The sequence below is a fragment of the Litoreibacter ponti genome, from assembly GCF_003054285.1.
Taxonomy (GTDB): domain Bacteria; phylum Pseudomonadota; class Alphaproteobacteria; order Rhodobacterales; family Rhodobacteraceae; genus Litoreibacter; species Litoreibacter ponti.
In genome coordinates, this window is the sequence record NZ_QBKS01000002.1 from 333456 (window position 1) to 389117 (window position 55662).

At 63.9% G+C, this 55662-nt stretch carries 54 protein-coding genes (2 of these 54 running past the window's edge); 31 read left to right on the plus strand and 23 right to left on the minus strand.

From position 1 onward, the window contains the following. On the minus strand, positions 1–2038 hold the 5' portion of the coding sequence (dnaE, locus tag C8N43_RS15510) for a DNA polymerase III subunit alpha (RefSeq protein WP_107846671.1). The gene continues 1460 nt to the left of window position 1, outside the view; the window shows 2038 of its 3498 coding nt (coding positions 1–2038); its start codon is at positions 2036–2038; its stop codon lies beyond the left edge, outside the window. 76 nt (positions 2039–2114) lie between these two features. Here dnaE and C8N43_RS15515 point away from each other — a divergent pair, with 76 nt between their 5' ends. From C8N43_RS15515 to C8N43_RS15555, 9 genes are all read left to right on the plus strand, one after another. Next, positions 2115–2411, plus strand: coding sequence for an ArsR/SmtB family transcription factor (locus C8N43_RS15515; protein WP_107846672.1), 297 nt, complete (start codon positions 2115–2117; stop codon positions 2409–2411). 110 nt (positions 2412–2521) lie between these two features. After that, positions 2522–3877 (plus strand): xanthine dehydrogenase small subunit, encoded by a 1356-nt coding sequence (locus C8N43_RS15520; protein ID WP_107846673.1) that lies wholly within the window; start codon positions 2522–2524, stop codon positions 3875–3877. Continuing rightward, entirely contained in the window at positions 3874–6162 is a 2289-nt protein-coding gene (xdhB, locus tag C8N43_RS15525; RefSeq protein WP_107846674.1) for a xanthine dehydrogenase molybdopterin binding subunit, read from the plus strand. The genes C8N43_RS15520 and xdhB overlap by 4 nt, the downstream gene beginning before the upstream one ends. Continuing rightward, the gene (gene xdhC, locus C8N43_RS15530) at positions 6159–7082 is read left to right on the plus strand and encodes a xanthine dehydrogenase accessory protein XdhC (RefSeq protein ID WP_107846675.1); all 924 of its coding nucleotides are present in this window, start codon (positions 6159–6161) and stop codon (positions 7080–7082) included. The genes xdhB and xdhC overlap by 4 nt, the downstream gene beginning before the upstream one ends. Next, the gene (locus tag C8N43_RS15535) at positions 7079–8626 is read left to right on the plus strand and encodes an ABC transporter ATP-binding protein (RefSeq protein ID WP_245913054.1); all 1548 of its coding nucleotides are present in this window, start codon (positions 7079–7081) and stop codon (positions 8624–8626) included. The genes xdhC and C8N43_RS15535 overlap by 4 nt, the downstream gene beginning before the upstream one ends. After that, on the plus strand, positions 8623–9708 hold the full coding sequence (locus tag C8N43_RS15540) for an ABC transporter permease (protein ID WP_107846676.1): 1086 nt from the start codon (positions 8623–8625) through the stop codon (positions 9706–9708). Before C8N43_RS15535 ends, C8N43_RS15540 begins: the two co-directional genes overlap by 4 nt. Further along, positions 9708–9956, plus strand: a complete 249-nt coding sequence (locus C8N43_RS15545) for a hypothetical protein (protein ID WP_107846677.1) — start codon at positions 9708–9710, stop codon at positions 9954–9956. Before C8N43_RS15540 ends, C8N43_RS15545 begins: the two co-directional genes overlap by 1 nt. Before the next feature lie 3 nt (positions 9957–9959). Next, complete coding sequence (locus C8N43_RS15550; protein ID WP_107846678.1) at positions 9960–10904, plus strand: ABC transporter permease; 945 nt, start codon at positions 9960–9962, stop codon at positions 10902–10904. Between the two features lie 36 nt (positions 10905–10940). Further along, entirely contained in the window at positions 10941–12032 is a 1092-nt protein-coding gene (locus C8N43_RS15555; RefSeq protein ID WP_107846679.1) for a BMP family ABC transporter substrate-binding protein, read from the plus strand. Between the two features lie 104 nt (positions 12033–12136). Here the strand turns inward: C8N43_RS15555 and C8N43_RS15560 are convergent, their stop codons facing one another. Genes C8N43_RS15560 through C8N43_RS15570 form a run of 3 tightly spaced genes read right to left on the minus strand, consistent with a single transcriptional unit; the run spans position 12137 to position 14603 of the window. Next, positions 12137–13075, minus strand: coding sequence for a pirin family protein (locus C8N43_RS15560; RefSeq protein ID WP_107846680.1), 939 nt, complete (start codon positions 13073–13075; stop codon positions 12137–12139). Then, a complete protein-coding gene (locus C8N43_RS15565) occupies positions 13072–13674 on the minus strand; it encodes an alpha/beta hydrolase (protein WP_107846681.1) in 603 nt (200 codons plus the stop codon). Before C8N43_RS15565 ends, C8N43_RS15560 begins: the two co-directional genes overlap by 4 nt. Further along, positions 13674–14603, minus strand: a complete 930-nt coding sequence (locus C8N43_RS15570) for a VOC family protein (protein WP_107846682.1) — start codon at positions 14601–14603, stop codon at positions 13674–13676. The genes C8N43_RS15565 and C8N43_RS15570 overlap by 1 nt, the downstream gene beginning before the upstream one ends. A gap of 121 nt (positions 14604–14724) precedes the next feature. Here C8N43_RS15570 and C8N43_RS15575 point away from each other — a divergent pair, with 121 nt between their 5' ends. The 4 genes from C8N43_RS15575 (at position 14725) to C8N43_RS15590 (ending at position 18168) form a co-directional block, all read left to right on the plus strand. Next, the gene (locus C8N43_RS15575; RefSeq protein ID WP_107846683.1) at positions 14725–15618 is read left to right on the plus strand and encodes a LysR family transcriptional regulator; all 894 of its coding nucleotides are present in this window, start codon (positions 14725–14727) and stop codon (positions 15616–15618) included. Between the two features lie 176 nt (positions 15619–15794). Continuing rightward, positions 15795–16730, plus strand: coding sequence for an aldo/keto reductase (locus C8N43_RS15580; RefSeq protein ID WP_107846684.1), 936 nt, complete (start codon positions 15795–15797; stop codon positions 16728–16730). Continuing rightward, positions 16727–17797 (plus strand): NAD(P)/FAD-dependent oxidoreductase, encoded by a 1071-nt coding sequence (locus tag C8N43_RS15585; RefSeq protein WP_107846685.1) that lies wholly within the window; start codon positions 16727–16729, stop codon positions 17795–17797. The genes C8N43_RS15580 and C8N43_RS15585 overlap by 4 nt, the downstream gene beginning before the upstream one ends. Before the next feature lie 41 nt (positions 17798–17838). Beyond that, a complete protein-coding gene (locus C8N43_RS15590; RefSeq protein WP_107847284.1) occupies positions 17839–18168 on the plus strand; it encodes a hypothetical protein in 330 nt (109 codons plus the stop codon). A gap of 13 nt (positions 18169–18181) precedes the next feature. Here the strand turns inward: C8N43_RS15590 and C8N43_RS15595 are convergent, their stop codons facing one another. Together C8N43_RS15595 and C8N43_RS15600 are read right to left on the minus strand one after the other, a co-directional pair. Continuing rightward, a complete protein-coding gene (locus C8N43_RS15595; RefSeq protein ID WP_107846686.1) occupies positions 18182–18640 on the minus strand; it encodes a DUF6636 domain-containing protein in 459 nt (152 codons plus the stop codon). Beyond that, positions 18603–21089 carry a GcvT family protein gene (locus C8N43_RS15600; RefSeq protein ID WP_107846687.1) on the minus strand — a complete coding sequence of 829 codons (2487 nt, stop codon included), beginning with the start codon at positions 21087–21089 and terminating at the stop codon, positions 18603–18605. Before C8N43_RS15600 ends, C8N43_RS15595 begins: the two co-directional genes overlap by 38 nt. A 174-nt stretch (positions 21090–21263) precedes the next feature. On the opposite strand from C8N43_RS15600, the gene C8N43_RS15605 reads away from it, so the two are divergent. Continuing rightward, the gene (locus C8N43_RS15605; RefSeq protein ID WP_107846688.1) at positions 21264–22064 is read left to right on the plus strand and encodes a lytic murein transglycosylase; all 801 of its coding nucleotides are present in this window, start codon (positions 21264–21266) and stop codon (positions 22062–22064) included. Positions 22065–22163: 99 nt separating this feature from the next. Here the strand turns inward: C8N43_RS15605 and C8N43_RS15610 are convergent, their stop codons facing one another. Together C8N43_RS15610 and C8N43_RS15615 are read right to left on the minus strand one after the other, a co-directional pair. Next, positions 22164–22676: a pyridoxamine 5'-phosphate oxidase family protein gene (locus C8N43_RS15610; protein ID WP_107846689.1), complete on the minus strand. Its 513-nt coding sequence runs from the start codon at positions 22674–22676 to the stop codon at positions 22164–22166. A gap of 2 nt (positions 22677–22678) precedes the next feature. After that, positions 22679–22873 carry a CsbD family protein gene (locus C8N43_RS15615; protein ID WP_107846690.1) on the minus strand — a complete coding sequence of 65 codons (195 nt, stop codon included), beginning with the start codon at positions 22871–22873 and terminating at the stop codon, positions 22679–22681. A gap of 113 nt (positions 22874–22986) precedes the next feature. Between C8N43_RS15615 and C8N43_RS15620 the strand changes: the two genes are divergently transcribed. Beyond that, on the plus strand, positions 22987–23775 hold the full coding sequence (locus C8N43_RS15620) for an NHL repeat-containing protein (RefSeq protein WP_245913055.1): 789 nt from the start codon (positions 22987–22989) through the stop codon (positions 23773–23775). A gap of 12 nt (positions 23776–23787) precedes the next feature. Here the strand turns inward: C8N43_RS15620 and C8N43_RS15625 are convergent, their stop codons facing one another. After that, positions 23788–24774, minus strand: a complete 987-nt coding sequence (locus C8N43_RS15625; protein ID WP_107846691.1) for a 2-hydroxyacid dehydrogenase — start codon at positions 24772–24774, stop codon at positions 23788–23790. Between the two features lie 70 nt (positions 24775–24844). Between C8N43_RS15625 and C8N43_RS15630 the strand changes: the two genes are divergently transcribed. The 4 genes from C8N43_RS15630 to C8N43_RS15645 all read left to right on the plus strand — a co-directional run bounded on the left by C8N43_RS15630 (position 24845) and on the right by C8N43_RS15645 (position 27600). Continuing rightward, entirely contained in the window at positions 24845–25378 is a 534-nt protein-coding gene (locus C8N43_RS15630) for an SH3 domain-containing protein (RefSeq protein WP_425437080.1), read from the plus strand. Positions 25379–25528: 150 nt separating this feature from the next. After that, positions 25529–26041, plus strand: coding sequence for an SRPBCC family protein (locus C8N43_RS15635; protein WP_107846693.1), 513 nt, complete (start codon positions 25529–25531; stop codon positions 26039–26041). Positions 26042–26055: 14 nt separating this feature from the next. Then, positions 26056–26406, plus strand: a complete 351-nt coding sequence (locus C8N43_RS15640; RefSeq protein ID WP_107846694.1) for a YciI family protein — start codon at positions 26056–26058, stop codon at positions 26404–26406. Then, positions 26407–27600 (plus strand): RNA polymerase sigma factor, encoded by a 1194-nt coding sequence (locus C8N43_RS15645; protein WP_107846695.1) that lies wholly within the window; start codon positions 26407–26409, stop codon positions 27598–27600. On the opposite strand, the gene C8N43_RS15650 is transcribed toward C8N43_RS15645, so the two are convergent. From C8N43_RS15650 to C8N43_RS15665, 4 genes are read right to left on the minus strand one after another with little or no spacing between them, the layout of a single operon-like run. Next, positions 27589–28416 (minus strand): inositol monophosphatase family protein, encoded by an 828-nt coding sequence (locus C8N43_RS15650; protein WP_107846696.1) that lies wholly within the window; start codon positions 28414–28416, stop codon positions 27589–27591. The two genes, C8N43_RS15645 and C8N43_RS15650, sit on opposite strands and share 12 nt — an antisense overlap. After that, positions 28413–30440, minus strand: coding sequence for a M3 family metallopeptidase (locus tag C8N43_RS15655; RefSeq protein ID WP_107846697.1), 2028 nt, complete (start codon positions 30438–30440; stop codon positions 28413–28415). The genes C8N43_RS15650 and C8N43_RS15655 overlap by 4 nt, the downstream gene beginning before the upstream one ends. A 48-nt stretch (positions 30441–30488) precedes the next feature. Next, complete coding sequence (locus tag C8N43_RS15660) at positions 30489–31277, minus strand: amino acid ABC transporter permease (RefSeq protein WP_107847288.1); 789 nt, start codon at positions 31275–31277, stop codon at positions 30489–30491. A gap of 6 nt (positions 31278–31283) precedes the next feature. After that, entirely contained in the window at positions 31284–32072 is a 789-nt protein-coding gene (locus tag C8N43_RS15665) for a transporter substrate-binding domain-containing protein (protein ID WP_107846698.1), read from the minus strand. Between the two features lie 76 nt (positions 32073–32148). Here C8N43_RS15665 and C8N43_RS15670 point away from each other — a divergent pair, with 76 nt between their 5' ends. Together C8N43_RS15670 and C8N43_RS15675 are read left to right on the plus strand one after the other, a co-directional pair. Next, complete coding sequence (locus C8N43_RS15670) at positions 32149–33309, plus strand: iron-containing alcohol dehydrogenase (protein ID WP_107847289.1); 1161 nt, start codon at positions 32149–32151, stop codon at positions 33307–33309. A 5-nt stretch (positions 33310–33314) separates the two neighbouring features. Beyond that, a complete protein-coding gene (locus C8N43_RS15675; protein WP_146174236.1) occupies positions 33315–33884 on the plus strand; it encodes a hypothetical protein in 570 nt (189 codons plus the stop codon). Between the two features lie 121 nt (positions 33885–34005). On the opposite strand, the gene C8N43_RS15680 is transcribed toward C8N43_RS15675, so the two are convergent. The 3 genes from C8N43_RS15680 to C8N43_RS15690 form a co-directional block, all read right to left on the minus strand. Further along, a complete protein-coding gene (locus C8N43_RS15680) occupies positions 34006–34419 on the minus strand; it encodes a hypothetical protein (protein WP_146174237.1) in 414 nt (137 codons plus the stop codon). 180 nt (positions 34420–34599) lie between these two features. Further along, positions 34600–34989, minus strand: coding sequence for a VOC family protein (locus tag C8N43_RS15685; protein ID WP_107846701.1), 390 nt, complete (start codon positions 34987–34989; stop codon positions 34600–34602). A 3-nt stretch (positions 34990–34992) separates the two neighbouring features. Beyond that, the gene (locus C8N43_RS15690; protein WP_107846702.1) at positions 34993–35241 is read right to left on the minus strand and encodes an accessory factor UbiK family protein; all 249 of its coding nucleotides are present in this window, start codon (positions 35239–35241) and stop codon (positions 34993–34995) included. 91 nt (positions 35242–35332) lie between these two features. Between C8N43_RS15690 and lgt the strand changes: the two genes are divergently transcribed. The 5 genes from lgt to C8N43_RS15715 all read left to right on the plus strand — a co-directional run bounded on the left by lgt (position 35333) and on the right by C8N43_RS15715 (position 39395). Then, positions 35333–36217 carry a prolipoprotein diacylglyceryl transferase gene (lgt, locus tag C8N43_RS15695; RefSeq protein ID WP_107847291.1) on the plus strand — a complete coding sequence of 295 codons (885 nt, stop codon included), beginning with the start codon at positions 35333–35335 and terminating at the stop codon, positions 36215–36217. After that, the gene (locus tag C8N43_RS15700) at positions 36214–37269 is read left to right on the plus strand and encodes a class I SAM-dependent methyltransferase (protein ID WP_107846703.1); all 1056 of its coding nucleotides are present in this window, start codon (positions 36214–36216) and stop codon (positions 37267–37269) included. Before lgt ends, C8N43_RS15700 begins: the two co-directional genes overlap by 4 nt. Next, positions 37266–38018 carry a peptidoglycan editing factor PgeF gene (gene pgeF / locus C8N43_RS15705; protein ID WP_107846704.1) on the plus strand — a complete coding sequence of 251 codons (753 nt, stop codon included), beginning with the start codon at positions 37266–37268 and terminating at the stop codon, positions 38016–38018. The genes C8N43_RS15700 and pgeF overlap by 4 nt, the downstream gene beginning before the upstream one ends. 328 nt (positions 38019–38346) lie before the next feature. Further along, a complete protein-coding gene (locus C8N43_RS15710) occupies positions 38347–38538 on the plus strand; it encodes a hypothetical protein (protein ID WP_107846705.1) in 192 nt (63 codons plus the stop codon). A 161-nt stretch (positions 38539–38699) separates the two neighbouring features. Further along, on the plus strand, positions 38700–39395 hold the full coding sequence (locus C8N43_RS15715; RefSeq protein ID WP_107846706.1) for a CDP-alcohol phosphatidyltransferase family protein: 696 nt from the start codon (positions 38700–38702) through the stop codon (positions 39393–39395). On the opposite strand, the gene C8N43_RS15720 is transcribed toward C8N43_RS15715, so the two are convergent. The 3 genes from C8N43_RS15720 to ileS are packed head-to-tail and all read right to left on the minus strand — an operon-like array spanning position 39392 to position 43042. Then, positions 39392–39847 (minus strand): methylated-DNA--[protein]-cysteine S-methyltransferase, encoded by a 456-nt coding sequence (locus C8N43_RS15720; RefSeq protein WP_107846707.1) that lies wholly within the window; start codon positions 39845–39847, stop codon positions 39392–39394. The genes C8N43_RS15715 and C8N43_RS15720 overlap by 4 nt on opposite strands. After that, complete coding sequence (locus C8N43_RS15725) at positions 39844–40080, minus strand: DUF3253 domain-containing protein (protein ID WP_107847293.1); 237 nt, start codon at positions 40078–40080, stop codon at positions 39844–39846. Before C8N43_RS15725 ends, C8N43_RS15720 begins: the two co-directional genes overlap by 4 nt. After that, positions 40064–43042 carry an isoleucine--tRNA ligase gene (ileS, locus tag C8N43_RS15730; protein WP_107846708.1) on the minus strand — a complete coding sequence of 993 codons (2979 nt, stop codon included), beginning with the start codon at positions 43040–43042 and terminating at the stop codon, positions 40064–40066. Before ileS ends, C8N43_RS15725 begins: the two co-directional genes overlap by 17 nt. A 232-nt stretch (positions 43043–43274) precedes the next feature. Here ileS and C8N43_RS15735 point away from each other — a divergent pair, with 232 nt between their 5' ends. Further along, complete coding sequence (locus C8N43_RS15735) at positions 43275–44459, plus strand: FAD-dependent oxidoreductase (RefSeq protein ID WP_107846709.1); 1185 nt, start codon at positions 43275–43277, stop codon at positions 44457–44459. A 50-nt stretch (positions 44460–44509) separates the two neighbouring features. On the opposite strand, the gene C8N43_RS15740 is transcribed toward C8N43_RS15735, so the two are convergent. From C8N43_RS15740 to C8N43_RS15750, 3 genes are read right to left on the minus strand one after another with little or no spacing between them, the layout of a single operon-like run. Continuing rightward, entirely contained in the window at positions 44510–46126 is a 1617-nt protein-coding gene (locus tag C8N43_RS15740) for an FAD-dependent oxidoreductase (RefSeq protein ID WP_107846710.1), read from the minus strand. A 5-nt stretch (positions 46127–46131) separates the two neighbouring features. Continuing rightward, positions 46132–47121 carry a YcjF family protein gene (locus C8N43_RS15745; protein WP_107846711.1) on the minus strand — a complete coding sequence of 330 codons (990 nt, stop codon included), beginning with the start codon at positions 47119–47121 and terminating at the stop codon, positions 46132–46134. Continuing rightward, positions 47118–48521, minus strand: a complete 1404-nt coding sequence (locus tag C8N43_RS15750; RefSeq protein ID WP_170114429.1) for a YcjX family GTP-binding protein — start codon at positions 48519–48521, stop codon at positions 47118–47120. Before C8N43_RS15750 ends, C8N43_RS15745 begins: the two co-directional genes overlap by 4 nt. Before the next feature lie 94 nt (positions 48522–48615). Here C8N43_RS15750 and truA point away from each other — a divergent pair, with 94 nt between their 5' ends. Together truA and C8N43_RS15760 are read left to right on the plus strand one after the other, a co-directional pair. After that, the gene (truA, locus tag C8N43_RS15755) at positions 48616–49389 is read left to right on the plus strand and encodes a tRNA pseudouridine(38-40) synthase TruA (RefSeq protein ID WP_107846713.1); all 774 of its coding nucleotides are present in this window, start codon (positions 48616–48618) and stop codon (positions 49387–49389) included. Continuing rightward, complete coding sequence (locus C8N43_RS15760; protein WP_107846714.1) at positions 49389–50366, plus strand: nuclear transport factor 2 family protein; 978 nt, start codon at positions 49389–49391, stop codon at positions 50364–50366. Before truA ends, C8N43_RS15760 begins: the two co-directional genes overlap by 1 nt. Before the next feature lie 3 nt (positions 50367–50369). On the opposite strand, the gene C8N43_RS15765 is transcribed toward C8N43_RS15760, so the two are convergent. Beyond that, the gene (locus C8N43_RS15765) at positions 50370–51122 is read right to left on the minus strand and encodes a hypothetical protein (protein ID WP_107846715.1); all 753 of its coding nucleotides are present in this window, start codon (positions 51120–51122) and stop codon (positions 50370–50372) included. A 291-nt stretch (positions 51123–51413) separates the two neighbouring features. Between C8N43_RS15765 and C8N43_RS15770 the strand changes: the two genes are divergently transcribed. Continuing rightward, positions 51414–55100, plus strand: a complete 3687-nt coding sequence (locus C8N43_RS15770; protein WP_107846716.1) for a chemotaxis protein CheB — start codon at positions 51414–51416, stop codon at positions 55098–55100. Between the two features lie 73 nt (positions 55101–55173). Beyond that, positions 55174–55662, plus strand: the 5' portion of a protein-coding gene (locus C8N43_RS15775; RefSeq protein ID WP_245913056.1) for a CE1 family esterase. Its footprint extends 339 nt past the window's final position; 489 of the gene's 828 nt are visible here — the first part of the coding sequence; the start codon lies at positions 55174–55176; its stop codon lies off the right edge, out of view.

A 55662-nucleotide genomic window follows, 5' to 3' on the forward strand; every position in this document is an offset into this window, starting at 1 on the left:
GGTGAATGGATTCAAGCTCTTTCTGGCCGTTCTTCACCTCGCAATAGGTCGGGATATTCTCCATCGGGCCGGGGCGGTAGAGCGCCACGAGGGCCACGATATCCTCTATGCACGTCGGCTTCATGCGCCGCAGCGCATCCATCATTCCCGAACTTTCCACTTGGAAAACGGCCACGGTTTTGGCCGCGGAATATAACTTATACGACTTTTCGTCATCGAGCGGGATCGCGCCGATATCATTCTCGGCGCCTTCGGGCGGCTGGTACAGCTCCACCCCGTCCGCATCCACATGCAGCGGGCGGTTCGGCGTGATCAGGTCGATGGCGTTCTGGATCACGGTCAGGGTCTTGAGCCCGAGGAAGTCGAACTTCACCAACCCCGCCTGTTCCACCCATTTCATGTTGAACTGGGTGGCGGGCATATCGGACCGGGGGTCCTGGTAGAGCGGTACGAGCGCGTCGAGCGGGCGGTCCCCGATCACGACGCCTGCCGCGTGGGTCGAGGCATTGCGCAACAGCCCCTCGACCTGCTGGCCGTAATCGAGCAGGCGGGCGACGACCTCTTCGTTCTTCGCTTCCTCGCGCAGTTTTGGCTCATCAGCCAGCGCCTTCTCGATGGAAACGGGCTTCACGCCCTCCACCGGGATCATCTTCGACAGCCGGTCCACCTGACCGTAGGGCATCTGCAGGACCCGGCCCACATCGCGCACCGCGGCCTTGGACAAAAGCGCGCCGAAGGTGATGATCTGGCCCACCTTGTCGCGACCGTATTTCTCTTGCACGTAGCGGATCACCTCTTCGCGGCGGTCCATGCAGAAGTCGATGTCGAAGTCGGGCATCGACACCCGTTCGGGGTTCAGGAACCGCTCGAACAGAAGCGAATAGCGCAGCGGATCGAGGTCGGTAATGGTTAGCGCATAGGCGACCAGCGAGCCCGCGCCGGAGCCGCGCCCCGGGCCCACCGGAATGTCGTGATCCTTGGCCCATTTGATGAAATCCGCCACGATCAGGAAGTAGCCGGGGAAGCCCATCCCCTCGATGATCCCCAGCTCGAACTCCAGCCGCTTCTCGTATTCCTCGACCGAGGCCGCGTGGGGGATCACGGCCAACCGCGCTTTCAGGCCCTCGGCGGCCTGGCGGCGAAGCTCTTCGATCTCATTATCCGCAAACTTCGGCAGGATCGGGTCGCGCTTATAGGCCTTGAAGGCGCAGCGCCGCGCGATCTCGACCGTGTTCTCCAGCGCCTCCGGCAGGTCGGCGAACAGCGTCGCCATTTCTTGCGGCGTCTTGAAATAGTGCTGCGGGGTCAGGCGACGACGCTCTTCCTGCTGGTCGACATAGGCCCCTTCGGAGATGCAGATCAGCGCATCGTGGGCCTCATACATGTCGGGCTTGGGGAAGTAGACATCGTTGGTCGCGACCAGCGGCAGACCCATGGCGTAGGCCATCTCGATATGGCCGCGCTCGGACAGGCGCTCCGCCTCGGGCAGGCCCGCCTCGCCCGGGTGGCGCTGCAATTCGACGTAGAGACGATCGGGGTAAATCTGCGCCAGATCGCGCATCAGGGCTTCCGCTTTAGGCATCTGGCCCGCGCGCAGCAGCCTGCCAATGGGACCGTCAGGGCCGCCGGACAAACAGATCAGCCCGTCAGCATGGGTGCCAAGTTCCGCCAACGTGACCTGCGGCAGCTGACCCGCCTTGTCGAGGTAGAGGCACGAGTTCAGCTTCATCAGGTTCTCGTAGCCCGCCTCGTTTTGGGCCAGCAGGACCACCGGCGCGGGCAGGCGTGGGCGCTCGCCTGGGGCGGTCTCTTCGAATCGCAGATCGACCTGACATCCGACGATGGGCTGCACGCCCGCGCCGCTGGCGTATTCGGAAAACTCCAATGCCGCGAACATGTTATTGGTGTCGGTTAACGCGACAGCCGGCATGCCCATATCGGCACACAGGCCGGGCAGCTTCTTCAGACGCATGGCCCCTTCCAAAAGCGAGTATTCGGAATGGACGCGAAGGTGGATGAATCGGGGATCACTGCTCATGGGGTCAGTCTAGGCGCGGGGCTTGGCGGGCAAAAGGGACGATTGGCAGAAAGCGGGGGATATGATAGTTAGCCATATGGCTAACCATTCCTTAGATGCGCTGTTCTCTGCCCTTGCAGACCCGACCCGCCGCGCGGTTCTGGAGGCACTTGCGCATGGCCCGGCACCGATCAAAACACTTTCAGATCAGCATGATATGACGCTTCCCTCATTCTTGAAGCATCTGCGCGTCATGGAGAATGGCGGCCTGATCACGACCCGCAAGGAAGGCCGCCAGCGCATCTGCCACATGGCGCCAAACGCGCTCATTCCGCTGCAAGGGTGGTTAGAATGGCAGCGTTCGGTCCAAGACGCTGCCACTGGCGGCGCGTAAGGCTTGCCAAGCCCGCGCCCTTGGGCTTTGCTGTCACCCGTCCCCCTTCTACGCCGCATCGAAGGGAGACGATGAGCACCCATTCGGTACCGCGGCGGGACATATCACACATGCTGAAGTTTCTTCTCAATGGAGAGACCATCGAGGCGGAAGTCGGCGCGACCGAGACCCTGCTCGATTTCCTGCGCGAGCGGCGCGGGCTGACCGGCACCAAGGAAGGCTGCAACGAAGGCGATTGCGGCGCGTGCTCTGTCATTGTCACTGGCGAGGACGGCGTGGCCCGCGCGATGAACGCCTGCATTCTGTTCATGCCGCAGCTTGCGGGACGGGCCGTGCGCACGGTCGAAGGCATCGCCGGGCCGGACGGCGCGCTGCACCCGGTGCAGCAGGCGATGGTCGAACATCACGGCTCGCAATGCGGCTTCTGCACGCCCGGCTTCATCACCACGATGGCCGCCGCCCACAAGAACGGCGCGAAAGATCACGAGGACCAGCTGGCGGGCAACCTATGCCGCTGCACCGGCTACGCCCCAATCCTGCGCGCGGCTGAGGCCGCGTCGCGCGCAGACGTGCCGGATTGGATGGACGACACCGCACTCACCGCTCAAGCGCCCTACCCGATGCCCGAAAGCTCCGACGCCTTGGCGGCGTGGTATGCCGACCACCCGGACGCGACGCTGATTGGCGGCGCGACGGATGTGGGGCTTTGGGTGACCAAGCAGCTGCGCGAGCTGGGCGATGTCGCCTTCCTCGCCCGCTGTACGGACCTGCAGCAGATCGAAGAGACCGAGGATGGTCTGCGCATCGGCGCCGCCTGCACGATCACGCAAGTGCTCGACGCCATGCGCGACCGCCACCCGTCCATGGCCGAGATGCTGCGCCGCTACGGCTCTGTCCAGGTGCGCAACGCGGCCACCATCGGCGGCAATATCGCCAATGGCTCGCCCATCGGGGACAGTCCGCCCGCGCTGATCGCGCTTGGGGCGACACTGCATCTGCGCCATGGCGAGACCCGCCGCGAAATGCCGCTGCAGGAGTTCTTCGTTGAGTACGGCAAGCAGGACCGCGCGCCGGGGGAGTTCGTCGAATTCGTCACCATCCCCAACCAACGCGACACGCTGAAATGCTACAAGCTGTCCAAGCGCCACGATCAGGACATCAGCGCGGTCTGCGGCTGTTTCAACATCGTGGTGGCGGGCGGCTCCGTCGCGCGGGCGCGGATCGCCTTTGGCGGTATGGCAGGCACGCCCAAGCGCGCTTTGGCGGTCGAGCAGGCGCTGATCGGCAAAGCCTGGTCGGAAGAGAATATGGAAGCCGCCCTGCCCGCGTTTGAAAAGGATTTCGCACCAATGTCCGACATGCGCGCCTCCGCCGAATACCGGATGCAAACGGCCAAGAACATGCTGCGCCGCGCCTATGTGGAAAGCCTTGGCGTGCCCGCCTCGGTGCTGGAGGTGCAGCCATGAGCGTCGGCACCAAGACGCCCCATGATGCGGGCGCGCTGCACGTCACCGGTGCCGCGCGCTACACAGACGATATCCCGACGCCCGCGGGCACGCTGCATCTGGCTTTTGGCCTGAGCACGATCGCGCGCGGCAGGATTACCGCGATGGACCTGTCCGCAGTTCGCGCGGCGGAGGGCGTGCTTGACGTTTTGGTGGCCGACGACCTGCCCCATGACAACGACGTCAGCCCTTCCGCCCATGACGAACCGCTGCTGGCCACGGGCAAGGTGCACTATCTGGGCCAGCCGATCTTTCTGGTCGTCGCGACCTCGCATCTGGCGGCCCGCAAGGCGGCGCGGCTGAGTGCGGTCGAATACGCCGAAGAGACCCCGATCCTGAGCATCGATGACGCGATCAAGGCCGACAGCCACTTCGAGGACGGCCCGCGCATCTACACTAAGGGCGACGTGCAAGCGGCCTTGTCCAAAGCCAAAAACCGCCTTCAGGGGTCGGTCGAGATCGGCGGGCAGGAGCATTTCTACCTAGAAGGCCACGCGGCCCTCGCTCTGCCGCAAGAGGGCGGCGATATGGTCGTGCACGCGTCCTCCCAGCATCCGACCGAGATCCAGCACAAGGTGGCCGAGGCGCTTGGCACGCCCATGCATTCTGTGCGGGTCGAGGTGCGCCGCATGGGCGGCGGCTTCGGCGGCAAGGAAAGTCAGGGCAACGCGCTTTGCGTGGCCTGCGCCGTGGTCGCCGCCAAGCACCAGCGCCCCGCAAAGATGCGTTACGACCGCGACGATGACATGACGATCACCGGCAAGCGCCACGAGTTCCGCATCGACTACGACGTGGGCTTCGCGCCCGACGGGCGCCTCACGGCGGTCGATTTCACCCAATACGCCCGCTGCGGCTGGGCGCAGGACCTGTCCCTGCCCGTGGCCGACCGCGCGATGCTGCACGCCGACAATACCTATCATCTGGAACACGCCCGGATCACGTCGCACCGGTTGAAGACCAACACCCAAAGCAACACCGCCTTTCGCGGGTTCGGCGGGCCGCAAGGCATCGTCGGGATCGAGCGCGTGATGGATCACGTGGCGCACCATTTGGGCCTTGATCCGCTGGAGGTGCGCCGCCGTAATTTCTATGCCTCCGGCGGGAGTATTTCCGCCAAAACGAAGCAAACAACGCCCTACGGAATGGCGGTGACAGATAGCATTCTGGACGAACTGGTGGGTCAACTTGAGGAGTCATCGGATTATCAGGCGCGGCGGCGCGCAGTGGCGGATTGGAACGCGCGCAATCCGGTGTTGAAGCGCGGGATCGCGCTGACGCCGGTGAAGTTCGGTATCTCTTTCACGCTCACTCATCTCAATCAGGCGGGTGCGCTGGTCCATGTATATCAAGACGGCTCGATCCATCTGAACCATGGCGGCACCGAGATGGGCCAGGGCCTGTTCACCAAGGTCGCGCAGGTGGCGGCGTCGAGCTTCGGCGTGCCGCTTGAGACGGTGAAGATCACCGCGACCGACACGGGAAAGGTGCCAAATACGTCCGCCACGGCGGCCTCCTCCGGATCGGACTTGAACGGCATGGCGGTGCTGAACGCCTGCGAAGAGATCAAGGCGCGCATTGCGGACTTCCTGTCTGAGCGCGCCCAAGGGGCCGAAGTTCGGTTTGAGGCGGGCAAGGTCCATGTCGGCGGCGAGGTCCTGACCTTTGCAGAGGCGATCAACCTGGCCTACACCAACCGCGTCTCGCTCTCGGCCACCGGGTTCTACAAGACGCCCGATCTGGCCTGGGATCGCATCAAGGGCGAGGGCCGCCCGTTCTTCTATTTCGCCTATGGCGCGGCGGTCTCGGAGGTGGTGATCGACACGCTGACCGGCGAGAACCGCATCCTGCGCACCGACATCTTGCATGATTGCGGCCGCTCGCTGAACCCGGCGCTCGACATTGGCCAGATCGAGGGCGGCTTCGTGCAAGGCGCGGGCTGGCTGACCATGGAAGAGTTGGTCTGGGACGACACAGGCGCGCTGAAAACCCATGCGCCTGCGACCTACAAAATCCCCTGCGCCTCTGACGCGCCGGACGTGTTCAACGTGGCGCTGTGGGAGGGCGAGAACCGCGCCGACACGGTCTTCAAATCGAAAGCCGTTGGCGAGCCGCCCCTGATGCTGGGCATCTCCGTCTGGGCGGCGCTGTCGGACGCGATCGCGGCCTGTGGGCCGGACTATCCCGCGCTCGACGCGCCCGCCACGGCGGAGCGGGTGCTGGACGCCTGCCAGAGGCTGCGCGCGTGAGCTTCGATCTTGACACCCTGCGCGCAGCGCTCGACCGGCATGGTCGCGTCGCCCGCGTGGTCATTGCGGAGCATCACGGCTCCAGCCCCCGCGAGACGGGGACCGCGATGCTAGTCTGGGACGGCGGGCAATCCGGCACCATCGGCGGTGGCACGTTGGAGCTGGAGGCCGCGCGGCGCGCGCTGACCTGCCCCGGCATCCGCCGCATCCCGCTTGGGCCCGCGCTTGGGCAATGCTGCGGCGGGGCGGTGACGCTGGTCACAGAAGTGTTCGAGACCTTGCCGGACACGGGCGAAGTCTTCGCCCGCCGCATCGACGGCACAGACGAGATGCCTCTCGCAATCCGCCGGGCCATGCATGACGCACGCAACGGCAACACCAGTGATCTGGTCTTCGCCGAGGGTTGGCTGGCCGAGCCCGTGACCACGGCCAAGACGCCGCTCTGGATCTGGGGCGCGGGCCATGTCGGTCGCGCGTTGGTCGATGTGCTTGCCCCGCTCAACCGGTTCGTAATCACGTGGGTCGACAGCGCGCTCGATCGATTCCCCGACGCAGCCCCAGCGCGCGCCCTGCCCGTGGCGGCGATGCCCGATGCCGCGCCGCTCGCGCCGCTCGACGCCCATCACATCATCCTCACCTACTCCCACGCCTTCGATCTGGAGATTTGCCACCGCCTGCTGCAGCACGGCGCCGCTTCGGTCGGGCTGATCGGGTCTGACACGAAATGGGCCCGGTTCCGCACCCGCCTGCGCGCCCTTGGCCATTCAGATGCCCAAATAAGCGCCATCCGCTGCCCAATTGGGCAGCCAGAGCTCGGGAAACACCCACAGGCCATTGCGATTGGGGTCGCATCTGAGCTAATCACGCTGTCGGAGCGCGTCAGCGCCACGAAGCATTTGGGGATGGATGCAGCACGTTGAGCGATAAGTCGGACGCGCAGAAGCTGGGCGCGGCAGAGGACCTGCTGCGCATCGAGGGCCTGACCAAGGCCTATCCCGGCGTTGTCGCCAATGATGACGTCTCCTTCACGATCAAGCCCGGTGAGGTACACGCGCTGCTCGGCGAGAACGGTGCGGGCAAGTCCACGCTGGTCAAGATGATCTACGGGCTGGTGAAGCCCGACGCAGGCACGATGACCTTCAAGGGCGCGCGCTTTGCCCCGCCCGAGCCACGCGCCGCCCGCGCGTCTGGCGTCGCGATGGTGTTTCAGCATTTCTCGTTGTTCGAGGCTCTGAGCGTCGCCGAAAATATCGCCCTTGGCATGGAAGATCCGCCCAAGATGCGCGATCTTGCGGCGCGCATCCGTGAGGTCTCGCAGACCTACGGCCTGCCGCTTGACCCCGATCAGATGGTCGGCGATCTGTCCGCAGGCGAGCGCCAGCGGGTCGAGATCATCCGCTGCCTGCTGCAGAACCCGAAACTGCTGATCATGGACGAGCCGACCAGCGTTCTGACCCCGCAAGAGGTTTCCATTCTCTTCCAAACGCTGGAGAAATTGCGCGGCGAAGGCCGCTCGATCTTGTACATATCGCACAAACTGGAAGAAATCCGCGCGCTCTGCGACACGGCGACGATCCTGCGGCTCGGCAAGAAGGTCGCCACCTGCAATCCGCGCATGGAAACCGCCCGTGCGATGGCTGAAATGATGGTTGGGCAGACCTTGCATGTGCCGCAAAAGGCGCCGCGTGTGGCGCAGGATGTGGTGCTGGAGATCGACGGGCTCGACCTGCCCGCGCGCGCTGCGTTTGGCACCTCGCTGAAACAGATCAGCCTGTCCGTGCAACGCGGTGAAATCCTTGGCATCGGCGGGGTTGCTGGCAACGGTCAGGACGAGCTGACCGCGGTGATCGCGGGCGAGGTGTTGGTCGCGCCAGGTAAAGTCCGGCTTGCAGGGTCCGATATCGGCCATAAGGGTCCTATTTTCCGGCGTGAGCTGGGCCTGCTCTCCGCGCCAGAGGAGCGCTTGGGCCATGCCGCAGCCCCTGACATGTCGCTGACCGAGAACGGCTTGCTGTCGGCTTCCGCCCGCGAAGCGCTGGAAAGCCGGGGCATGATCAACTGGTCCGCCTCGCGCGCTTTCGCGCGCAAAGTGATCGAGGCGTTCGACGTGCGCACCCCGTCGGAGGCCACTGCCGCCCGAGCGCTGTCGGGTGGAAACTTGCAGAAATTCGTCATCGGACGCGAAATTATACAGAAGCCGGACGTGCTGGTTGTCAATCAGCCAACATGGGGCGTCGACGCCTCTGCCGCCGCCGCGATCCGTCAGGCACTGCTGGATTTGGCCGCCCAAGGGGCCGGTATCGTGGTGATCAGTCAGGATCTCGACGAGCTGATGGAAATCTCCGACCGTTTCGCAGCGCTGAACGAAGGCCGCCTGACCGCGCCGGTTCCGGCGGCGGGCCTGACGGTGGACGAGATCGGCCTGATGATGGGCGGAGCCCATGATCTGGAGGCGGCGGAATGATCGCGCTGGAAAAACGCCCCCAGCCGTCTCGGTTGCTGAGCGCGCTGACGCCAGTTCTGGCGGTGATCGCCACAATGATCGCGGGCGGCATCATGTTCGCAGCCCTCGGCAAGGACCCGTTCGAGGCGATCCGAACGATCTTCTGGGACCCGATCTTCAACGAACAATTCGCCTCCTTCTCGCGCCCACAACTGCTGGTGAAGGCCGCGCCGCTGATCCTGATCGCCATAGGCCTGTCGCTGGGCTTCCGCGCAGGCGTCTGGAACATCGGGGCGGAGGGGCAGTATATCATCGGCGCCATCGCAGGCGCCGCCGTGGGCCTCGCCTTCTACCCTTATGAGAGCTTTATCGTCTTCCCGCTGATGGTGATCGCGGGCGCGCTTGGCGGCTTCCTGTGGGCCATGATCCCCGGCTTGTTGAAGGTGAAGTTCCACACCAACGAAATCCTCGTGTCGCTTCTGCTGGTTTACGTGGCCGAGTTCATCCTCGCCTCCATGGCGCTCGGCGCGCTGCGCAACCCCGAGGGCGCGGGCTTCCCCGGCTCACGCAACCTCAAGGACTACCCATCCGCCTTCAACGCAGAGCTGATCCCCGGCACTGGCGCGCATTGGGGCGTCGTGGCTGCGATCATCGCGGTGATCTTTGCCTACGTGCTGTTCTCCAAACACATGATGGGCTTCCACATCCGCCTCGCGGGTCAGGCCCCCAAGGCCGCGCGTTTTGCGGGCGTCGAGCCCGCGCGGCTGGTCCTGTTCTGCCTTGGCATGTCCGGCGCGCTGGCGGGCCTTGCGGGCCTGTTCGAGATTTCCGGCCCCGCAGGCCAAGTCAGCATCGACTTCAACGTGGGCTACGGCTTCACTGCGATCATCGTGGCCTTTCTGGGCCGCCTGCACCCGGTGGGCATCCTGCTCGCGGGGCTGCTCATGGCGCTGACCTATATCGGCGGCGAGCTGGCGAGCTTCATGCTCGGCATCCCCGGCGCGGCCATTCAGGCCTTTCAGGGGATGCTGTTGTTCTTCCTGCTCGCGGTGGATGTGCTAACCAACTACCGCATCCGCTTCGGCAAGCGGGAGGTGGCGTGATGAACAATGCGAACACGCGGATCATAAGCTTTTACGGGGCGCTTCTGGCCGCGGGTGGCCTGATGGGCGCACAGCTCGTGCCAGTCGCCCGCACCCTTCCGGGTTGGAGCACCGCTTATGGCTGGACCACGATCCTCGGCATCGCAGCGATCCTCGGCATCCTCAAAATGCGCGCCACATTGCGGCCCACGGTGATGTTCTTCGGCCTTGGCACGATGGTCGGCCTTCTGTTTGGCATGGTGGGCTAGCGCATGGACCTAGGCGGCATCTCCATCACCCTGCTTCTGGCCTCGCTCATGGTGGCGGCGACACCGATCCTGCTGGCGGCCTTGGGCGAGCTGGTGGTTGAGAAATCGGGCGTCCTGAACCTGGGCGTCGAGGGCATGATGATCGTGGGCGCGATCTGCGGCTTTGCCATCGCGGTGGAAAGTGGCTCCGCGGCGCTAGGCTTCGTCGCCGCGGCCATCGGTGGGGCGCTGCTGTCGATGATTTTTGCAATCCTGACGCAGTATCTGTTGGCGAACCAGGTCGCCACGGGGTTGGCGCTGACGCTGTTCGGGCTGGGGCTGTCGTCGCTTCTGGGACAGGGCTATGTCGGCATCCGCCCGCCGGCGGTCGAGAAGCTGAACCTTGGGGCTTTGGCGGATATCCCGTTCCTTGGCCCGGTGCTCTTTAACCATGATCTGATGGTCTACCTGACATTGCTGCTCTGTGCCTCGATCTGGGCGGTGCTGCGCTACACCCGCGCGGGCCTGATCCTGCGCGCTGTGGGCGAAAACCATGATGCCGCCCACGCGCTTGGCTACAAGGTCGTGCGGGTTCGCATCATGGCCATCGGCTTTGGCGGGGCCTGCGCGGGTCTCGGTGGGGCCTATCTGAGCCTTATCCGCGTGCCGCAATGGACCGAAGGCATGACCGCAGGTGCGGGCTGGATCGCGCTGGCCATCGTGGTCTTTGCCAGCTGGCGGCCCCTGCGGGTGCTGCTGGGTGCCTATCTTTTTGGCGGCGTGACCGTGTTGCAGCTGAACCTGCAGGCTGCGGGCTTCGCAATCCCGGTCGAGGTCTTGTCCATGTCGCCCTATCTGATAACCATCGCCGTGCTGGTGGTAATGTCCGCGCCTCGCAAGGGCGGCCGAAGCCGCGCACAGTTATCCGCGCCCGCCTGCCTCGGGCGTCCGTTCCACGCCTCGCAATGAGGCCAATTTGTTAACCAACCTGGGGAGAACCATTCCATGAAACGCAGAACACTTCTGGCCAGCGCCGCCGCGGCCCTCGCCTTGACCACGGGCGCAGCCTTGGCCGATGGCCACGAGAAAACCAAAGTCGGCTTCGTCTATGTCGGCCCGATCGGCGATGGCGGCTGGACCTATGAGCACGACAAGGGCCGTCTGGCCGTCGAGGCCGAGTACGGCGACAAGGTCGAGACGATCTACCAAGAGAGCGTGCCCGAGGGCGCGGACGCCGAGCGGGTGATCACCCAAATGGCACTGTCCGGGGCCGACATCATCTTCACCACGTCCTTCGGCTACATGGACCCGACGATCAACGTCGCCAAGAACTTCCCCGATGTGAAGTTCGAGCACGCCACTGGCTACAAGCGCGCCGATAACGTCTCGACCTATTCCGCGCGCTTCTACGAGGGCCGCGCAATTCAGGGGCATATCGCAGGCAAGATGACCAAGTCGAACAAGATCGGCTACATCGCCTCTTTCCCGATCCCGGAGGTCATCCGTGGCATCAACTCCGCCTATCTTCACGCCAAGAAAGTGAACCCCGATGTCGAGTTCAACATCGTCTGGGTCTACACTTGGTTCGACCCCGCCAAGGAAGCCGACGCGGCCAACGCGCTGATCGAACAGGGCGCTGACGTGATCCTGCAGCATACCGACTCCACCGCGCCGCAGGCCGCGGCCCAAAAGGCCGACGGGGTGATCACTTTCGGGCAGGCCTCCGACATGAGCGAATACGCGCCAATGCCGCGCGTCTCCTCGATCATTGACGACTGGGCACCCTACTACATCGCGCGCGTGGGCGCCGTGATGGATGGCACCTGGGAGAGCAAGGACACCTGGGACGGCATCGGTGCTGGCATGGTTGCAATTGGCGAAATCTCCGACGCCGTGCCGGCCGACGTGAAAGAGGAAGCGCTGGCCATGAAAGCCGCCCTCGCGGACGGCTCCTACCACGCCTTCACCGGCCCGATTAACAAGCAGGACGGCACGCCGTGGCTTGCCGAGGGTGAGACGGCCGCCGATTTCGGCGATGACGGGCTCGCCGGGATGAACTTCTACGTCGAAGGCATCACTGCCGAGATCCCGAACTAAGGGCGCGACATCTGATCAGGAAAAAGGCCCGCTCGCGCGGGCCTTTTTTGGTGCGGGGGAAGCGATTTCGAAATCGCTTCTCAAAGCACCTTGCAAGGTGCTTTTCACCGCTCCGGCAGCGGGATGAACTCGTCCTTGTCGTCTGGCGGCAGTTTGAACCGACCGTGATCCCAATCGCCCGCGGCCCAGGCCACTTTCGCGGCCTCGATCTTGTCTCGCGACGAGGCCACGAAATTCCACCAGATATAGCGCGGCCCGTTCAGTGTCTCGCCGCCCAGCATCATCAGCCGCGCGCCGTCCGGCCCCGCCTTGATCGACAGGTCGTCGCCCGGGCGGAAGACCATCATGCGCCCCGCCTCGAAATCGTCGCCTGCCACGTTGACCGAGCCGGAAACCACGTAGATTCCGCGATCTTCGTGGTTGTCCGGCAGCGGGATTGCCGCCCCGGGCTGCAGCACCGCATCGGCATAGAACATCTCGGTGAAGGTCTTGGTGGGCGCGCGCTCACCCCAGGCATTGCCCAGGATCAGGCGGACCTTCTTGCCCTCGCCTTCAAGGAACGGCAGCGCCTCTGCGCCGTGGTGCTCGAAGCCAGCATCGACCTCCTCTGCCTCCTCGGGCAGGGCCACCCAAGTCTGGATGCCAAACAGCTTGCTGCCCGCCGCCCGCGTCTCGGCGCTGGTGCGCTCCGAATGGGTGACGCCATTGCCCGCGATCATCCAGTTCACCTCGCCGGGGTAGATCATCTGGTTGGTGCCCAGACTGTCGCGATGCTGGAACTCGCCTTGATAGAGATATGTCACCGTCGCGAGACCAATATGCGGGTGCGGCCGCACATCGATGCCCTGATCGGTCAGGAACTCCGCCGGGCCCATCTGGTCGAAGAACACGAACGGGCCCACCATCTGGCGCTTCGGCGACGGCAAGGCCCGGCGCACCTCGAATCCTCCAAGGTCGCGCGCGCGCGGCACGATCAGGGTCTCGATCTGGTCCATCTCGCCCGCATCGGGGCAGCGCGGCTCGAGGGTCGGGTTCCAGCTCATGTCAGGGCTCCTTCGCGAATGAAGTCTTGCAGCGCCACCAGTTCCGTCTGGCGCAGCTCGTGCCCACCCTCGTGCCAAACGGTCCTTATGTCAGCGCCCTGCGCCCGGAAATAGGCGTCAAGCCGCTCGGTCTGCGGGGCGGGGCAGATCGGATCATTCCGGCCGGCGGTCATCAATATGCGCGCCGTGCTTGGTGCGTCTGGCGGCGAGAACGGGATCAGCGGATGCATCAGGACCACCTCATCCACCAGTGCCGGATCATCGAACGTCACCGACGCCAGGATATTGGCCCCGTTGGAGTACCCCATTGCGGCGACACGCGATGGAGCCACCACGTCGATATGCGCGCGCATGAAGTCCGCCATCCGTGCCGTGCGCGCCGCGAGGTCGTCCATGTCGTAGACCCCTTCGCCGGTCCGGCGGAAATAGCGAGCGGCCCCGTACTCTGAGACATCGCCGCGGGGCGAGATCACGGATGCACCCGGATAAAGCTCGCCCGCAAGCCCATGGAACTGGTGCTCATCGCCGCCGGTTCCATGGAAGGTGAAAACCAAGGGGCCCTGCCCCTTGGTCTGCGCGTATGTGTAAGCCTCGCGCATTATGCTGCCAGACTTGGCAGGTGCTTCTCCAGCGCGGGGCGCAGGGCCTCATGCTGGGTCGGCAGCTTCAGCGCTTCGCCCAGATGCGCCGTGTCCTCGTCGCGGTCGAAGCCGGGCTCGTTGGTGGCAATCTCGAAAAGCACGCCGCCGGGGGTGCGGAAGTAGATCGCCCAGAAGTAATCCCGGTCGATCACGGGCGTGACTTGATGGCCGGTGTCCAGCAGCGCCTTGCGCACCTCTAACTGCGCCGCGCGATCTTCGACCGCAAAGGCGATATGGTGTACCGATCCCGCACCGGAATTCGCCGCTGCGACCTCTGGCATCAGCTCCAGATCGATCAGGTCCGCGCCATTGCCGCCGGGCACACCGAAGCGGGTGACATTGCCGTCGCGCGCTTGCTCGGCGTACCCCATGAACTTCAACAGCTCGGTCGTCGCGCCATTGTCGCGCAACCGCATCGACGCGCCTTGGAAGCCGCGAATGGCCTCATCGCCCGCGATCAGCCCGTCCCAGCCAGGGCGCGTGTCGCCTTTGGCCTCGATCAGCGCGAATTTGTCGCCGTCGGGGGCATCAAAGCTGAGGCGCTTCTCGCCGAACAGCTCTTCTTCGTGCAAACCGGCGACGCCCAGCCCTTCGAGCCGCTCGCGCCAGAACCCAAGCGATCCTTCCGGGATTGCGAAGCTGGTCACCCCGACCTCGCCCGTGCCTTGGCGGCCGCGGGTCATGCCGGGAAAGGGGAAATAGGTCATCACCGAGCCAGGCGTGCCGACCTCGTCGCCGTAATACAGGTGGTAGACATCGGGCGCGTCAAAATTCACCGTCTTCTTCACCCGGCGCAGGCCGAGCGTGTCGGTGAAGAACGCGTTATTCTCCGCAGCGTTGCTCGCCAGCGAGGTGACGTGGTGGAGGCCTTTGATCTGGGTCAGCATGGAAATCATCCTTGATAATTTTGCGTTGACCCGAAGATGGGGCATTCACGCCTCCAACAGAACAGTCAATAATAACGATTATTTATTGCATCATGCGCAATAATAATGGATCACACGCGATATGGGCGAGTTGGAACGCATCAAAATCTTTCTCGAAGTCGCAGAGCAGCAGAGCTTTGCCAAAGCCGCCCGACGGCTGAACCTATCCCCCAGCGTGGTGACCCGGCAGGTGGGCGAGCTGGAAGCGACGCTTGGCACGCAGCTGTTTGTGCGCACGACGCGACAGGTGGCGTTGACCAAGGCGGGGGAGAGCTATGCCGCCGAGACGCGCCCGCTCGCACAAGCGATCGACCAGGCCAGCGAGGCGCTGCGCGCGCAGCAAACCGACCTGACCGGCGCATTGAAAGTCTCTGCGCCGCTCTCGCTGGGACTGCGCCTTCTGCCAGATATCATTGCGCAGTTTCGCTTGCTCCATCCGAAGGTGGAGCTGACCCTGGACCTGACCGATCGCTTCATCGATATCATGGACGAAGGCTATGACATGGCGCTGCGCGTCTCAGGGCCACCGTCCGACAAATCGACCATCTGGCGCAAGATCTGCCCAGTGCCGCGCAGCCTCGTGGCCTCGCCCACTTATCTGGCCCGGCGGGGCACACCGAAGGGCCCGATGGACCTCAAGGACCATGATTGCCTTGGGTATTCCAACCTGCAGGGCACCAACCTGACCCTCACCCGGGGCGACGAGACGGTCAATGTTCCCGCGCACCACCCATTCCAGTGCAACAACGGCGAGATGATCGCGCATATGGCGCGCCGGGACGAAGGCGTGGCCCTGCTGCCCGATTTCATCGTCGCACATGATCTCGCTTCCGGGGCGCTTGTATCGATCTTGCAGGACTGGGCCGCCCCGCCAATCTGGCTAACTGCCTTCTATCCCCCTTACGCACGCCTGCCGGTCAAGGTCGCAACCCTGACGGAATTCGTCGAAGCGCAGGTGGCCGAACGCGGGATCTGATGAGCCGGGCGCAGAAGTCGCGTCGACGCGACTTTCTAAAAACCGCCTTCGAAGGCGGTTTTCATGCGATTTCAAAATCGCATCCTGAAGCCCGTTCGAACGGGCTTCCCGCCTTCCATCGAGCCCCCCACGCCATTCGGCTTGCTGCCCTTCGCGAAATCGCGGAGAGTTTCTCCATGACACAGATGCTTACCCCCAACGGCGCCCCCGTCTCGCGCCTTTGCTTCGGCACCATGCAATTCGGTGGTAACGCCGATATCGTGGCCAGCCAGTCAATGTACGAAGACAGCCGCGCCGCAGGCATTAATTTCTTCGACACGGCCTACGTGTATACCGGCGGCCAGTCCGAGGCGATGCTGGGCCGGTTCGCCGCCAAGGAGCGCGATGACATCCTGATCGCGACCAAGGCCGCCTATGACAAGCCCGCCACCAAGGAGAATGTGCTGGCCTCCTTCGAGGAGAGCCGCATGCGCATGAACATCGACACGGTCGATCTGATGTACCTGCACCGCTTCGACCCGGAAACGCCTCTGCAGGACAGCTTCGAGGCCCTTGCAGAGCTGCGCGAGGACGGGTTGATCCGCTATATCGGCATCTCCAACTTCGCGGCCTGGCAGGTGATGAAGGCCGCGCAGATCGCACGCTCGCTCGGCGTGACGGTGGACATGCTTCAGCCGATGTACAGCCTGGTGAAGCGGCAGGCGGAAGTTGAGTTACTGCCCGCCTGCCACGATCAAGGCATTGCAGTCGTGCCTTATTCGCCGCTCGGCGGGGGCCTGCTGACGGGCAAATACGCCACCCCGGGAGGCACCGGCCGCCTGTCCGAGGACAGCCGATACACCGCGCGCTACAATGTCGACTGGATGCACGAGGCCGCAGCCGCGTTGCCGCAGATCGCGGCGGATCACGGCACTGAGGCCGCAACGCTGGCCGTCGCCTGGGTGATGAAAAATCGGCACGTCACGGCACCGATCATCTCTGCCCGCTCGTCAGAGCAACTGGCGCCCTCGCTCGCGGCGCTCGACTTCGAAATGGACGACACACTTTACGCCGAGGTGACCGCGCTCAGCCAGACCCCGGCCCCCGCGACGGACAGGCTCGAGGAAGCATGATCGACTTTCTGGTGATCGGCGGCGGGGTCGCTGGCCTGTCTGCCGCCGCCAAGCTGTCAGAGCATGGTGCCGTGACGGTGCTCGAGCGGGAGAGCAACGTCGGCTACCATGCCTCCGGCCGCTCCGCCGCGATGTTCGAAGAGACTTACGGCCTGCCGTCCACGATCGCATTGAACCGGGCCAGCAAGCATTGGCATCTCGACGTCGCGGGCGCGCGGGGGACGCCGCGCGGGCTGATGCTTTTGGGCTCTGACGGGAATGAGGACGCCTTTGCCCACGACATGAAGGCGATGGCGATGGCCCGCATGGGCTTCGACGAGGCCCGCGGACTGATCCCGGTGCTGAACCCGGACACGGTTACGCAAACCGCCTACCACGCAGAGGCCTGGGATATCGACACGGACGCTGTCCTGCAGCGGTTCATCAAGATCATCCGCGGCAATGGCGGGCAGGTCGTCACCGATGCGGCGGTCACAGCTATCGCAGGCACCGCGCAAGGTTGGCAGGTCACCGCAGGCGAGACATATAACACGCGCCAGATCGTGAACGCCGCCGGGGCCTGGGCCGATGAGGTCGCGAAGCTGGCGCAGGTCCACCCCATCGGATTGCAACCGATGCGCCGCTCCATGGCGCGTGTTGCGGCTCCCGAGGGTCATAATCCGGCCAAATGGCCGATGCTCTTTGGCCCCGGCGAGACGTGGTATGCCAAGCCGGACGCGGGCGCATTGCTGATCTCTCCCGCCGACGAGGAGCCCGTCGCCCCGATGGACGCCTGGGCCGAGGATATGACACTTGCGGAAGGGATCGCGAGATACGAGGCCCATGTCACCACGTCCGTCACGCGTATGTTGTCGAACTGGGCGGGGCTGCGCAGCTTCTCGCCCGACCGCAACCTGTGCCTCGGCGCATCAGAGCGGCCGGGATTCTGGTGGTGCGCGGCGCAGGGCGGCTACGGCTTCCAGACCGCGCCCGCCGCAAGCCAGCTGATCGCCGACCTGATCACCGGCGCGCCGTCAGAACTGGACCGCGACACCATCGCCGCACTGGACCCGGCGCGGTTTCGCTAGGTCTTCCCAAAGCCGATTGGCGTTATTACCTGTCGCATATGATGGCTTCTGACCCAGAACTCTCCCGGCGCGAGCGCGCCCGGCTCCGCCTCGACCGGCAACTCAATGCCATCGGTCGCAGCCTGCCTGCCCTGCGCCGCCCGCTGAACGCGATCCGCGCGCGCGGGTGGTGGATCGTCAGGCTGCCCATCGCCCTCATTTTCATCCTGGGCGGCCTGCTGTCGATCCTGCCGTTTCTGGGATTGTGGATGTTGCCGGTGGGCCTGCTGCTGCTGGCCATTGACCTGCCACTGCTGCGCGCGCCCGTCTCAAACGCCATCGTGCGCGGACGGCGCTGGCTGGCGGTGCGCCGTCACAAGCGCCGCCGCTAGAGGCAGACGCGCCTCACTCCAGCACCAAGGCGGAGCGGCGCAGGTGGAAGCCCTGCCCGGCTTCATTTCGGCACCGCACACCATCTTGCGCGACCGAACATGTGAAGGTCGGAAGGGACCATTCCGATCCGTAGCTCAACGCGCCTTGCGGATATGGCCAGAACACATCCCCGTGGCAGACCCAGCGGGCCGAAGCGGGCGCCTCGGGCGGCAGGATCACGATGCGCGTGCGGTCGAGATCGCAGGTCGGATCATTATCGCCATAATCCGGCGGCATGTCCCAATCCGCCAGAAAAATAAGGCAGTGCAGCGCCTTTTGGTCGTACGGCGTGTCGCTGAAGACGTCGAGATAGCACACGATGTTGCCGCTTGGGCTTTCAAAGCCGTTGGGCCACGCGGGCTGTGCAAAGGCCCCGACGCATGCCAGCCAGAAACTAGCCGTCGAGGCGAATTTTCTCGTTTTTCGGATCATAAGGGCTGTCCTCGACCACTTCCGCGTCCCAAAGCTTGCGCTGCATCCGGACTTGCAACTTCGTGCCGACCTCGGCCAGCTCGGGCGAGACATAGCCCATCCCGATGCTCTTGCCAAAGGCGACCGAGTAGCCACCGGAAGTCAGGCGACCCACCTTGGTGTCGCCGGAATAAAGCGCCTCGCGACCCCAGGGGTCGGCATCGTCCGGCCCTTCGATCAGCAGCGTCACGCATTTGGAACGGATGCCCAAAGCCTGCATCGCGGCCTTTCCGCGAAATTCCTTGGACAGGTCCACGAAGCGGGGCAGATCAGCCTCCAGCGGGGTCGCGTCGCGGCCAAGCTCATTGCCGAAGGCGCGGTAGGATTTTTCCTGCCGCAGCCAGTTCTGCGCTCGCGCGCCGACCAGCTTCATACCGTGGGGTTCGCCCGCCTTTTCGAGCAGATCGAACAGGTAGTTCTGCATCTCGATCGGGTGGTGCAGCTCCCATCCCAGCTCGCCGGTATAGGCCACGCGGATCGCGTTGACGGGACACATGCCCAGCTCGATCTGCTTGGCTGAAAGCCACGGGAAGCGCTTGTTGCTGAGCGCCGTGGCGGGGTCGGCATCCTTGATCACCGCAGCGAGCACGTCGCGCGATTTCGGCCCGGCGATGGCGAAGACGCCCCACTGGCTCGTCACATCCTGCATGTTGATGCGGCCGAACTCCGGCTCCATATCTTCGATGGATTTGTAGAGATAGTCCTGATCGTAAGCGGTCCAAGCGCCCGCCGAGACGAGGTAATAGTCATTCTCGCCATTGCGCACGATCGTGTATTCCGTGCGCGTCGTCCCCGCCTCCGTCAGCGCATAGGTCAGGTTGATCCGGCCAATGCGCGGCAGCTTGTTGGTGGTGAACCAATCAAGAAAGGCCGTGGCCCCCGGCCCGGTGATCCGGTGCTTGGTGAAGGCTGTGGCATCGATCAGACCGACGCCCTCGCGGATCGCTTTCGCCTCTTCCACGGCGTATTGCCACCACTCGCCGCGCCGGAAGGAGCGGGCGTCGTGGTCCCTGAACCCTTCGGGTGCGTAGTAGTTGGGGCGTTCCCAGCCGTTGACCTGGCCGAACTGCGCGCCGCGTGCCGCTTGCCGGTCATAGGCGGGCGAGGTTCTGAGCGGGCGACAGGCGGGGCGTTCTTCGTCCGGGTGGTGCAGGATGTAAACGTGGTCGTAGCATTCCTCGTTCTTGCGCGCCGCATACTCCGTGGTCATCCAGCTGCCGTAGCGCTTGGGATCGAGTGAGGCCATGTCGATCTCTGCCTCGCCCTCGACCATCATCTGCGCGAGGTAATGCCCGGTGCCGCCGGCAGCCGTGATCCCGAAGGAAAAGCCTTCGGCCAGCCACATATTGCGCAGTCCCGGCGCGGGGCCGACCAGCGGATTGCCATCCGGCGTGTAGCAGATCGGCCCGTTGAAATCGTCTTTTAGGCCGCATTGCTCGCAGGACGGGATGCGGTGGATCATCTCCATATATTGCTGCTCGATCCGTTCGAGATCGAGCTGGAACAGATCGGCGCGGAAGCTGTCGGGCACACCATATTCAAAACGCGCGGGCGCGTTCTTCTCGTAGACGCCCAGAATCCAGCCGCCGCGTTCCTCGCGCACGTAGCTTTGTGCGTCGGCGTCGCGGATGACGGGATGTTCGGGGTTGTCCTTGCGCCACTCGACCAGTGCGGGGTCCTGCTCCATCACGATGAACTGGTGCTCGACCGGGATGGCGGGGATCTTGATGCCCAGAAGCTGCGCGGTGCGCTGCGCGTGGTTGCCCGTGGCGGTGACAACATGCTCGGCGGTGATGACGGCCTGCTCGTCTGACGGGACCAGATTGCCACCCTTCTCGACCATCTTGGTGACGGTCACGCGCCACTCGGAGCCGGTCCACTCATAGCCATCGACCTGCCATTTGCGCTCGATCGTGACGCCGCGCTGGCGCGCGCCCTTGGCCATCGCCATCGTTACATCGGCGGGGTTAATATAGCCGTCGGTGTTGTGATAAATCGCGCCCTTCAGATCATCGGTGCGGATCAGCGGCCAGCGGTCTTTGATCTCCGCCGGCGTCATCCATTCATGGGGCACGCCGACCGTCTCGGCCGTCGAGGAATAGAGCGCGTATTCGTCCATCCGCTCCTGCGTGCGGGCCATGCGCAGGTTGCCGCAGACCGAAAAGCCCGCGTTCAGGCCGGTCTCTTCCTCGAGCGTCTTGTAGAAGCGGATCGAGTAGTCGTGAATGTGGGTCGTCGCGAAGCTCATGTTGAAATAGGGCAGCAGGCCCGCCGCGTGCCAGGTCGAGCCGGAGGTCAACTCGTCGCGCTCCAGCAGCATCGTGTCCCAGCCCGCCTTGCCCAGATGGTAGGCGATCGAGGTTCCGACGGCGCCACCGCCGACGACCAGAGCTTTGACATGGGTTTTCATCGGGTTTCGCCCTCAACAGATGCAACGTATCACCGCCAGATGTAGCAAGCCCGCGCGCGCGCGCTCCGGCATCATTCGACCCAACTTCGCCCGTTTCCGACAATTCTCTTTGCGCCCGCCGGACCGGGCCCTAGTATCGACGAGGACAGGTATTCAACGCAAAAGAGATTTCCCATGCGCTTTCTACAATCCGCCGCCGTCGCTCTCGTGATTTCCGCGCTGCCCGCCATGGGCCTTGCTGCGCAATGTGGCAACACCGGTGCGGGCTATCCGGCCTGGAAAGCCGCCTTCGCCAAAGAGGCCGCCGCCAATGGCGTGGGCCAGCGTGGGCTCGCGGCACTCGCGGGCACCAGCTACGCCCAGCGCACCATCGCCGCCGACCGCAACCAGAAGAGCTTCAAGTATAGCCTGCCGAAATTCATGGAAGTGCGCGGGGCCAATACGATCATCGCCCAAGGCCGCAAACGCAAGGCCCAGAATGCTGGGTTCTATGCGTCGCTGGAGAAGAAATACGGCGTGCCCGCAGGCGTGCTGATCGCGATCCACGGGATGGAAACGGGCTTTGGCCGTTTCATGGGCGACAGCAATGTGGTCAGTTCCATCGCGACGCTGGCCTATGATTGCCGCCGGTCGGAGTTCTTCACCGGCCACACGCTTGCGGCGCTGAAGCTGGTGGACCGCGGCGTGATCTCGCCCGGCTCCGTTGGTGCCAAACACGGCGAGCTGGGTCACACCCAATTCCTGCCGGGCAACGTGCTGAAATACGGCCAGGACGGCAATGGCGACGGGCGCATTGACCTCAACAACTTCGCCGACGCCATGGCGTCGACCGCGAATTTTCTCAAAGGCAAAGGCTGGAAGCGTGGTCAGGGTTACCAAGAGGGCCAGCCGAATTTCCGCGCGATCCAGGCGTGGAATGCCGCGGGCGTCTATCAGAAGGCGATTGCGATCATGGCGAGCAAGATCGACGGGTAAGCTGTCGAGTTGGCACGTGCCTAACGGCTGATAATAAACTCAATCCGCAACAAAAATGCCCCGCCGACGTGACGGGGCATTCAAATTTTTTTCAAGCGCTTATGCGGCGGCGGGGAAGTTAATCACCTGATGCTCGCCGACATCGGCGGTTTCGCCATCGCGGTTGCCCTTCAGGATTTCCAAGCCAAACACAAACGGGTTCTTGGAGCTTGCCCAAACAGCGGCTTCGCGCAGCGGCATTTGCAAGAGAACCACATCGGGGTCCTGACGCCCTTCCTCAAACCATGCGGCTGCCATTGCGGACCAAATCTCGTCGAGCTTGGCCTCGTCCATGCTTTGCGTGATCGGGCCGGACATGCAGGCGTAGTAGTCCTGCGAGGTCGATTGCACAGTGAAATGCGCCGTGTTGCCAGCGTTGCCGATGGCCTTGAACAGGTCGGTTTGCGCCGACGTGATGAAGTACAGTGTCTGCCCTTCGCGGTCGACGTAATGGCTCATCGGTTGCATGTGCTGGCCGGAGCCTTCGATCCCAAGCATACCGGCGCGCAGATCATCCAGACGGTCGAAAAGCTGCGTGGCGGGCTCGGACAGGGTACGATCTGTATCAGCCATGATTAACTCGCCATGAAGGCGTCGACTTCTTTCTTCGCCTCTTCCTTGGTCTTGCCGTATTTCTGCTGGATCAGGCCTTCGATTTTCTCGCGCTCGCCAGCCGCCTGGTCAAGCTCGTCATCGGTCAGCTCACCCCATTTCGACTGGGCTTTGCCCTTCCACTCTTTCCAATTGCCTTGGATCTGGTCCCAATTCATCTCAGGTCTCCTCTTTTGCGTTGATGTTGAAAGACCAACACCGCGACGCGCTTCAAAGTTCCGCGCGTGTCGCGAGTATTGACGGGGTGGAGCCGCGCGTGGTGTCATGTCCCATGCAGTTGGCGACATCCCTCAGACGTATTGCGATCATGGTCTCTGCCTGGGGCCTGTCTGCCGTGCCCTCCGCCGCGCTCGAGCTGGTAGAGACCGGCCGCTACACGCTCAACCGGCCCGCCAGCCTCGACTATGACCCGACCTTTTGCGGGCTTTGGATCGCCAATGAAGGCCCTGAAATCATTCTTGTGACGCTGATGGGCGACGAGCTGCGCCGCTTCGGCAGTGACCTGCGCCAGATCAAGGCGATCACGATCGAGGGCGACAACTTGCTGGTCGGTGACGGCTTCGGCCGGATGCAGCGGCTAAGCAAGAACGGCGAGCCGCTGGGGGCGCCCTTCACGCTGGAGGGCGGCTTTGCCGACACCGAAGGCGTGGCGATCACCGCAGGTGGCGACATCGTGACGGTCGAGGACGACCCGGAGCGGCTGTCATGGTTCACCCCTGACGGCCGCCTCAAGACGCGGATCGACACCATGTCCCTGACCCCACCGCTGAGCGAGGCACAGGGCATCGCGATTGATCCGCGCACCGGCCACATGCTGATCGTGGATGACTGGGAGGGATCGAACAGCCTTTATGAGTTTGACGCCGAAGGCACGCTGCTCGCCCAGGAAAGCCTCATGCGATACGGCACCGATCCCGAAGGTATCGCCATTAGGCCCGGCTCCGACCAGCTGTTCGTAGCCTTCGACAGCGGCGCGCGGATCGTGACGTTCGACTATACGCCAAGCCTGCCGCCCGGTGCCGAGCCTCTGCCTAAGGGCGCGGATTGCATGATGTTCTGAGCCGCGCGCGGGCTAGAGCATGCCCGGCACGACCTGATCAGGCGGGCGGTGGCCATCGTCGAACGTCTTGATATTGAGAAGCACCTTCTCGCCCATCTCCAGACGTCCCTCGCGCGTGGCCGAGCCCATGTGAGGCAGCAGCACCACGTTCTTGAGCTCGCGCAGGCGCGGATTGATCTGGGTCCCGTGCTCGAACACATCGAGCCCCGCGCCTGCCAGCTCGCCCGCGCGCAGCATCCGGGTCAAGGCGTTTTCATCCACGACCTCGCCCCGCGACGTGTTCACGATCACCGCGTCGGGCTTCATCAGCTTCAGCCGGCGCGCGTTCATCAGGTGATAGGTGGACGGCGTGTGCGGGCAGTTGACTGACACCACGTCCATGCGCGCGATCATCTGGTCGAGGCTGTCCCAATAGGTCGCTTCCAGCTCCTCGGCGATGCCGTCATGGACCTTCTTGCGATTGTGGTAATGCACCTGCATGCCAAACGCCTTTGCGCGCCGGGCGACGGCCTGCCCGATATGGCCCATGCCTAGGATACCCAGCCGCCGCCCGGCGATGCGCCCGCCCAAAAGCGCGGTGGGGGCCCAGCCTTCCCATTCGCCCGACTGCATCAGGGCAAGGCCTTCGGGGATGCGGCGCGTAACCGCCATGATCAAGGCCATCGTCATGTCAGCCGTATCATCGGCGGAGGCGCCCGGGGTGTTCGACACCAGGATGCCCCGTTGCCGGGCGGTCGAGACGTCAATGTGATCGACCCCGGCGCCGTAATTGGCGATCAGTTTCAGCCGCTCGCCCGCCTGACCCAGAAGGCCCGCATCAATCGTGTCGGTCACCGTCGGTACCAGCACATCGGCGGTCTGCACGGCCTCGACTAGCTCGGCGCGGGTCATCGGCGTGTCGTCCTCGCGCAGCCTTACATCGAAGAGTTCCGTCATCCGGGTCTCCACATGTTCGGGCAACCGTCGCGTCACGACAACACTTAGCTTCTGCTTTGACATAGGTGGGAGCCCCCGGCTGGAATTCTGAGACCCATAGTGACAAGATCGACGCCAAAGGGGCAACCCAAGAATGCCCCGACAAAGAACGAAGAAGCAGGACGAGCAGCTGATGAAACGTGTATTGAGTTTGGCCGCGTTGATCGTGGCGATGATGTGCGCGCCGCTGGCGGCGAGCGAGCGTGGGCCGGTGACCAATTTGCCGATGCCGCGGTTCGTGTCTTTGAAGGCCTCCGAGGGCAATGTCCGCCGCGGCCCCTCCCTGTCCCACCGCATCGATTGGGTCTTCAAGCACCGCAATATGCCCTTGCAGGTGGTGGCCGAACACGGCCACTGGCGGCGGGTTGTCGACCGCGATGGCGCGGGCGGCTGGGTCCATTACACGCTGCTGTCCGGCACCCGCTTCGGGCTGGTCGAGGAAGACATGACGCCGGTCTACAAGACCGCTGACACCAACTCCATGGTCGTGGCCCATGCCGAGCTTGGCGCCGTGACGCGTCTGGGCAAATGCGATGACTATTGGTGCCGCATCACCGCCTCCGGCGCGAAGGGCTGGGTGCCGCGCGAGAAGCTCTGGGGCCTGATGCCCGGCGAAACGCGGGAATAGCCAGTCTGCGTGTCTGTCGGGCCTGCCATTGCGCACGCTCAGCACCCCTTGCAAAAAAAATTTCGCCCACCTGTCGAAATCTGGACCGTCCGTCCGTCATGTCTGTGAAAGCACTCCCGCTTTCGAGCCAACAGACCGGAGGACATATCCATGGCACTCATTCAAACTCTCGCCTACGGCGCAGGCGCAATCGGCCTGGCAATCGCCGCGACCTACCTCATTCCTGCGCAAGTTCATGTCGAGCGCAGCGCGCTTGTCGAGGCTGACCCCGCCACCGTCATCGCGCTGGCCGCCTCGAACCGGGGCTACCAGAAGTTCAACCCCTACCTCGCCGCCGATCCGGCGCTGAAGATCACCCATTTTGGACCAGACCACGGCGTCGGCTCCAGCTTCCATTTCGATGGGCGCGACGGCAAGGGCAGCCAGACGGTGGCAGAGGTGGGTCCCGCCCATGTGCGCTACGAGATCGACCTCGGGCCTATGGGCAAGCCGAGCCAGACTCTGCGGGTCACACCGACAGACAACGGCACGCAGGTCACATGGTCGATGGACGCCGATATGGGCCTGAACCCGATCGCACGCGTCATGGGGCTTTTCATGGAACGCATGATGGGCAAGACTTTCGAGGCCGGGTTGAGCCGCATCCAGGCCGCCACCGCGTGAAGGGAGAGACACACATGCGCTATACATTCCTGCTTTACACCGATCCTGCCGATCTCGCGCACATGACCGAAGAGGACTGGGCCGCCGAAAAAGAAGTCTACGGCGCCTATATCGGCGCGCTACAAGAGGCGGGCGTCTTCATCGACACCGACTGGCTACAGCCCGCGCAATCGGCCACGACCGTAAGCCGCAAAACCGGCGAGACGGTGATCCAGGACGGCCCCTTTGCCGAGACTAAGGAGACGCTGGGTGGCTTCTTCACCGTCGAGGTGCCTGATCTGGATGCAGCCCTCGCCTGGGCCGAGAAATGCCCCGCCGCGCGTACCGGCAAGGTGGAGGTTCGACCCTCCGCCATGGGTGGCTGAATGAGCGACGCGGCGGCGCGGGCGGAACAGATCGCCCGCGCCTCCTATGGCAAGCTGGTGGCCATCCTCGCCGCCCGCGATCGCGACATCGCCCGCGCGGAGGACGCGCTTGCGACCGCTTTTGCCAAGGCGCTTGCAAGCTGGCCGCGCGACGGTGTCCCGGACCGACCCGAAGCGTGGTTGATCACCACCGCTCGCCATGCGGCGACGGATAGCTGGCGGCGCGACGCGCGCCATGATCCGCTCGACGAGGTGCCAGAGATGCAGACCGAGACCCCTCACCCGATCCCCGATGACCGCCTGCGGCTGATGTTCGTGTGCGCCCACCCCGCGCTTGATCGGGGTGTGCACACGGCGATGATGCTGCAAACGGTGCTGGGCGTGACGTCAGAGCGGATGGCGCGCGCGTTTCAGCTGCGCCCGTCCACCCTGTCGCAACGGCTGGTGCGCGCGAAGACGAAGATCAAACAGGCCGGCATCGCGTTCGAGCTGCCCGAGGCGGACGCCCTGCCCGCGCGCCTCGGCGCGGTGTTGGAAGCGGTCTACGGCGCATACGCCATCGACTGGATGGTCCCGGACAGCGCGGGTGATTTGACGCGCGAGGCGCTGTTTTTGTCAGACCTGACCGCCCAGCTCTGCCCCGACGAGCCCGAGGCACTCGGCCTCGCGGCGCTCATCGCCTTTCTCGCCGCGCGCCATGAAGCGCGCTTGGCGGGCGGGATGCTGGTGCCCCTCCACGCTCAGGATACGGACCTCTGGGACCATGACATGATCACCCATGCGGCGCATGTGCTGACCCGCGCGTCCAGATTGGGGCAGCCGGGGCGGTTCCAGCTGGAGGCTTCGATCCAGGCGGTCCATGCCGCGCGCGCCCAGACGGGGCGAACGGATTGGCGGGCGCTGTCACAGCTTTACGCGGGGTTGCTGCATGTCGCGCCGAGCCTTGGCGCAGAGGTCGCGCGCGCGGCGGTGGTGGCAGAGGATGCAGGGGCCGATCAGGGGCTCGCCTTGCTCGATCTCATCGCGCCTGAGTGTATCGCGCGGTTCCAGCCCTATTGGGCCACCCGCGCTCACATCCTGCGCCAGCTTGACCACCCGGATGCGCCGGAGGCCTACGCCAAGGCGATCTCGCTCTGCACCGAGCCGCCCTTGCGGCGGTGGCTGGAGGCCGAGCGCGACGCGCTAATCCACTAGGAAGGCGAACCGCTCCTGCAAGGCGTCCCAAAGCGGCTCGGACACGGCAAGCATCAATCGCCCCTCTCTCATGACCGGGTCATAGTCTCGCCCGTCCAGCAAGCGCGCGACTCCGCCCAGCTCTTGGTAGATCAGCACGCCCGCCGCGTGATCCCATACGTTTAGCATCCCGTTCAGCCCGAACTGGGCCGCGCCCGTGGCAAGAAGGCGGTATTCGTGGCACGAACAGCGCAGGGTCTGGGTCCGGCGGAAGGCTGGCAACTGTGCCGCGATCTGAGCCTGCTGGGATTTCGAGAACAGATACATCCCCACGAAGCCAAAGGTGTCAGGGATTTCAGGCGTTTGTGGCAAATGCAGCTGCCGCGTGGTCGCGCCCGAACCAAACCACGCGCCATGACCCTTCCGCGCGGCGATCCAATCGTCGTAGCTCGGATCATAGAGCAGGCCGAAGACCGTCTCGCCCTCCTCGATCACCGAAAGTATCACGCCGTAGGTCGCGTTGCCATGGGCGTAATTCCACGTGCCATCGATCGGGTCGATGACCACGACTTGTCCGTGTCCAACCCGGTCGAGCACGGATTTGTCGGCAGAGACCGCCTCTTCGCCAACGACCGCGGCCTCGGGCAACAGCTCACGCACAGCGGCGGTGATCGCCAGCTCTGCCGCACGATCTGCGACGGTGACCAGATCGTCAGGCGCGGATTTGCTGTCGATCGCGCCTGCATCGAGATTGCGAAACAGCGGTTTGATCTCCCGCGCGGCAACCTCGCGGACGATCTCGATCAGCGCGCCCGACTGCGCTTCGGTCAGCCTCACGCGACCTTGTCCAGACCGCGCCCCTTCAGCAGCGCCTCGACCCCCGGCAGGCGGCCGCGGAACTCGGTGTAGAGCACGTCCGCTTCACGCAACCCGCCCACGGACAGGATATGATCCTCGAGCTTCTTCGCGGTAGCGTCGTCGAACGCGCCGCCCGCTTCCTCGAACGCGGCGAAGGCGTCGGCGTCCATCACCTCTGACCACATGTAGCTGTAATAGGCCGCCGAATAGCCGTCGCCCGCGAAGACATGGGCGAAATGCGGCGTCGCGTGGCGCATGCGGATGGCGGGCGGCATGCCCATCTCTTCCAACACCTCCGCCTGCCGCGCCATCGGGTCTTCCGGCGCCTCGCCGGTGTGGAATTCCAGATCGACCATGGCGGAGGCCACGTATTCCACTGTCGCAAAGCCTTGATCGTAAGTGCCCGCATCGAGCATGCGTTGCAGCATGTCCTGCGGCATCGGTTCGCCCGTCTCCGCGTGGGTCGCGTATTTGGACAGCACCTCGGGCACTTCAAGCCAATGCTCGTAAAGCTGGCTCGGCAACTCTACGAAGTCCCGCGCCACGGAGGTGCCGGAAATCGACTCGTAGGTCACGTCGGACAGCATCTGGTGCAGAGCGTGGCCGAACTCGTGAAACAGCGTGCGCGCGTCGTCGTAGCTGAGCAGCGCGGGTTTGCCCGCGGGCGGTTTGGCGAAGTTGCACACGTTGATTACATGGGGCCGGATGTCGCCGCGCAGCTTTTGCTGGGACCGGAGGGCCGAACACCACGCACCGGAGCGCTTGCCGCCCCGCGCGAAATAGTCCCCGATGAAGACAGCGATGTGCTGGCCGTCGCGTGTGACCTCCCATGCGCGGGCATCGGGATGGTGCAGCGGCACGTCGAGCGGTTTGAACTGCAGGTCGAACAGGCGCGTGGAGCAGTCAAACGCGGCCTCGATCATGCGATCGAGCTGCAGATATGGCTTCAGTTCCGCCTCATCCAGATCATGTTCCGCCGCACGCCGTTTCTCGGAATAATAGCGCCAATCCCAAGGCTCCAGCGCGTCGTTGACGCCGTCATTGTGCATCATCGCGGCGAGGCTTTGCGCATCAAGATCGGCCTGCGCCTTGGCGGGTTCCCACACCTGAATCAAAAGATCGCGCACCGCGTCAGGCGTCTTCGCCATCTCGGTCTCGAGCTTGTAGGAAGCGAAATCGTCATAGCCCAGAAGGTTCGCGCGTTCCTCGCGCAGGGCCAAAATTTCCGCCGCGATATCGCGATTGTCGGTCTCGCCGCCATTGGCGCCGCGCGCGGTCCATGCCTCGTAGGCGCGCTCGCGCAGGTCGCGGCGGGGGCAGAATTGCAGGAACGGCACAATCAGCGAGCGCGACAGCGTCACGACATGGCCGTCGATGCCCTTTTCCTCGGCCGCGGATTTAGCAGTGGCGATGACGAAGTCGGGCAGACCTTCCAGCTCGTCCGCGTCCAGCTCCATATACCAGCCCCGCTCATCGGCCAGCAGGTTTTGGGTGAACCGCGTGCCAAGCACCGCGAGCCGTTCCTTGACCTGTTTCAGCCGGTCAAAGGCAAACCCTTCCAGCTGCCCGCCCGCGCGGACAAGCCCGCGGCGGGTCAGTTCCAGCACGCGCATCTGCTCGTCGCTCAGCTCGAGATTTTCGCGATCCTGATAGAGCGCCTCGACCCGGGCAAAAAGCTTGGGGTTCATCGACACCTCGGACCCCCAGGCGGCGAGCTTGGGGGAGAAGTCCCGCTGCAACTCCTCGCGCTTGGGATTACTGTCGACGCCCGCCAGCGTGTAGAAAGGCGACAGCACCTTGTGCAGCCCCTCGCCCATCAGTTCCAGCGCATCAATCGTGTTGGCGAAGCTCGGCGCATCCGGGTTGTCGATGATTGCATCAAGTTCCGCCCGCGCCGTGGCCAAAGCCTCGTCCAGGCCGGGGGCAAAATCATCGTCAGAGATTTCAGCGAAAGGGGGCAGTCCGAAGGGCGTGTCCCAGTCGGCGAGTAGCGGGTTAGTCATTGGGGTCTCCTTTGTCACTCAAGGTAAGGCCCCGCGCCCGGGATGCAATCAGCTCTCGCGCATCCGGCGCTCAAATCGGCGCAAGGCGAGCGATAGCGTGACCGTCAGGGTCAGGTAGATCAGCGCCACCACGTTGTAGGTCTCGAAGTAACGGAAGTTGCCTGCCGCAGTGACCTTGCCCAGCTGGGTAATGTCGCCCACACCCAGCACCGAGACGAGCGAGCTGTCTTTCACCATCGCCACAAAGTCATTGCCCAAGGGCGGCAGTATCGTGCGGATCGCTTGTGGAAAGACCACATAACGGAAGCGCTGCCAGCGGCTCAGGCCCAGCGTCTGCGCGGCCTCAAGCTGGCCGGGGTCGACCGATTGCAGACCGGCGCGAAAGACCTCTGCGATGAAGGCGGAATAGCCAATCGCCAGCGCCAGCGTCGCCCGCCAGAGCAGCGGAAAGTCGCGGGTTCGCCAAGGGTCCGCGCCAAACGGCTCCAGCGCCCAGTTGATCCCAGCGATCAGGCCGGGGGCCACCACGAAGGCCGTGTAGAGCAGCAGCACGATGATCGGGATGCCGCGAATGACCTCAATATATAGCCGGGCAATCTGCCGCGCGATCAGGCTGCGCGACAGCGACATCAGCGCGAGGATTAGCCCCAGCGAGGCGGCAAGCGCGAAGCCCACCAGCGTCACGATGACGGTGATCTGGATGCCTTTGGACAGGGTGCCGAGGACCTGCGAATACAGATCGTCGGCCACCACTTGGTAGCCGAGCCACAGCACGACGCCCCCCAAAAGCACCAGCCAGTAGGGGAAATCGCCGCTCTCGTCGCGGGCGGGGCCCAGCAAGGATTAGCCGCCGAGCTTGTAGTCGAGGAACCACTTCTTGTTGAGCGCCTCAAGCGTGCCGTCCGCCTCCATCGCGGCGATGGCGGCGTTGATCGGCGCGACCAGATCGGAGCCTTTGGGGAAGATGAAGCCGAAATCCTCGGTCCCGAGCGGCTCGCCCACGATCTTCAGCGCCCCGTCGGACGCACGCACATAGCCCTCGCCCGCGGTGCTGTCGGTCAGAACCAGATCAACGTCGCCCGTGCGCAGGGCCTGAACGCCTGCCCCGAAGGTCTCGAACTTGACAATGCGCGGGTTTTCTTCGTTGCCGTCAAGCACATCATAGACGCCGACATAGAAGGGCGTGGTGCCGGGTTGGGCGGCCATCAGCAGCCCATCGTCCGCCGCAAAGCTCGCCGCATCGCTGAAGCGCGCCTCGTCTCCGCGCACCATCATCAGCATCTGGCTGGTCATGTATTTATCGGAGAAATCGACCTTCTCCTTGCGGTCCTCGCGGATGGTGATGCCGGTCATGCCGACATCATACTGCGCCTCAGAGACGGCGGGGATCATCGCGTCCCAGCTGGTGTTCTCGTATACGACGGTGATGTTGATCCGCTCCGCGATCTCGGCCACCGCGTCGTATTCCCAGCCGATGGGATTGCCGGTCCCGGGCTCGATGAATTGCAGCGGCGGGTAGGCGTTTTCGGTCACAAACACCACCTCGCGCCCCTCCAAATCGGGCAGATGCCCGTCCGCAAGCGCGGCAGTGGCGGTGAAGGCGGCAAGGGTGAGGGCAGCGTATTTCAACATCGGTCAGGTTCCCTGTTGTCATTGACTGGCAGACAGTATGGTGTGGCCCGAAGGGTTTGCAAGCGGGGAGGCCAGCATGACCATAGGACGGGTGCAATCGCCCCGGATCATCCGGATCGGTGGCGGAGTGGCGGCGGAAACTGCCGATGTTTTAGGCCAATTGGGGCTGTCCCACCCGTTGATCGTGACAGACAAGACCCTGGTCGGGCTAGGCCACGTGGCCCGGGTGACGGACACGCTTGACGCTGCGGGAATGCGCTATTCGATCTTCGATGGCGTGGTGGAGGATCCGACGGACACCTGCCTCGATGCAGGGTTGCAGGCCTTGAGGGCGGAAGATTTCGACTGCGTGATTGGCCTCGGCGGCGGCTCGGCGCTGGATGCGGCCAAGGCGGTATCCTTCATGTCGGTCAATCCGGGCCATGTGCGCGACTACAAGGCGCCCACACAGATCGACCGTTGCGGCCCGCCTGTCATTGCGATCCCGACAACGGGCGGCACCGGGTCAGAGCTGACCCGCTGGTGCGTAATTACCGACACCAAGCGGGTGGAGAAATACAACCTGTCCGGCCTCGCCTGCGTCGCCACCGCAGCACTGATCGACTGGGAATTCACCGTGACAAAGCCCGCGCGTATCACGGCGGATACGGCGGTAGACAGCCTGACCCACGCGATCGAGGCCTATGTGTCGAAGAAGGCCTTCGCCTATACCGACACCTTCGCGCTCTCCGCCATGCCGCTGATTGCGCGCCATGTACGACACGCCTGCGCCGAGCCGGACCATGCCGAGGCGCGCGAGGCCCTGATGCTAGCCGCAAGCCAGGCGGGGATGGCGTTTTCCAACGCTTCCGTCGCGCTGGTCCATGGCATGAGCCGCCCCATCGGCGCTCATTTCCACGTGGCCCACGGACTGTCCAACGCGATGCTGCTGCCAGAGGTTACCGCCTTCTCGGTCGATCACGCACAGGCTCGATACGCGACCTGCGCCCGCGTGATGGAGATGGCAGGCGACACCGACAGCGACGCCACCGCCTGCGCCAAGCTGGTGGAGGGTCTGCGGCGGCTGAACGACGATCTCAAAGTGCCCAGCCCTTCGGCGCAGGGGCTTGAAGAGACCGCGTATTTCGACACGCTGCCGCTGATGGCCGAGCAGGCGTTGGCCTCTGGCTCCCCGCAAAACAATCCCCGCGTGCCAAGCGCCGAGGAGATCGTCTCGCTCTACACCAAGATCTGGTGACCCAGATGGCGCTCGTGAAATTCTTCTGCTGGCTCCTGTCGCTTATCGCCCTCACCGCGCTATTGGTGACGGGCTTCGGGCTGTCGCTGACGGGTCTTCCACGCATGGTCATCGACGGCTACCTGACGGCCCAATCTGCGCTCTTTGCGCTGGTCCCGCGCGCGGTCTCTGCAAGCTGGCAGGCGGCCTTCGTCTTCTATCTGCTCTTCGGCGTCGTCGAGCGCGCCTTCAGCGAATGGGGGTTCGAGTATGCGGGGCTCGTGCAGCGCGGCACCCGAATGCCCCTCAAAAAGCTCGGCCGCTGGGTTCGCGCCGTGGTGTCGGTGGTGGCGTGGCCGCTCTCGCTGGCCTCGGATGTGATGGCGGTGCTGCTGTGGCACCGGGGCACCGGCGAGCTGGCGCGCGAGGCCTCCGCCCTGACCTTGCGCTCGATGCGGTACGGCCTGAGCCGCGACGAGGTCGAGGACGTCGTGGGCCGCTACGGCCGTCTGACCTACATGGCTCGCCCCCTGTTCATGACCGCACTTTGCCTGACCTACGTCGTCCTGATGCTCGTCCTGTTCCTGATCTTTTAGGCCATTGTGCGCGAAAGGAAGAGATTGAGTGTGCTCTTAGATTTCCCATCTCTGATCTGCCCTTCGCCGCAGAGTCGCAAACGGCAGCTTGGATAAAAACCTAGGACGTGTTGGGCGGCTTCTAGCGATCAAGGAACGGTTTCTCGATCCGCCACCATGTCCATCCACCGAAGATCCCCGCAAGCAATCCGACGGATATGACTTGCAGCCAAGCAGACCATCCGTCTTCGGTTGAGAATAAAACAAACACAGAGCCGCAAAGACCAATAAAAGCCCCGGATATCAGCGCGACGGCCCGCGGACGCTCGAATGCCAGCCCCAAAACCATGCGCAGCAGCGCGCCAGCCGGCATTGCGAACAAAGCGACGAGCAGGATGATCGGTTGCGCGACCACCCAAATAGCAAACCCCTCCAAAATCGAAGATAGGCCACTGTCGAGAAGCATGATCCCCTGACAAACAACCAACGCGCCAGTTTCTACTGCGACAAAGCACGCTGCCATCGAGAGTACGAGATTGAATTTTCGTTCGGTCAATTGGTTCTGTTCGCCGTTATCAATCCCAAAGAGTCTCGGACTCTTCTATCAGGTCTGCGAAGGCCGAGACAAAAATACGTTCTCCGCATAGCCGATAGGTAGGCGCGAAGCCAATCGTGCTTTCAGTTCCTGTCGAGACGACACGGCCCTGAAGACAATGCGCCGATTCCGACCAGCAGCTTAGCCCCACGCGGCGTTTTGGAATACGATGCGGTAACCATCCGGGTCCTCGAAGGTCAGGCCGTCCCTGTCCCAGTAGGGGTTGAGGGAAGCCACAGGCGCAAAGCCCGCAGACCGCATTTGGTCGACCTGAGCCTGCCAGACGGGACGCTCCGGCAGGTAGAACACCAACAGATTGTCTTGACTGGGCGCGCGCCCGACCCGGTGCTCCGCGGCCCGTGTGAACTCGAAGTGATAGGGCGCGCCGGGATTGCCCAGCATGACACCGTCAAATCCGTCATGGTCGCGGAATTCGTACAACACCGACAGGCCGAGGCCGTCCCGGTAAAACGGCAGCAAATTCGCGATATTTTCGGTGGGACGCGCCACCCTCAGGGTCGGCGCGCGCATCGGTCAGGACTTCTTCTTGCGCTCCAGCGCGTCGAGCCGGGATTTCAGCGCCTCGTTCTCTTCACGCGCCTTCTGGGCCATCAGGCGGACGGCCTCGAACTCGTCGCGGGTCACGAAATCGCGGTCCGCGAGCCAGCGATCGAGCATGCCCTTCATGGCGTTCTCGGCCTCGGTCTTGGCGCCCTGTGCCACGCCCATCGCGTTGGTGGCGAGCTGCGACATGTCGTCGAAAAACTTGTTGCGGGTCTGCATGGGATCACTCCTTCGTGTTGCCATATATATGGGTCGCTCCGCCACGCTGCGCAAGGTTGACATCGCGAGCGCGGCGTCGCACCACGCCAACATGATCGCAGCCCTGCCCTTTCCCGACGTCTCGCCCGAGATCTTCAGCATCGAGATCGGCACGTTCACCTTCGCCCTTCGCTGGTACGCGCTGGCCTATATCGCGGGGCTGGTGATCGCGTGGCGGATCGTTGTGGGGCTGATGAAGCGCCCTGCGCTGTGGGGGACCTATGGCGCGCCGATGAAGCCTGACCAGCCGGAGGATCTACTGACCTGGATCATCATCGGCGTGGTCTTTGGCGGGCGTCTGGGCTTCGTGCTGTTCTACCAGCCCGAGTATTACCTCGCGAACCCTACCGATATCCTGAAGGTCTGGGAGGGCGGTATGTCCTTCCATGGCGGCTTTCTTGGCGTGGTCATCGCCGCGATGATCTACTGCCGCCGCCACGCGCTGCCGATGCTGCGGGTGGGCGACGCGGTCGCGATCTCCGCACCGCCCGGGCTATTCTTGGGCCGGGTTGCCAACTTCATCAATGCAGAGCTTTGGGGCCGCCCCACGGACGTGCCTTGGGCCTTCGCCTTTCCGGGCAGCGCCGCGCAGGATTGCCCGGGCGTCGAGGGCATCTGCACCCGCCACCCCTCGCAGCTTTACGAGGCGGGGCTCGAGGGCCTGGTGCTTGGCGGTGTCATGCTTTGGCTCGCCTATCGGCGCGGTTGGCTGATGCGCCCCGGCGCGATGATCGGCGTGTTCCTGATCGGCTACGGGGCGGCGCGGTTCTTTGTCGAATTCTTCCGCCAGCCCGATGCGCAGTTTGTCTCCGACGACAACCTGCTGGGCCTCGCCTTCGAGGTCTCCGGCTACGGGTTGACCATGGGGCAGATCCTGTCGACGCCGATGATCCTCTTGGGGCTCTGGATGATCTGGCGCGCCCGCATCAAGACATGAGCCTGCGCACGCAGATCCTGCGCCAGATCGAGCTCGACGGCCCGATCAGCGTGGCCGACTACATGAACCTTTGCCTGCTGTCGCCCGGGCATGGCTATTACGCGACCCGCGACCCGTTCGGCAGCTCGGGTGACTTCATCACCGCACCGGAGGTCAGCCAGATGTTCGGCGAGCTCTTGGGGCTGTGCCTTGCGCAGGCGTGGATGGATCAGGGCCGACCCGATTGCTACCTGGCGGAGCTTGGCCCGGGCCGCGGCACGCTCATGCGTGATGTCCTGCGGGCGACGGCGGGTGTGCCGGGCTTTCCGCGCCGCGTCGTTCTGGTGGAAGCCAGCGCTCATCTACGCGCCGTGCAACGCGAGACGCTTAATGGCGCGGATGTCTCGTGGGTCGAAAGCGCTGATGCCTTGCCGGACGGCCCCGCGCTTATTCTGGCCAACGAGTTTTTTGACGCGCTGCCCGTGCGCCAGTTCCTGCGCGCCGATGATGGCTGGTGCGAGCGCCGCATCGGGCGCAAGGACGAGGCGCTGATCTTCGGTCTGACCCCTCCCGCTGCGGTGGACGCCCTAGCCCACCGGCTGGAGGATACCGCGCCCGGAGATATGGTGGCGCATTGCCCCACAGCGGCGGCCGTGATGGAGGCGCTTGCGCCGCGCATTGGCCGCAATGGTGCCCTGATCGTGATCGACTACGGCGATTGGCGGGTGACAGGCGACACGTTTCAAGCCGTCAAGGGACACCAAAAGGTAGACCCGCTCGCAGAGCCGGGTGAAGCCGACCTGACCGCCCACGTCGAGTTCGAAGCACTGACATTGCCCGACCTGCAGCACTCGGGCCTGACCCCTCAAGGTGTGCTGCTGGAGCGGCTTGGCATCACGGCGCGCGCGCAGGCGCTCGCGCGAAACCTGACCGGCGCAGCGCTCGAAAACCATATCGCGGCCCATCGCCGCTTGACGCACCCGGCGGAAATGGGGACGCTGTTCAAAGCGATCGCCTTTACCCCGCCCGGCGCGCCCTTGCCGCCTGGCTTTGACCCCGCGAGCCCGACATGACGCTGGAGATCCTGACCCATGATAGCCTTGCCCCTTTGCGGCATGGCTTCTTTACACGCCGTGGGGGGGCGTCCTCGGGGATCTTCAAGGGGCTGAACTGCGGCGCAGGATCGTCCGACCAGCGCGAGGCGGTGATGACCAACCGCGCCCGGGTCGCAGAGGCGATGGAGGTCCCCGACACTCACCTGGTGTCCGTGCATCAATGCCACTCCGCCGATGTGGTGGTGGTCGACCGCCCGTTGTCGGAAAAGCCGAAAGCGGACGGTCTGGTCACCGCGACGCCGGGCGTAGCCCTTGGCATCCTGACGGCTGATTGCCAGCCGGTGCTTTTCGCGGATGCGGATGCGGGCGTGATCGGGGCGGCCCATGCAGGCTGGGGCGGCGCGCTTGGCGGCGTGCTCGAGAACACGGTCAATGCGATGATCGGCCTTGGCGCCGCGCGCGACCGCATCCGGGCAGTGATCGGCCCCTGCATCTCGCAACGCGCCTACGAGGTCGGACCGGATTACATGGAGCGATTTCTTGACGAGGACCCGGACAGCGCGCGCTTCTTTGCTGACGGCGCGGGCGACCGCGTGCAATTCGACCTTCCGGGCTACGGTCTGCACCGGTTGCGCGAAGCAGGGATCGAGGCCGAGTGGACGCGACACTGTACCTATTCCGAACCCGACCGGTTCTACTCCTATCGCCGTAGTGTCCACGAAAAAGAGGCCGACTACGGGCGCTTGATCGCAACAATTCGGCTGTAACCTCGCTTATTGTTTCGCAAATCGTGACGATAACGGGGCGGTGACGCGCCTTAATCCCGCCTTAAATCTTTTGCTCTACGACTCGTGGTATGGACATTTTGCATACATACGCGCTGGAATTGTTGGCTTTCACGCTGCTGTCGGTCTGCGTGGTGCTGCGCCACAATCGCCTTCAGAGAAATCTGAAGAAAATCTCTCAAAGCCATTCTGACGCCCCAATGGCGTGGTGGATTAACCCTGTCCCAAAGCGGGACACGAATTCACCAAACGGGGCCGGAAGGCAGCAGTAAAGTAGCGGCGCCCCAGTTAAGCAGAACGGAGCAGGAATATGGGCAAGAACAGCCGCTGGATGACATGGGTTCTCGAAGAAAGCGCCACGACCAAGGTCACCATGCCCTGGGCGCGCGGCACTCGTCCTGACTGGAAAGAGAAGCTGGCAACCGACACGCCAGAGCTCGCCCAGATCGTCGAGAATGGACTGCATTTGGCACGCGGGTCGCATCAGCACGCCGCCCATTAGACCCATTGAACACGCTCAACGCGAAATGCCGCGCGATTGTTTTTCGCGCAGGTGTGGGTTTGCGCGGCCGTTGCGGCGAGCCAAGGTGATCCCAAGGACGCCGCTTTGGCGCGGAACCATTTCTCTTTGCATCCGAAAAACATTTGGGCCATGACGGATTCATGACACCGCAGTTCAAGGCCCTCTCCGTCCATTTGCTCACCGCCACCGGGGCCGTTTTCGCAATGCTTGCGATGCTGGCTGCGATTGATGGCAAATGGGCACTGATGTTCTTATGGCTTGTGGTCGCCTTTGGCGTGGACGGGATCGATGGCCCGCTCGCGCGAAAGTACCATGTCAAGGAATACGCGCCGCAATTCGACGGCGTGCTGCTCGACCTGATCATCGACTACCTGACTTACGTCTTCATCCCGGCCTTCGCGCTGTTCAAATCCGGCCTCTTCGAAGGATGGACCGGGTGGTTTGTCATCATCGTGATCACCTTCACCTCCGCGCTCTATTTCGCGGATACGCGGATGAAAACAAAGGATAATTCCTTCTCCGGCTTCCCCGGTTGCTGGAACATGGTAGCGATCGTGGTCTTCGCGTTGGAGCCGAACTTCTGGATCATCCTTGTGCTTATCACGGCATTGGCCGTCGCCATGTTCTTTCCGCTGAAATTCGTCCATCCCGTGCGCACGGAGCGGTGGCGGATGGTCACACTGCCGACCGCGCTGGCATGGACCTTCTTTGCGGGATGGGCCGCTTGGGTCAATTTCGATCCGCAAAGCTGGGCGCATTGGGGTCTGGTTCTAAGCTCGATCTACTTGCTGTTCGCCGGGATTGCGCAACAGGTTCTGTACGGGCGGGACGGCTAAAGCAGCAGACCTGCCGCCCCCTCCAGTTTCAAAAGCGCCACCTTCGCTTCGACCCCGCCCCGGCCCGAAAATCCGCCAAGCCCGCTGGCGGCGAGAACGCGGTGGCACGGGATCAAGATTGCAATCGGGTTTGCGCCGCAGGCTTGCCCGATGGCCTGCGCGGAGACACCAAGCTCGCCGGCAAGTTCGCCATAGGTGCGCGTCTCCCCGTAGGGAATGGCGCGCAGGGCTTGGTAGAAATCCTGTTGAAACGCAGAGCCGCGCGGGCGCAATGGCAAGTCGAATTCTAAACGCTTGCCCGCGAAATAGTCCTGCATCTGGGCAACCGCGCCGCGCAGAAGATCGCTCTCAGGCTCACCTCCGGACGCATCCCAATCAAGCGATGCGATCGCTCCGTCTTCCTCTGTAAGTGTCAGCGGGCCAACAGGTGACGCGAGGGACGCGCGTCTCATAAAAGACCCAGCCGGATCGGGCCCTTGGCGGTCACCGGATCAACCGTTTCGCCTTTTTGGGTGGCCGCGATCCCGTCCATCCCTGACGCTATCCGGCGCACGTCGTCCATCACGGGGCGCCAGTCGGACGCCACCGCGCGGGCCACCTCCGACGGGCAAAATGTCTTGCCGAGACCCCGCCGGTGGGCGAGGTCCCGGATCGCGTTTTCTATGTCCTCATCCGAGGGCATCATCGCAGCGTCCACAGACGCCGGGGTGCGCATGGGTACCGACATCGGGCAGGATCTTCCAGCAGCGCTGGCATTTCTCACCGTCCGCCTTGGCAAAGCTCACGGCGATGCCTTCGACATCCTCGATGGTGAACGCACCCGCAGGCGCATCTTCGGTCGAGACCGCGATATCGGAGGTGATGCACATGTCGTCGAAACTGACGGTGCCCAGCACCTCGGCCACGTCCGCCCCGACAAAGACCGTTGGCGCGGCCTCCAGCGAGGAGCCGATGACCTTGTTGGTGCGCTCGACTTCCAACGCGCCGGTGACAACCCGGCGCACGCGGCGCACGGTGGACCATTTCTCGGCCAGAGCAGCATCGCGCCAATCGGCAGGCGTCTCGGGGATGTCGACCAGATGGACCGAGCTGTCATCGCCCGGGTAGCGCTCCAGCCAGATCTCCTCGCAGGTGAACACCAGGATCGGTGCCAGCCACGTCGTCAGCCGGTGGAACAGAATGTCGAGCACCGTGCGCGCCGCCCGTCGCCGCGCCGTATCGCCGTCGCAATACAAAGCGTCCTTGCGGATGTCGAAATAGAAGGCCGACAGGTCCAGCGTCGCAAAGGTGAAGATCGCCTGGAACACGCCCTGGAAGTCGAACTTCGCATAGCCGTCGCGGACCACCTCGTCGAGCTCGGACAGACGGTGCAGCACCCAGCGCTCCAGCTCTGGCATGTCCGCCGGATCGGTGCGATCTGCGTCCGAGAAATCCGCCAAAGAGCCCAGCATAAAGCGCATCGTGTTGCGCAAGCGGCGGTAGCTGTCGGCGACGCCCTTAAGGATTTCCGGCCCGATCCGCTGATCGACGGTAAAGTCCGTCTGCGCCACCCAAAGGCGCAGGATATCGGCGCCGTATTGCTTGATCACCTCTTCCGGAACGATGGTGTTGCCCACCGATTTGGACATCTTCATGCCCTTCTCATCCAGCGTGAAGCCGTGGGTGACCACCTGCCGATACGGCGCGCGACCCGTGGTGCCAACCGATTGCAGCAGGGACGAGTGGAACCACCCGCGGTGCTGATCGGTGCCTTCCATATAAACGTCGGCGATGCCGTCCTCGGTGCCGTCCTCGCGGTCGCGCAATGTGAACGCATGGGTCGAGCCGGAGTCGAACCACACGTCCAAAATATCCATCACTTGGGTGTAGTCGTCGGAATTCACGATGCCACTCAGGAACCGCTCTTTCGCACCGTCCTTGTACCAGGCATCCGCGCCTTCCGCCTCAAACGCCTCCAGAATGCGGGCGTTCACCTCTTCGTTGCGCAGCAGGAACTCGGCATCATCGGGACGGGTGCCGTTCTTGGTGAAACATGTCAGCGGCACGCCCCAGGCGCGCTGGCGGGACAGAACCCAGTCGGGCCGCGCCTCCATCATCGAATGCAGGCGGTTGCGCCCCGATTGCGGCGTCCATTTCACGTTGTCAATCTCGGTCAGCGCCCGCTCGCGGATTGTCTTGCCGTGCATGTCTTGGCCGTCACCCACCGGCTTGTCGATGGCCGCGAACCACTGCGGCGTGTTGCGGAAGATCAGCGGTGCCTTTGAGCGCCAGGAATGTGGGTAGCTGTGGGTCAGCTTGCCACGCGCCATCAGCAGGTTGCCCGATGCCAGCACGTCGATCACCGCCTTGTTGGCATCGCCCTCCTTGCCGTTGGGCTTGAGGATGCGCTTGCCGCCAAACAGCGGCAGGTCGGCGCGGTAAGAGCCATCCTCCAGCACATTATACGTCATCGGCAGATCAAACTTCACGCCGATCTGGTAGTCGTCATCACCATGGGACGGTGCGGTGTGCACAAAGCCCGTGCCCGCGTCATCGGTCACGTGATCGCCCGGCAACATCGGCACGTCGTAATCCCACTCGCCCTCGCCCCCCGGCACGCCGCGCAGCGGGTGCTTCATGGTCAGCGCGTCCAGCATCAGGGGCGTGACGTCGCGCACGCGCTCATAGGCCTCGACCCGGGCCTGCGCGAAGATGCTTTCGGCCAACGCGTCGGCCATCAGGTATTTCTCGCCGGTCTTGGCCCAGTTGTCTTGGGCCGCTTCGGTCACCCGGTACAGCCCGTAGCCGATCTTCGGCCCGTAACACACCGCCCGGTTCTGGGGGATGGTCCACGGCGTCGTTGTCCAGATCACAACATTGGTATTGGCGAAATCGGAGCCAAGCTCCTGCGCAACAGCGCCGGATTTCGACGCGTCGCCGCCGGTCAGCTCGCGCACTAGCTCTTCCGAGCCGTTGACCGCCACGATGGGGAACTTCACCCAGATCGTGTGCGAGACATGGTCGTGATACTCGACCTCGGCCTCGGCCAATGCGGTCTTCTCCACCGGCGACCACATCACCGGTTTGGAGCCTTGGTAGAGCGTGCCGGTCATCAGGAATTTCTGGAACTCCTCGGCGATGACACGCTCGGCGTGGAAGTCCATCGTCAGATAGGGGTTCTCCCAGTTGCCGGTGACGCCAAGGCGCTTGAACTCTTCGCGCTGGATATCGACCCATCCGGCAGCAAACTCGCGGCATTCCTGACGGAACTCGACAATATCGACCGCGTCCTTGTCGCGGCCTTTCTGGCGGTATTTCTCCTCGATCTTCCACTCAATGGGCAGCCCGTGGCAGTCCCAGCCCGGAATGTAGCGCGCATCAAAGCCCATCATCTGGTGCGAGCGCACGATCATGTCCTTGATCGTCTTGTTCAGCGCGTGGCCGATATGCAGATGCCCGTTGGCATAGGGCGGGCCGTCATGCAGGGTGAAGGGCTCGCGCGTCTCAGCGCGGGCCTTCTCGCGCAGCTTCTGGTAGACCCCGATCCGCGCCCAGCGCTCCAGCCAGCCGGGCTCGCGCTTTGGCAGGCCCGCGCGCATCGGGAAGTCGGTTCGGGGAAGGTTCAGCGTGTCCTTGTAGGATACGGTCTCGGTCGTGTCGGCGCACATATCTGGCGTCCTTTGTCAGCGAATTTCACGAATAGGGAGAGGGCGGTGCGAGCAACGTCATGCACCTTGGCCCGGCGTCTCATCTGTCTCAGAGCGCCGGGGATATAATTCGGTGAATGAGGCTCAGCATCATCATGGCGTGCTTATAGCCCCGCCCGCGCGCAAACGTCCAGTGGGGGGCGGGCGAAATACCGCATGGTCCGTGTCGGACGACCGGGCGAAGAGTTGAGCCATGAGATACGACATCGCAATCGCGGGCGCCGGGATCGGCGGCCTGACCGCCGGTGCGCTGCTGGCCGCCCAGGGGCACAAGGTCACCGTATTCGACCGGTTCGCGGCACCCCGGCCGGTAGGCTCCGGCCTCGTGATCCAGCCCGTGGGGCAACAGGTGCTGTCGGAGATCGGTGCCTTTGACGCCGCTGCCGCCCGAGGCAACTTCATCCGCCGCATGTACGGCCACGAGATCGAAGGTGGCCGCTCGGTCCTCGACGTGCTCTACGATCACGACCCGGACGGGCCGAATCGCGGCCTGGCCATTCACCGCGCGACGCTGTTCGACGCTATTCTCGACGCCGCACACGCCGCGGGCGTGACGCTCGCGCACTCGCATGAGATCACCGGGCGGCAGGGACAGCACCTGGCCTTCGCCAACGGCACGCGCGACGGTCCGTTCGACCTGATCATCGACGCGGCGGGCGCGTCATCGCCGCTCTCGCCCATCACGGCCACGCCCCTGCCATATGGCGCGATCTGGGGCACTGTGCCGTGGCCCCAGGGGACGACCCTGCCGATCGATGAGCTGCGCCAAAGCTACCGGCGCGCGGACCGGATGATCGGGGTGCTGCCCATCGGTCAATTGCCGGGTCAACCAGACCCGCAGGCCGCGGTCTTCTGGTCGCTCCCGCGCGACAGCCACACTGCGTGGCGCGCGCAACCACTCGAGGTCTGGAAAACCGAGGCCATCACCCTTTGGCCCGAGGTCGCGCCCTTTCTCGAAGGCATCACGGATCACGACCAAATGACCATGGCCCGCTACGCCCATGGCACGCTGCGCAAACCCTTCGACGACGGCCTTGCAATCATCGGCGACGCCGCACACAAGGCCAGCCCACAGCTGGGCCAAGGGGCCAATATGGCCCTGCTGGACGCGTCCGCCTTGGCCCGCGCCGTCGCACAACACCCCTTGGACGAGGCATTGCCCGCCTACGCCTCAGCCCGCCGCTGGCATGTGCGCATCTATCAGGCGATGTCTTGGGCGTTCACGCCGCAATACCAATCCGACAGCCGCTGGCTTCCGATCCTGCGCGACCGCATCCTCTTTCCAGTCAGCCAGACCTGGCCCGCCTCCCGCGTCCTGACCCGCCTCGTGCGCGGCGACATGATCCCGCCCATGGCGTCCCTGACGCCGCGAGACTAGGCCCACATCGCCCCCTTTCTTTGTTCCAAAAATACGGAAATTCCGCACTCTCAACCGTTCACGTGTTCCCACACTTTGGAGATCACGACCGAGCCTTCGCCCACCGCCGACGCCACCCGCTTGACCGACGCGGCGCGGACATCGCCCACTGCGAAAATACCCGGCGTCGAGGTCTCATAGGCCGATGGCGCGCCGATGGGCTCGCCGGTGCACACGAAGCCCTTGTCATCAAGATCGACGAGGCCGGACAGCCACTCTGTATTGGGCGCAGCACCAACCATGACGAACACCGCCTTGGCGTTCAGCTCCCAATCCATGCCGGAGGCACCGTCGCGGATCACCACCTGCTCCAACGCCTCCTCCCCGCGCAGCTCTTTCAGCTGCGTATGGTAGTGGATGGTGATCGACGGATCGGCCTCGAGCCGGCTGAGCAGATAATCCGACATCGATGCGGCCAGGGACGGCCCGCGCACGAGCAAATGCACATGTTTGGCCGTGCGGCACAGATGCATCGCCGCCTGCCCGGCGGAATTGCCGCCGCCGACGATCACGACCTCTGTGTCGCGGCAATAGCGTGCCTCCAGCTCGGTCGCGGCATAGTAGATGCCCGCGCCTTCCAGCTCTTCAAGCCGGTCCAGCGGCAGGCGGCGGTACTGCACGCCAGTCGCGACCACCACGGCACGTGCGCAGACCTCGACGCCATTGTCGAGCGTCGCGCAGAACAAACCGTCCTCCTTGCGCTCCAGCCCGGTCACCCGGCACGGCATCGCGAAGCGCGTGCCGAATTTCATCGCCTGCACCTCGCCGCGCCAGACCAAGTCCGCCCCTGAAATTCCCGTGGGAAAGCCCATGTAGTTCTCGATTCGCGACGAGGTGCCCGCCTGCCCGCCGACGGCCACATCCTCGACCACCAGTGCCGACAGACCTTCTGCGCCCGCATAGACCGCTGCCGCAACGCCCGCGGGGCCGCCGCCCACGATCAGCACATCGACCACCTCGTCATGGTCCACCTGAATGCCAAGCCCCAGCATCTCGGCCAGCTTTGCGGGCGTCGGCTCCTCAATCACCCGGTTCGCGCCAAAGACCACCAAAGGGCGGGCAAGATCGACCGAGCACGCCTCCGCCTCGGCCTTGGCTTCCGGCGTGCCAAGGTCATGGGTCTGGTAGGGAATTTTGTTGCGCGCGGCGAAATCCACGATCTTCCGGATATTGCGGTCCACATCGGCGCCAATCAGCTTCAGCGAGGTGTCGCTGTCCTCCACCTGACGCCTGCGACGCGCGGCAAAGACAGTGATGATGATATCGCTCATCTCCGGGATTTCCGACATCAGCCGCAGCATCGTCTCGCGCTCGACCTCGATACACAGGCTGTCCTGCGCCGCCCGCATTGGCAGCGACGACACGCCACCCGACAAAAAGGCGATTTCGCCCACAAATTGCGTGGGCCCGAGCGAAAACTTGCCTTTGCGTTCGCGGGTATAGGGGTCCATCAGCTCTATTTCGCCATCGACGAGGTAAATGAACCGGTCCATCGGCTCGCCCACATCCATCACGATCTCGCCCGCGCCGTAGCGGCGCTCCGACCCGGCCCGGCGCAGGGCCGTGACGTGACTGTCATGGAGCGGCGTGCGCACCATCTGGCTGAGGTCGGGGGCAAGTCTTTCCATGTGGTCTACTCCTTCTGGCCCGGGAACAGCCCGGTCATGGCGCGGCGCACCATCCCCGTCACCGAGGGACGATCTGTCGAGACATAGGGCAGAGGGCGGCACACATCCATTGCCGCGACGCCCACGCGCGCGGTGAGCGCCCCGTTGATGATGCCCTCACCAAATCTGCGGGACACCCGCGACAAAATCCCACCGCCCGCAATCGAGCCCACAAGATCGTCGCCTACGGCCACCGCGCCCGTCGCCACCAGATGCGTCAGCACCGCGCGGGTCAGCCGCCAACTGCCCAGAGTGCCGGAGCGGCCACCATAGATTTCCGCGACCCGCCGGATCATGCGCAGGTTAGCCGTCAGCGCCGCGATCAGATCGGCCAAGGCCAGCGGCACGATCGCTGTGACGGTTGCCACCTGGCGCGCAGCCGCCTCGACCTCCCGCATGGCTTGCGCGTCGAGCGGGATCAGCAAATGCGCCTCCGCCGCGGCAAAAACCGCGTCCGCATCAAAGCTGTCGCCCTCGCGCGCCAAAAGCGCCGCGCGACCGGCTTCAAGTTCGGGACGGTTGGCGTAAAGCGTCATCATGCGGGCGCGCACCGCGCGCGCGGCCTTCAGGTCTTGCCCCGCAAGCGCCGCTTCGGCCTCCGCCCGCAGCCCGTCGATCTTCTTGAGCCGTCCAAGGGCGAGCCACTCCTTGCCCGCCACAAGCAGCAGCGCAAAGACAAACAGGCCGGTCAAGCAAACAGCGATCGTACCAAGGATCGGGCTGCGCTCGATCAGCCCGGTCACAAAGTCCCATGCCGCCACACTGGTCACGAACCCGACAAGTGCCAGCAGCGACGACCAGAAAAAACGGGCCAGCCGCGAGGGCTTGCGCGTCACCACGGCCGCGACGGATTGCATGGCGCGCCCCTGCGGGCGCTCTTCGGGCAGCGGCGGAGCGGTCGCGGGGGTCTGTTCCGGCGGAGCGTCCAACTCGATGACGACGGGGCGTTTGCTCATCTCAGGCGATCTCCGATCAGAAATTCCGCCGCGCGGTCAAGACGGATATGCGGCGGCCCCTCGCCCGGGGCGAGGTCGAGTTTGGCGGGCGCGAAATTCATCACCGAATACTCGGCATCGAGCCATTTTTCGGCCGCGTCCCGCGCCGCGCCGATGATCTTGGACGGGTCCGACGGCAGCTCCCCGGGATAGAGCGCGGCCTGCTTGCCGTCGCTGAGCCGCGCGCCGCGCACGACGTCGAGCCCTTGCAGGTGATCCTCCACCGTGGCGCGGACAGCGGCGATGGACATGGCCCCGGTCGCAGCACCCGCGAACTCCGCCCGGTCCTTTGCATCGCGTAGCAGCGCCTCCATGATCGCGGTCAGTCGGGCATGTTGCGAATGGTGCAGATGGTCGGCCTTGGTGGCGGCAAACAGAATTTTCTCGACCCGCTTACCGAACAGAATCTGGCTCAGCCACGCATTCGGTCCGGGGCGAAAAGCACCCAGGATGTCCACCATGGATTGCCGCAAATCATCCACCGCCTGTGGCCCGGCATGGATCGCGCCCAGCGCGTCGACCAACACGATCTGGCGGTCGATGCGCGAGAAATGATCGCGAAAAAACGGTTTGACCACCTTGGATTTGTAGGCCTCGTAGCGCCGCTCGAACTCCCGCCACAGCGATCCGCGCGACGGGCGCTCGACCTGTGGTAACGGCGCGAAAGTCAGGACAGGCGAGCCATCCAACTCGCCGGGCAACAGGAACCGCCCCGGCGTGCAATCCGAAAAACCTTCCGCGCGGATGGCGTGCAGATAGGCCGTGAAATCGGCGGCCAGTCGCTGCGCGGTTGGCTCATCCAGCTTCGCAGAAGGGTCCACCACGCCCAAGGCCGCAAGATACGCGGCCCCCGCTTGTCGCGCTTGCGCGCGCGCCAGCGTCTCCGCCGACCATTCGGCGTAGCTTTTGTCCATCAAACCGAGGTCCAGCAGCCATTCGCCCGGGTAGTCGACGATATCGAGATGCACCGTTTTCGGCCCCGAAACCATCCCCACCAATCCGGAGGGCTGAACCCGCAGGGACAAGCGCAGCTCCGAGATCGTGCGGGTGGAATGAGGCCATTTGGGTTCGGCTCCGGTGAGGTCGGCCAGGTGGCTTTCGAAGTCGAACCGCGCGATCGTGTCGTCCGGCTGCGGATGCAGATAGGCCGTCTGGATCGCCCCGGTCGAGGCCGCCTTCAGCTGCCCCATCCGCGCACGGTCCATCAGGTTGGCGACCAGAGAAGTGATGAACACCGTCTTGCCCGCGCGGCTCAGTCCGGTGACGCCCAGACGGATCGTCGGCTCGAAAATGCCGGTGACAGATTGCGTGGCCCCCTCGACCGAGCGCCCGATGCCATCCACGATGTCGTATAGTATCAAATCCGCCCCTCGCGCCGTTCCAGCCAACATAGGGGCGGGGTCGCCGCATGTGTAGGGCCTTGGCAACCGCGCGCCTCCGCGATACCTGCAAAGGATGCCGCGCTACGCCTTCAAGATCGAGTATAACGGCCAGCCCTTCAAAGGCTGGCAGCGTCAGGACAACCTGCCCACGGTTCAAGGTGCCGTTGAGGACGCCTTGCGCAAGCTGCAGCCGGACTTTGAGACCATCGCCGCCGCCGGGCGCACGGATACCGGCGTGCACGGGCTGGCTCAGGTGGCCCATGCGGATCTTGCGCGAGACTGGGACACGTTCAGGTTGAGCGAGGCGCTGAATTACCACCTCAAGCCGCATCCCGTCGCCGTGCTGGAGACCGCGCCCGTGGCCGACGATTGGCACGCGCGGTTCGACGCCACCGAGCGGCGCTACCTGTTTCGGCTGCTGCACCGCAGGGCACCTGCGACCCACGAGAAGGGTCTGGTCTGGCAGATCAACCATCCGCTCAACCTCGATGCGATGCAAAGTGCTGCGACCTATCTCATCGGCCAGCACGACTTCACCACCTTCCGCTCGACCATGTGTCAGGCGAAATCGCCGGTCAAAACGCTCGATGCGCTGGAGATCGACGAGCGCGCGGTGCCCTATGGCACGGAGTACCGCTTCACGTTCCGCGCGCGCAGCTTTCTGCACAACCAGGTGCGCAGCTTCGTGGGCTCGCTGGAGCGTGTCGGCGCGGGGGCCTGGCCACCGGAGCAGATGAAGGATGCGCTCGACGCACGTGACCGCGCGGCGTGCGGGCCGGTGTGCCCGCCGGGCGGGCTCTATCTTGCCGGGGTCAGCTACCCCAATGATCCGTTTACGGGGCAATGATGGACGGTTTCGATCCCAAATGGCGCGATCCGGAACACTACATTCTGGGCATCACCAAGGCGATCTGGGAAGACCGCGAAATCGGCTCGCTAACGCGCTACTACGGCGAGGATCTGGTCGTCCGGTCACCCGCCTCCGTGGTCAAGGGCAACCGCGGCATCATCGCGGCCACCATGGCGACGCTGGCCGAATTTCCCGACCGGCAGCTTTATGGCGAGGATGTCATCTGGTGCGCGGCCAAGCCTCTGCCCGGCTTTTTGTCCTCCCACAGGCTGATTTGCACCGCGACCCATAGCCATCCGGGCGTCTACGGCGCGCCGACACGTCGGCGCCTGCACTACCGTATCCTCGCGGATTGCTACTGCGCCGAGGATGCCGTGCAGGACGAATGGCTTGTGCGGGATCAGGCCGCCATCGTGTTGCAAATGGGCGGCGATCTGGAGGCGTGGACCCGCGATCTGATCGCGCGCGAGGGCGGGCCCGAGGCCTGTGTGAAGCCCTATACTCCCGCCCGTGACCTGCCCGGGCCATACACCGGTCGTGGCAACAAGAGCGCGACGGCGGACGAGCTGGCGTCGATCCTGCGCGGCATCATGGATGCAGATTTTTCTGTTATTCCGTGCAGTTATGACCGCGCGTGCGCGCTGCACTACCCGCGCCATGAGCATGCCCACGGGACCGACGCCGCGGATCGGTTCTGGCTGGGACTGCGGGCCGCCCTGCCCTCCGCCCGGTTCGAGGTCCACCACCAGATGGGCAGCGACGACGGCATGCTCGGCGCGCGCGCGGCGGTGCGCTGGTCACTGACCGGCCCGCATGATGGATGGGGGCGTTTCGGTACGCCAACCGGGGCGGAGCTGCACGTGATGGGGATCACCCACGCCGAGTTCGGGCCGCGCGGGCTGCGTCGCGAATTCACGCTGATCGACGAGACGGCGATCTGGAAACAGATCCTGCTGGCAAGCGGGCGGGTTTAGGGCCTAGTTCATATGCTCATTGGCGCCATGGCCATTCTTCCGCGCACCATTGGACGGCTCGCTCGCCTGCTCGTTGCCCTGCTGGGTGTCAAGCTGAGGCGGCGCGGGCTTGCGTTCGGCGTCCAGCCGCCCTTCAAGCGCGTCCTGCTGGCATCCGGCCACATAACGCTGCAGCAGCCCAGAATAGAACTTCAGCTCTTCCATCTGAACATCCAGCCGGTCCAACCGGCGTCCGACGGCTTGGGCATGGTCGGTCAACAGCCCGCGCGAATTGGATTGCGACAGCGACAGGATGTCAAACAAGGGCGAGACGATGTCATGCAGCACATCCACCGCGATCCGTTCGCGCACCGTGTGGCTGGCCACGGCCATCGATGGTTCGAACTGGAATATTTCCTTGATCGCGCCGACGTAGTATTTGAAGCGCACCATGATGGAGTCGCCCCCGCCCTCGAACGGGCTCGACAGGATGCGCATGCCCGACAGCACGAGGCCCGGGATCGAATACAAGAAGTCCGGCAGCGATAGAATCCGCTCGCCTGTGCGCAGTTTTGCGATGGCTTCGAGGATGTGTTGCGCCACATCGCGCTGCAACACGCTGAACACGTCGCGGTCCGCGCGAAACGAGTATCTGTTGCGCATTTCGCCATTGGCGATCTCGATAGAGTTAACCAAGATTTCGCCACCACCGCTGCGGGTCAGGTTGATCACGAAACGGTCGGAATCTGTGCTGTCTTCCAGTGTTAAGGCGGTCATAGCTCCCTCATCATTGCAGGGGACACCGTTCGCAGAACAAATGGACTGCTTTCAGCTCGCTTACCCCAGCGCAACCTGACGTCCAAAGGTTAACAAAGAGTTACCATTTCATTAACGGAAAGCCTTTATTTTTCAGTGCCTCGAAATGGCATCAGCAGAGCGACACTTTTTCACTGTGATTTGCTTTCAGTCGCGCTTAATCTAGGCTCCTAATCATTATTAATTAGTAGTCATTTTTATTTCGATCTCCCTTCTTTCGTTACACGCACGCATTTCGAAAGCTGAATCATTATGACGGACGACAGCACGCCGCCCCAGGCAGACACCGCAGAGAAAGAGGCTCAGGACGAAGAGGTTCTGGCGCCACGGCCCGAGCCGCAACCAGACCTGGAGCTGCCGCGCATCATCGGGATCGGGTCATCGGCAGGTGGTCTTGAGGCCATTCGCGAATTGGTCGCCAATTTGCCGCGCGACGTGAACTGCGCCTACGTCGTGGTCCAGCACATGTCGCCGCAGCACAAAAGCCTGATGACGACGCTGATCTCATCGGAAACCACGTTGAGCGTCGTGGATGCCGGTGACGGCGTGAAGCCGCAGCCCAACACCGTGTATGTCACGCCACCGCGCACCGATATCATCATCGAGAACGGCGTGCTGAAGATGGTCGAATACGACCATGAGCCGGGCAAGCCGAAGCCATCGGTCAACCGCTTCCTGATCAGTCTCGCCGAAGATCAGGGCTCTCGGTCGATGGGGATCATCCTGTCGGGTACGGGCAGCGACGGGGCGTATGGCGTGCAGGCGATCCGCGAGGCGGGCGGGATCACGATCGCTCAGGACGACGTTTCCGCCAAGTATGACGGGATGGCCAACGCCGCGATCGAGACCGGCTGCGTGGACCTTGTGCTGCGCCCCAGCGAGATCGGCATCCACCTGCTCAAGATTCTCGATACGGCCCGTGACTTTGAACAATTCCGCGCCGATGGCGAGCGCGGCTCGCCGATCTCGGAAATCCTGCAAATCGTGCTGGCCCGGACTCGTGTGGATTTCCGCGACTACAAACCATCTACCGTGCAGCGGCGGATCGAACGGCGCCTGACCGCGCTTGGCATCAGCACGCCCGAGGAATACATTGAATACAGCCGCAACGAGCCGCGCGAGGTTGACGCGCTGTTCAAGGACTTGCTGATTTCGGTCACGCGTTTTTTCCGCGACAAATCAGAATTCGAAGCTCTGGAAGAGCAGATACACCACCTCGTGGAGAGCCGAAGCGATCGGCCCCTTCGCGTCTGGGTTGCAGGTTGCGCCACCGGCGAAGAGGTCTATTCGATCGCGATGCTTCTCGCAGAAGCGATGGGCGGTCCGGCGGAACTGGTGCGTTCCAAAACGCAGATCTTTGCCACCGACATCGACCGCGAGGCGCTGCAGATCGGGCGCAAGGGCTACTACCCCCATGGCGCGCTTTATGACGTGCCGAAGGCGCTTGCGGAGAAATACTTCATCCACCAGGAAAATGGCGTCCGGGTGATCGAAGCGCTGCGTTCAGTGATTTTGTTCTCGGATCACAATCTGTGCCAGGACCCGCCCTTCCTGAACATGGACCTGATTTGCTGCCGCAACTTGCTGATCTATTTCGGCGCGAAGTTGCAATCGAAGGTGCTCGCCCGGCTCCATTACGCCATGAATTCCAGCGCGTTGCTGTTCGTCGGCACGGCCGAGGCGGTGACCGGGGCGGATCAGCTTTTCGCCCCCGCCAGTGACAAGGCGCATATCTACGGCAAACGCGCGCTGACAGCCAAGGCCGGCTACCAGCGCGGGGCGCTCAGTGCCAGCAGCTGGACGCAGCGGCGCAAAGAGCGCGAGGATCGCGAACGCAACGACTCCAAGAACGAGGGCGGTGACCGGGCGATGTTCGACATGCTGGCGCGTTCGCTCGGCGACAACGCCATTCTGGTCAGCAACGAATTCTCCTTCCTGCGGATCTACGGCGACATCAGCCCCTATATCGACATGTCAGAGGGCAATGTGCTGAACATGCAGCTCAGCCTGCTGAAAAGCCCCTACCGCGAAGAGGCGCGCAGCCTCGTTACCCTGGCCCTCAAGCATGGCCGCCGCCGCATCGGTGGACGGCATTACACGGGCGAAAAGACCGACACAGAGGTGCGGCTGGAGGCGCTCCCCGTCCGTGGGCAAGAAGATCAGGACCACATGGCGATCCTTGTCATCAACGAGACCCCTGCGGCCAATCGGGAGATGCCGCAATCGGGCGATGATGACGCATCGGATCTGAGCGGCGAGCACCTGCGAGAGCTTGATCTTGAGCTCGCCAACGCGCGCGAGGCGTTGCAGCAGACGATTGAGGAGCTCGAGACCTCCAACGAGGAGCTGCAGGCGCTCAACGAAGAACTGCAATCGACCAACGAAGAGCTTCAAGCCACCAACGAGGAGCTGGAAACCTCCAACGAAGAGCTGCAATCGACCAACGAAGAGCTGATCACGGTCAACGAAGAGATGCAGGTCAACTCGTCCGAATTGATGGCGCTGAACGCCAAGCTCGGCTCGGTCCTTGGCAACGTCCCGATGCCCTTGCTGGTGCTGGACACGGCCCTGCAAATCTCGTCGGCAAGCCACGATGCGGTGGAAATCTTCAACATCAGCACGCCGCTGAAGCTGCCCCATCTCAGCCAGATCAACCTGCCCCAGGGCTTCCCGAAGATCGTCGAGGTCGCCAATCGCGCGCTGCAATATGGCGAGCTGATCACCATCGACTTCGAGTCCCAGGGCCACCTGTTCAATCTGCAATGTGCGCCCTTTACGGGCGAGGCTGGGCAGCTGATCGGGGCCACCATGGTCTTCATGGAGACGCCGTCCGCGCGCAATATCGAAGAGGACGAGCAGCTCGTTGTGCGCAACGCACCGCTGCATTTCCTGCAATTCGACGAGGAGGGCACGGTCGAGGCGATCTCCGAGCAAACGGCGGAGGCGCTCGGCGTCGTGGCAGAGCAGATCCGCGGCGGGCCCGTCGCCGCGGCCTTCCGAAACACGGACATCAAGGTCCGGGGCCATGATGTCTCGGAGATCCTGCTCAAGGGGCTCGACAGTAGCCTTCTGATGCCAATGGTGCGTGCGCCGGGAAGCAAGCCCCGCTGGGCGTCTGTGCAGCGCTTCAGCTACACCTCCGAGGACGGCAAGGTCTCGACGGTGATTGCAGGCAGCGATGTCACGGAAGTGCTCGACAGCAAGGCGCATGGGGAACAGCTCAACGACGATCTGGTCACGACCCTTGATACCAGCGGCGTTGGCTACTGGACGGCCGACATGAAGACCGAGGAAGTCGCCTGGTCCGACCGGGTCTACAAGATCCACGGCCTGTCCCCGGACGCCTATACGCCCGATCTGCGGCGGGCCATCGATTTCTATCACCCGCAGGACCGCGCCGACGTACGCGCCAAGCTCGATGCCGCGATGAAAAGCAACGCGCCGTCCCAAGCCTTCCGCAAGCGCATCTTCCACACCGACGGGCGCCTGCGGTGGATCGAGGGCACAATTTCCACGCGCGCCGGGCTGGAGGGCGGATCGTCCTATCTGATCGGGACGTTCCGCGATGTCAGCGACGAGGTTTTGACGGAAGCGCGCTTCGAGCAGATGCAGAAGCTCAACGTGAAAAGCGGCATGGGCTTCATGTCCTACGATGTGCTGACCCAGCACGCGTTCTGGTGCCCAACCGCTTATTCGGTGCTGGGCTTCAGCCCCGACCAGAAGCCGGGCTACGACACTTTGGTGGTCCGACTGCATCCCGACGATATCGAGGCGTTCACAAAGCTTCACCGCGACGCGCTGACGTCGGGTGCAGGCTTCGACACGACCGTGCGCGTTGTGGGGCCCAGCGAGGAGTTCCGCGTCAACATCATTGTCGACACAACGCTCGATCAGACCGGCAATTGCACGCATTATTACGGAACGGTCAAACGGGTTTGACGGCTTTGTGACATGCGCCCCGCGCGGCTCTGCGCTAGGCCTTGGGTTCAACCTGACGGCCGAGGGAACGGGAATGGGGATGCAGATACTGAGAAATCTGGCGCGCGGGCTGGCCGCGAGCGTTGCAATGTCGCTGCCCGTGGTGGCGCAGGAGCCTGCGCCTTGCGGCGCGGAAGTCCCCTGCCCGGTTGGCGCCCGTTCCTATCACCTTCTGCCGCCCGATGATTGGGACGGGGTGACGCCCCTGCCCGTGCTGCTTCATTTCCACGGCTGGGGGCGGCAAGGCACGCTTATCGTCAAGCACAGCCGCATCGCAGGCGCGACCCGCCCGCGCGGCGTCCTGCTTCTGGCCCCCAATGGGCGTGGCAAGACATGGGATTTCTGGCGTCCGGAAAGCCCTGACAGCGACTTCGCGGATGCCGTGCTGGAGGACGCCGCCACCCGCTTTCCCATCGACCGCGACCGGGTGTTCGTGTCGGGCTATTCCTATGGCTCCGCGATGGCATGGCGGTACGCGTGCGAGAATGGCGCGGGCGTGCGCGCTCTGCTCGCGGTCTCCGGC

What these genes read in the sequence shown, in the direction of transcription:
- C8N43_RS15515 (WP_107846672.1), top strand. Translation starts at nt 2,115, where the DNA reads ATGGCTAACCATTCCTTAGATGCGCTGTTCTCTGCCCTTGCAGACCCG.
- C8N43_RS15520 (WP_107846673.1), top strand. Translation starts at nt 2,522, where the DNA reads ATGCTGAAGTTTCTTCTCAATGGAGAGACCATCGAGGCGGAAGTCGGC.
- xdhB (WP_107846674.1), top strand. Translation starts at nt 3,874, where the DNA reads ATGAGCGTCGGCACCAAGACGCCCCATGATGCGGGCGCGCTGCACGTC.
- C8N43_RS15540 (WP_107846676.1), top strand. Translation starts at nt 8,623, where the DNA reads ATGATCGCGCTGGAAAAACGCCCCCAGCCGTCTCGGTTGCTGAGCGCG.
- C8N43_RS15545 (WP_107846677.1), top strand. Translation starts at nt 9,708, where the DNA reads ATGAACAATGCGAACACGCGGATCATAAGCTTTTACGGGGCGCTTCTG.
- C8N43_RS15550 (WP_107846678.1), top strand. Translation starts at nt 9,960, where the DNA reads ATGGACCTAGGCGGCATCTCCATCACCCTGCTTCTGGCCTCGCTCATG.
- C8N43_RS15555 (WP_107846679.1), top strand. Translation starts at nt 10,941, where the DNA reads ATGAAACGCAGAACACTTCTGGCCAGCGCCGCCGCGGCCCTCGCCTTG.
- C8N43_RS15560 (WP_107846680.1), bottom strand. Translation starts at nt 13,075, where the DNA reads ATGAGCTGGAACCCGACCCTCGAGCCGCGCTGCCCCGATGCGGGCGAG.
- C8N43_RS15565 (WP_107846681.1), bottom strand. Translation starts at nt 13,674, where the DNA reads ATGCGCGAGGCTTACACATACGCGCAGACCAAGGGGCAGGGCCCCTTG.
- C8N43_RS15570 (WP_107846682.1), bottom strand. Translation starts at nt 14,603, where the DNA reads ATGCTGACCCAGATCAAAGGCCTCCACCACGTCACCTCGCTGGCGAGC.
- C8N43_RS15575 (WP_107846683.1), top strand. Translation starts at nt 14,725, where the DNA reads ATGGGCGAGTTGGAACGCATCAAAATCTTTCTCGAAGTCGCAGAGCAG.
- C8N43_RS15580 (WP_107846684.1), top strand. Translation starts at nt 15,795, where the DNA reads ATGACACAGATGCTTACCCCCAACGGCGCCCCCGTCTCGCGCCTTTGC.
- C8N43_RS15585 (WP_107846685.1), top strand. Translation starts at nt 16,727, where the DNA reads ATGATCGACTTTCTGGTGATCGGCGGCGGGGTCGCTGGCCTGTCTGCC.
- C8N43_RS15590 (WP_107847284.1), top strand. Translation starts at nt 17,839, where the DNA reads ATGGCTTCTGACCCAGAACTCTCCCGGCGCGAGCGCGCCCGGCTCCGC.
- C8N43_RS15595 (WP_107846686.1), bottom strand. Translation starts at nt 18,640, where the DNA reads ATGATCCGAAAAACGAGAAAATTCGCCTCGACGGCTAGTTTCTGGCTG.
- C8N43_RS15600 (WP_107846687.1), bottom strand. Translation starts at nt 21,089, where the DNA reads ATGAAAACCCATGTCAAAGCTCTGGTCGTCGGCGGTGGCGCCGTCGGA.
- C8N43_RS15605 (WP_107846688.1), top strand. Translation starts at nt 21,264, where the DNA reads ATGCGCTTTCTACAATCCGCCGCCGTCGCTCTCGTGATTTCCGCGCTG.
- C8N43_RS15610 (WP_107846689.1), bottom strand. Translation starts at nt 22,676, where the DNA reads ATGGCTGATACAGATCGTACCCTGTCCGAGCCCGCCACGCAGCTTTTC.
- C8N43_RS15615 (WP_107846690.1), bottom strand. Translation starts at nt 22,873, where the DNA reads ATGAATTGGGACCAGATCCAAGGCAATTGGAAAGAGTGGAAGGGCAAA.
- C8N43_RS15620 (WP_245913055.1), top strand. Translation starts at nt 22,987, where the DNA reads ATGCAGTTGGCGACATCCCTCAGACGTATTGCGATCATGGTCTCTGCC.
- C8N43_RS15625 (WP_107846691.1), bottom strand. Translation starts at nt 24,774, where the DNA reads ATGTCAAAGCAGAAGCTAAGTGTTGTCGTGACGCGACGGTTGCCCGAA.
- C8N43_RS15630 (WP_425437080.1), top strand. Translation starts at nt 24,845, where the DNA reads ATGCCCCGACAAAGAACGAAGAAGCAGGACGAGCAGCTGATGAAACGT.
- C8N43_RS15635 (WP_107846693.1), top strand. Translation starts at nt 25,529, where the DNA reads ATGGCACTCATTCAAACTCTCGCCTACGGCGCAGGCGCAATCGGCCTG.
- C8N43_RS15640 (WP_107846694.1), top strand. Translation starts at nt 26,056, where the DNA reads ATGCGCTATACATTCCTGCTTTACACCGATCCTGCCGATCTCGCGCAC.
- C8N43_RS15645 (WP_107846695.1), top strand. Translation starts at nt 26,407, where the DNA reads ATGAGCGACGCGGCGGCGCGGGCGGAACAGATCGCCCGCGCCTCCTAT.
- C8N43_RS15655 (WP_107846697.1), bottom strand. Translation starts at nt 30,440, where the DNA reads ATGACTAACCCGCTACTCGCCGACTGGGACACGCCCTTCGGACTGCCC.
- C8N43_RS15665 (WP_107846698.1), bottom strand. Translation starts at nt 32,072, where the DNA reads ATGTTGAAATACGCTGCCCTCACCCTTGCCGCCTTCACCGCCACTGCC.
- C8N43_RS15670 (WP_107847289.1), top strand. Translation starts at nt 32,149, where the DNA reads ATGACCATAGGACGGGTGCAATCGCCCCGGATCATCCGGATCGGTGGC.
- C8N43_RS15675 (WP_146174236.1), top strand. Translation starts at nt 33,315, where the DNA reads ATGGCGCTCGTGAAATTCTTCTGCTGGCTCCTGTCGCTTATCGCCCTC.
- C8N43_RS15685 (WP_107846701.1), bottom strand. Translation starts at nt 34,989, where the DNA reads ATGCGCGCGCCGACCCTGAGGGTGGCGCGTCCCACCGAAAATATCGCG.
- C8N43_RS15690 (WP_107846702.1), bottom strand. Translation starts at nt 35,241, where the DNA reads ATGCAGACCCGCAACAAGTTTTTCGACGACATGTCGCAGCTCGCCACC.
- lgt (WP_107847291.1), top strand. Translation starts at nt 35,333, where the DNA reads ATGATCGCAGCCCTGCCCTTTCCCGACGTCTCGCCCGAGATCTTCAGC.
- C8N43_RS15700 (WP_107846703.1), top strand. Translation starts at nt 36,214, where the DNA reads ATGAGCCTGCGCACGCAGATCCTGCGCCAGATCGAGCTCGACGGCCCG.
- pgeF (WP_107846704.1), top strand. Translation starts at nt 37,266, where the DNA reads ATGACGCTGGAGATCCTGACCCATGATAGCCTTGCCCCTTTGCGGCAT.
- C8N43_RS15710 (WP_107846705.1), top strand. Translation starts at nt 38,347, where the DNA reads ATGGGCAAGAACAGCCGCTGGATGACATGGGTTCTCGAAGAAAGCGCC.
- C8N43_RS15715 (WP_107846706.1), top strand. Translation starts at nt 38,700, where the DNA reads ATGACACCGCAGTTCAAGGCCCTCTCCGTCCATTTGCTCACCGCCACC.
- C8N43_RS15720 (WP_107846707.1), bottom strand. Translation starts at nt 39,847, where the DNA reads ATGAGACGCGCGTCCCTCGCGTCACCTGTTGGCCCGCTGACACTTACA.
- C8N43_RS15725 (WP_107847293.1), bottom strand. Translation starts at nt 40,080, where the DNA reads ATGATGCCCTCGGATGAGGACATAGAAAACGCGATCCGGGACCTCGCC.
- ileS (WP_107846708.1), bottom strand. Translation starts at nt 43,042, where the DNA reads ATGTGCGCCGACACGACCGAGACCGTATCCTACAAGGACACGCTGAAC.
- C8N43_RS15735 (WP_107846709.1), top strand. Translation starts at nt 43,275, where the DNA reads ATGAGATACGACATCGCAATCGCGGGCGCCGGGATCGGCGGCCTGACC.
- C8N43_RS15740 (WP_107846710.1), bottom strand. Translation starts at nt 46,126, where the DNA reads ATGGAAAGACTTGCCCCCGACCTCAGCCAGATGGTGCGCACGCCGCTC.
- C8N43_RS15745 (WP_107846711.1), bottom strand. Translation starts at nt 47,121, where the DNA reads ATGAGCAAACGCCCCGTCGTCATCGAGTTGGACGCTCCGCCGGAACAG.
- truA (WP_107846713.1), top strand. Translation starts at nt 48,616, where the DNA reads ATGCCGCGCTACGCCTTCAAGATCGAGTATAACGGCCAGCCCTTCAAA.
- C8N43_RS15760 (WP_107846714.1), top strand. Translation starts at nt 49,389, where the DNA reads ATGGACGGTTTCGATCCCAAATGGCGCGATCCGGAACACTACATTCTG.
- C8N43_RS15765 (WP_107846715.1), bottom strand. Translation starts at nt 51,122, where the DNA reads ATGACCGCCTTAACACTGGAAGACAGCACAGATTCCGACCGTTTCGTG.
- C8N43_RS15770 (WP_107846716.1), top strand. Translation starts at nt 51,414, where the DNA reads ATGACGGACGACAGCACGCCGCCCCAGGCAGACACCGCAGAGAAAGAG.